Origin of the sequence: Micromonospora sp. LOL_024 (genome assembly GCF_048060415.1) — a bacterium.
In the GTDB taxonomy this organism is placed as follows: Bacteria; Actinomycetota; Actinomycetes; order Mycobacteriales; family Micromonosporaceae; genus Micromonospora.
The window spans coordinates 57,672-114,677 of the sequence record NZ_JBHMIS010000010.1 but is presented as its reverse complement, the minus strand read 5'-3'; the positions used below and the strand labels follow the sequence as shown (position 1 = coordinate 114,677).

Annotated in this window: 59 protein-coding genes (2 of these 59 running past the window's edge); 38 read left to right on the top strand and 21 right to left on the bottom strand. The window is 71.7% G+C overall.

All coding sequences use genetic code 11. The features are described from left to right. From ACFHWY_RS13895 to ACFHWY_RS13860, 8 genes are all read right to left on the bottom strand, one after another. On the bottom strand, positions 1-837 hold the 5' end (the start) of the coding sequence (locus ACFHWY_RS13895) for an NACHT domain-containing protein (protein WP_416580597.1). The gene continues 4,359 nt to the left of window position 1, outside the view; only the first 837 of its 5,196 coding nucleotides appear in the window; it begins with the start codon at positions 835-837; the stop codon falls past the left edge of the window. A 364-nt stretch (positions 838-1,201) separates the two neighbouring features. Then, entirely contained in the window at positions 1,202-1,645 is a 444-nt protein-coding gene (locus tag ACFHWY_RS13890) for an XF1762 family protein (protein ID WP_416580596.1), read from the bottom strand. 11 nt (positions 1,646-1,656) lie between these two features. Next, positions 1,657-2,838, bottom strand: a complete 1,182-nt coding sequence (locus ACFHWY_RS13885) for a DNA-methyltransferase (RefSeq protein WP_416580595.1) — start codon at positions 2,836-2,838, stop codon at positions 1,657-1,659. Next, entirely contained in the window at positions 2,835-3,812 is a 978-nt protein-coding gene (locus tag ACFHWY_RS13880; protein ID WP_416580594.1) for a hypothetical protein, read from the bottom strand. Before ACFHWY_RS13880 ends, ACFHWY_RS13885 begins: the two co-directional genes overlap by 4 nt. Then, positions 3,781-4,326 carry a DNA cytosine methyltransferase gene (locus ACFHWY_RS13875; protein WP_416580593.1) on the bottom strand — a complete coding sequence of 182 codons (546 nt, stop codon included), beginning with the start codon at positions 4,324-4,326 and terminating at the stop codon, positions 3,781-3,783. The genes ACFHWY_RS13880 and ACFHWY_RS13875 overlap by 32 nt, the downstream gene beginning before the upstream one ends. Continuing rightward, on the bottom strand, positions 4,323-5,195 hold the full coding sequence (locus ACFHWY_RS13870; RefSeq protein WP_416580592.1) for a hypothetical protein: 873 nt from the start codon (positions 5,193-5,195) through the stop codon (positions 4,323-4,325). Before ACFHWY_RS13870 ends, ACFHWY_RS13875 begins: the two co-directional genes overlap by 4 nt. Continuing rightward, a complete protein-coding gene (locus ACFHWY_RS13865) occupies positions 5,192-6,163 on the bottom strand; it encodes a TRM11 family SAM-dependent methyltransferase (protein ID WP_416580591.1) in 972 nt (323 codons plus the stop codon). The genes ACFHWY_RS13870 and ACFHWY_RS13865 overlap by 4 nt, the downstream gene beginning before the upstream one ends. Next, the gene (locus tag ACFHWY_RS13860; protein WP_416580590.1) at positions 6,156-7,016 is read right to left on the bottom strand and encodes a hypothetical protein; all 861 of its coding nucleotides are present in this window, start codon (positions 7,014-7,016) and stop codon (positions 6,156-6,158) included. The genes ACFHWY_RS13865 and ACFHWY_RS13860 overlap by 8 nt, the downstream gene beginning before the upstream one ends. A gap of 1,191 nt (positions 7,017-8,207) precedes the next feature. Between ACFHWY_RS13860 and ACFHWY_RS13855 the strand changes: the two genes are divergently transcribed. The 36 genes from ACFHWY_RS13855 to ACFHWY_RS13680 all read left to right on the top strand — a co-directional run bounded on the left by ACFHWY_RS13855 (position 8,208) and on the right by ACFHWY_RS13680 (position 42,137). Then, positions 8,208-9,074: a hypothetical protein gene (locus tag ACFHWY_RS13855; protein ID WP_416580589.1), complete on the top strand. Its 867-nt coding sequence runs from the start codon at positions 8,208-8,210 to the stop codon at positions 9,072-9,074. Positions 9,075-9,687: 613 nt separating this feature from the next. Further along, positions 9,688-10,071, top strand: coding sequence for a pilin (locus tag ACFHWY_RS13850; RefSeq protein ID WP_416580588.1), 384 nt, complete (start codon positions 9,688-9,690; stop codon positions 10,069-10,071). 3 nt (positions 10,072-10,074) lie between these two features. Further along, a complete protein-coding gene (locus ACFHWY_RS13845) occupies positions 10,075-10,995 on the top strand; it encodes a hypothetical protein (protein WP_416580587.1) in 921 nt (306 codons plus the stop codon). After that, a complete protein-coding gene (locus tag ACFHWY_RS13840) occupies positions 10,992-11,954 on the top strand; it encodes a PrgI family protein (RefSeq protein WP_416580586.1) in 963 nt (320 codons plus the stop codon). Before ACFHWY_RS13845 ends, ACFHWY_RS13840 begins: the two co-directional genes overlap by 4 nt. After that, entirely contained in the window at positions 11,951-13,738 is a 1,788-nt protein-coding gene (locus ACFHWY_RS13835; protein ID WP_416580585.1) for a VirB4 family type IV secretion system protein, read from the top strand. The genes ACFHWY_RS13840 and ACFHWY_RS13835 overlap by 4 nt, the downstream gene beginning before the upstream one ends. Beyond that, positions 13,735-16,275, top strand: a complete 2,541-nt coding sequence (locus tag ACFHWY_RS13830) for a type IV secretory system conjugative DNA transfer family protein (RefSeq protein ID WP_416580584.1) — start codon at positions 13,735-13,737, stop codon at positions 16,273-16,275. Before ACFHWY_RS13835 ends, ACFHWY_RS13830 begins: the two co-directional genes overlap by 4 nt. A gap of 672 nt (positions 16,276-16,947) precedes the next feature. After that, a complete protein-coding gene (locus ACFHWY_RS13825; protein ID WP_416580583.1) occupies positions 16,948-17,856 on the top strand; it encodes a replication-relaxation family protein in 909 nt (302 codons plus the stop codon). Between the two features lie 554 nt (positions 17,857-18,410). Then, positions 18,411-19,208, top strand: a complete 798-nt coding sequence (locus ACFHWY_RS13820) for a hypothetical protein (protein ID WP_416580582.1) — start codon at positions 18,411-18,413, stop codon at positions 19,206-19,208. 166 nt (positions 19,209-19,374) lie between these two features. Beyond that, entirely contained in the window at positions 19,375-19,788 is a 414-nt protein-coding gene (locus ACFHWY_RS13815) for a hypothetical protein (protein ID WP_416580581.1), read from the top strand. Between the two features lie 132 nt (positions 19,789-19,920). Continuing rightward, entirely contained in the window at positions 19,921-20,493 is a 573-nt protein-coding gene (locus ACFHWY_RS13810; RefSeq protein WP_416580580.1) for a hypothetical protein, read from the top strand. Between the two features lie 278 nt (positions 20,494-20,771). Further along, positions 20,772-20,897, top strand: a complete 126-nt coding sequence (locus ACFHWY_RS13805; RefSeq protein WP_416580579.1) for a hypothetical protein — start codon at positions 20,772-20,774, stop codon at positions 20,895-20,897. Positions 20,898-21,116: 219 nt separating this feature from the next. Beyond that, entirely contained in the window at positions 21,117-21,470 is a 354-nt protein-coding gene (locus ACFHWY_RS13800) for a hypothetical protein (RefSeq protein ID WP_416580578.1), read from the top strand. 28 nt (positions 21,471-21,498) lie between these two features. Continuing rightward, entirely contained in the window at positions 21,499-22,299 is an 801-nt protein-coding gene (locus ACFHWY_RS13795; protein ID WP_416580577.1) for a MarR family transcriptional regulator, read from the top strand. A gap of 97 nt (positions 22,300-22,396) precedes the next feature. Then, positions 22,397-23,032: a diguanylate cyclase domain-containing protein gene (locus ACFHWY_RS13790; RefSeq protein WP_416580576.1), complete on the top strand. Its 636-nt coding sequence runs from the start codon at positions 22,397-22,399 to the stop codon at positions 23,030-23,032. A gap of 93 nt (positions 23,033-23,125) precedes the next feature. Next, positions 23,126-23,710 carry a hypothetical protein gene (locus ACFHWY_RS13785; protein ID WP_416580575.1) on the top strand — a complete coding sequence of 195 codons (585 nt, stop codon included), beginning with the start codon at positions 23,126-23,128 and terminating at the stop codon, positions 23,708-23,710. After that, entirely contained in the window at positions 23,707-23,955 is a 249-nt protein-coding gene (locus ACFHWY_RS13780) for a hypothetical protein (RefSeq protein ID WP_416580574.1), read from the top strand. The genes ACFHWY_RS13785 and ACFHWY_RS13780 overlap by 4 nt, the downstream gene beginning before the upstream one ends. 52 nt (positions 23,956-24,007) lie before the next feature. Then, positions 24,008-24,508: a hypothetical protein gene (locus ACFHWY_RS13775; protein ID WP_416580573.1), complete on the top strand. Its 501-nt coding sequence runs from the start codon at positions 24,008-24,010 to the stop codon at positions 24,506-24,508. After that, a complete protein-coding gene (locus ACFHWY_RS13770; protein ID WP_416580572.1) occupies positions 24,505-25,617 on the top strand; it encodes a C40 family peptidase in 1,113 nt (370 codons plus the stop codon). The genes ACFHWY_RS13775 and ACFHWY_RS13770 overlap by 4 nt, the downstream gene beginning before the upstream one ends. 408 nt (positions 25,618-26,025) lie before the next feature. Then, entirely contained in the window at positions 26,026-26,697 is a 672-nt protein-coding gene (locus tag ACFHWY_RS13765; protein WP_416580571.1) for a hypothetical protein, read from the top strand. A gap of 57 nt (positions 26,698-26,754) precedes the next feature. Then, positions 26,755-27,258, top strand: coding sequence for a hypothetical protein (locus ACFHWY_RS13760; RefSeq protein ID WP_416580570.1), 504 nt, complete (start codon positions 26,755-26,757; stop codon positions 27,256-27,258). A gap of 104 nt (positions 27,259-27,362) precedes the next feature. Beyond that, positions 27,363-28,031, top strand: coding sequence for a hypothetical protein (locus ACFHWY_RS13755; RefSeq protein WP_416580569.1), 669 nt, complete (start codon positions 27,363-27,365; stop codon positions 28,029-28,031). A 161-nt stretch (positions 28,032-28,192) separates the two neighbouring features. Continuing rightward, complete coding sequence (locus ACFHWY_RS13750) at positions 28,193-29,335, top strand: DUF4314 domain-containing protein (RefSeq protein ID WP_416580568.1); 1,143 nt, start codon at positions 28,193-28,195, stop codon at positions 29,333-29,335. Further along, positions 29,328-29,588 carry a hypothetical protein gene (locus ACFHWY_RS13745; protein ID WP_416580567.1) on the top strand — a complete coding sequence of 87 codons (261 nt, stop codon included), beginning with the start codon at positions 29,328-29,330 and terminating at the stop codon, positions 29,586-29,588. Before ACFHWY_RS13750 ends, ACFHWY_RS13745 begins: the two co-directional genes overlap by 8 nt. Before the next feature lie 283 nt (positions 29,589-29,871). After that, positions 29,872-30,129, top strand: a complete 258-nt coding sequence (locus ACFHWY_RS13740; RefSeq protein ID WP_416580566.1) for an Lsr2 dimerization domain-containing protein — start codon at positions 29,872-29,874, stop codon at positions 30,127-30,129. Beyond that, on the top strand, positions 30,129-30,788 hold the full coding sequence (locus ACFHWY_RS13735; protein WP_416580565.1) for a hypothetical protein: 660 nt from the start codon (positions 30,129-30,131) through the stop codon (positions 30,786-30,788). The genes ACFHWY_RS13740 and ACFHWY_RS13735 overlap by 1 nt, the downstream gene beginning before the upstream one ends. After that, positions 30,775-31,167, top strand: coding sequence for a hypothetical protein (locus tag ACFHWY_RS13730; RefSeq protein WP_416580564.1), 393 nt, complete (start codon positions 30,775-30,777; stop codon positions 31,165-31,167). Before ACFHWY_RS13735 ends, ACFHWY_RS13730 begins: the two co-directional genes overlap by 14 nt. A gap of 172 nt (positions 31,168-31,339) precedes the next feature. Next, complete coding sequence (locus ACFHWY_RS13725; protein ID WP_416580563.1) at positions 31,340-31,924, top strand: hypothetical protein; 585 nt, start codon at positions 31,340-31,342, stop codon at positions 31,922-31,924. A 194-nt stretch (positions 31,925-32,118) separates the two neighbouring features. Further along, positions 32,119-33,216 carry an AAA family ATPase gene (locus tag ACFHWY_RS13720; protein WP_416580562.1) on the top strand — a complete coding sequence of 366 codons (1,098 nt, stop codon included), beginning with the start codon at positions 32,119-32,121 and terminating at the stop codon, positions 33,214-33,216. A gap of 19 nt (positions 33,217-33,235) precedes the next feature. Next, a complete protein-coding gene (locus ACFHWY_RS13715) occupies positions 33,236-34,834 on the top strand; it encodes a VWA domain-containing protein (RefSeq protein ID WP_416580561.1) in 1,599 nt (532 codons plus the stop codon). Between the two features lie 170 nt (positions 34,835-35,004). Then, complete coding sequence (locus tag ACFHWY_RS13710) at positions 35,005-35,520, top strand: hypothetical protein (protein ID WP_416580560.1); 516 nt, start codon at positions 35,005-35,007, stop codon at positions 35,518-35,520. 254 nt (positions 35,521-35,774) lie between these two features. Next, entirely contained in the window at positions 35,775-36,950 is a 1,176-nt protein-coding gene (locus tag ACFHWY_RS13705) for an FAD-dependent monooxygenase (protein ID WP_416580559.1), read from the top strand. 25 nt (positions 36,951-36,975) lie between these two features. Next, positions 36,976-37,407 carry a DUF3085 domain-containing protein gene (locus ACFHWY_RS13700; protein WP_416580558.1) on the top strand — a complete coding sequence of 144 codons (432 nt, stop codon included), beginning with the start codon at positions 36,976-36,978 and terminating at the stop codon, positions 37,405-37,407. Between the two features lie 147 nt (positions 37,408-37,554). Beyond that, positions 37,555-39,657: a hypothetical protein gene (locus ACFHWY_RS13695; protein ID WP_416580557.1), complete on the top strand. Its 2,103-nt coding sequence runs from the start codon at positions 37,555-37,557 to the stop codon at positions 39,655-39,657. Between the two features lie 698 nt (positions 39,658-40,355). Beyond that, entirely contained in the window at positions 40,356-40,952 is a 597-nt protein-coding gene (locus tag ACFHWY_RS13690; RefSeq protein WP_416580556.1) for a hypothetical protein, read from the top strand. A 343-nt stretch (positions 40,953-41,295) separates the two neighbouring features. Beyond that, positions 41,296-41,682 (top strand): hypothetical protein, encoded by a 387-nt coding sequence (locus ACFHWY_RS13685; protein ID WP_416580555.1) that lies wholly within the window; start codon positions 41,296-41,298, stop codon positions 41,680-41,682. Next, complete coding sequence (locus tag ACFHWY_RS13680; RefSeq protein ID WP_416580554.1) at positions 41,679-42,137, top strand: DUF4262 domain-containing protein; 459 nt, start codon at positions 41,679-41,681, stop codon at positions 42,135-42,137. The genes ACFHWY_RS13685 and ACFHWY_RS13680 overlap by 4 nt, the downstream gene beginning before the upstream one ends. A gap of 402 nt (positions 42,138-42,539) precedes the next feature. On the opposite strand, the gene ACFHWY_RS13675 is transcribed toward ACFHWY_RS13680, so the two are convergent. From ACFHWY_RS13675 to ACFHWY_RS13615, 13 genes are all read right to left on the bottom strand, one after another. After that, the gene (locus ACFHWY_RS13675; RefSeq protein WP_416580553.1) at positions 42,540-43,682 is read right to left on the bottom strand and encodes a DUF2637 domain-containing protein; all 1,143 of its coding nucleotides are present in this window, start codon (positions 43,680-43,682) and stop codon (positions 42,540-42,542) included. Next, positions 43,679-46,777 (bottom strand): BTAD domain-containing putative transcriptional regulator, encoded by a 3,099-nt coding sequence (locus tag ACFHWY_RS13670; RefSeq protein WP_416580552.1) that lies wholly within the window; start codon positions 46,775-46,777, stop codon positions 43,679-43,681. The genes ACFHWY_RS13675 and ACFHWY_RS13670 overlap by 4 nt, the downstream gene beginning before the upstream one ends. A gap of 35 nt (positions 46,778-46,812) precedes the next feature. Beyond that, the gene (locus ACFHWY_RS13665; protein ID WP_416580551.1) at positions 46,813-47,256 is read right to left on the bottom strand and encodes a pilus assembly protein TadG-related protein; all 444 of its coding nucleotides are present in this window, start codon (positions 47,254-47,256) and stop codon (positions 46,813-46,815) included. After that, on the bottom strand, positions 47,253-47,630 hold the full coding sequence (locus ACFHWY_RS13660) for a TadE family protein (protein ID WP_416580633.1): 378 nt from the start codon (positions 47,628-47,630) through the stop codon (positions 47,253-47,255). Before ACFHWY_RS13660 ends, ACFHWY_RS13665 begins: the two co-directional genes overlap by 4 nt. 125 nt (positions 47,631-47,755) lie before the next feature. Beyond that, positions 47,756-48,112, bottom strand: coding sequence for a TadE/TadG family type IV pilus assembly protein (locus tag ACFHWY_RS13655; protein ID WP_416580550.1), 357 nt, complete (start codon positions 48,110-48,112; stop codon positions 47,756-47,758). Positions 48,113-48,168: 56 nt separating this feature from the next. Then, a complete protein-coding gene (locus ACFHWY_RS13650; RefSeq protein ID WP_416580549.1) occupies positions 48,169-48,375 on the bottom strand; it encodes a hypothetical protein in 207 nt (68 codons plus the stop codon). A gap of 17 nt (positions 48,376-48,392) precedes the next feature. Then, entirely contained in the window at positions 48,393-49,262 is an 870-nt protein-coding gene (locus tag ACFHWY_RS13645; protein ID WP_416580548.1) for a type II secretion system F family protein, read from the bottom strand. Continuing rightward, positions 49,259-50,104, bottom strand: coding sequence for a type II secretion system F family protein (locus ACFHWY_RS13640; RefSeq protein ID WP_416580547.1), 846 nt, complete (start codon positions 50,102-50,104; stop codon positions 49,259-49,261). Before ACFHWY_RS13640 ends, ACFHWY_RS13645 begins: the two co-directional genes overlap by 4 nt. Then, positions 50,104-51,408 carry a CpaF family protein gene (locus tag ACFHWY_RS13635; RefSeq protein WP_416580546.1) on the bottom strand — a complete coding sequence of 435 codons (1,305 nt, stop codon included), beginning with the start codon at positions 51,406-51,408 and terminating at the stop codon, positions 50,104-50,106. The genes ACFHWY_RS13640 and ACFHWY_RS13635 overlap by 1 nt, the downstream gene beginning before the upstream one ends. Then, positions 51,405-52,139, bottom strand: a complete 735-nt coding sequence (locus ACFHWY_RS13630; RefSeq protein ID WP_416580545.1) for a hypothetical protein — start codon at positions 52,137-52,139, stop codon at positions 51,405-51,407. Before ACFHWY_RS13630 ends, ACFHWY_RS13635 begins: the two co-directional genes overlap by 4 nt. 25 nt (positions 52,140-52,164) lie before the next feature. Beyond that, positions 52,165-52,749: an SAF domain-containing protein gene (locus ACFHWY_RS13625; protein WP_416580632.1), complete on the bottom strand. Its 585-nt coding sequence runs from the start codon at positions 52,747-52,749 to the stop codon at positions 52,165-52,167. Positions 52,750-52,835: 86 nt separating this feature from the next. Continuing rightward, entirely contained in the window at positions 52,836-53,702 is an 867-nt protein-coding gene (locus ACFHWY_RS13620) for a hypothetical protein (protein ID WP_416580544.1), read from the bottom strand. Further along, entirely contained in the window at positions 53,696-54,295 is a 600-nt protein-coding gene (locus ACFHWY_RS13615; RefSeq protein ID WP_416580543.1) for a hypothetical protein, read from the bottom strand. The genes ACFHWY_RS13620 and ACFHWY_RS13615 overlap by 7 nt, the downstream gene beginning before the upstream one ends. A gap of 455 nt (positions 54,296-54,750) precedes the next feature. Between ACFHWY_RS13615 and ACFHWY_RS13610 the strand changes: the two genes are divergently transcribed. Next, positions 54,751-55,452, top strand: coding sequence for a prepilin peptidase (locus ACFHWY_RS13610; protein ID WP_416580542.1), 702 nt, complete (start codon positions 54,751-54,753; stop codon positions 55,450-55,452). A 134-nt stretch (positions 55,453-55,586) separates the two neighbouring features. Continuing rightward, positions 55,587-57,006, top strand: partial view of an ATP-dependent RecD-like DNA helicase gene (locus ACFHWY_RS13605; RefSeq protein ID WP_416580541.1) — the 5' portion only. 803 nt of this gene lie beyond the right edge of the window; 1,420 of the gene's 2,223 nt are visible here — the first part of the coding sequence; its start codon is at positions 55,587-55,589; its stop codon lies beyond the right edge, outside the window.

Sequence of the window (57,006 nt, the reverse complement as noted above, 5' to 3'; positions counted from 1 at the left end):
ACCGTCCTCCGGATGCTCCGATCTGATCGAGCTTTCGGTGCTCGGCTGCTCAACGTCCACGACGCCTTGCTGTTGGGGCCGAGGGTCAACATTCACAATTACGAACTGCTGCTCGAAGGCAGGCTCCTCCGTCTGCTGTACGCCGCCTTGGGCGGAGAACACCGCCTGATAGAGCTGCCGCAACCGCATGCGCAGCTCCCTGCTCTCCAGAGCGGGCAGGTTATTCGCCAACGTCTGGGCTGCTTCAGGGCCGCAGAAGGCCTCGACCCAGCTCCGGCCGAAGAAGTCGTCAACGATCCGCGGATGGTCCTTCAGCAACGTGGATACCTCTTGTACGCCCCAAGGGATAAAAGTCATCCCGAGCGCGGCCAGACGATCGCCTTGCGTCCGGAGCTCCTCGTCGAGCTTGGTGTCTTGCAAGTCGTAGGACGTCGCGTAGTAAAAGGTGCGGGTCTTGTCCGACCAGTCGCCCTTCAGGAAGTCGTCCACCGCCTTCTTGATCTTGGCAGCGGTCAACGCCTGCACCCGACGCGACTGAAGCGTGATGTAGTCCCGGCCGGCGGCGTCGGCAGCTGTCAGATCCAGGGGCAGACGGGCGTACGCGTCGATGCCCTCCTGCCCCTGGCCGGGCGTGCCGAACAACTTCGCGTAAGTGACCGGCCGAACAGTCTGCAGAAGACGCAGGAAGAGCTTCTCGGCGTCAGGCCAGGTCAACTGGCTGAGAGGCAGCACCTGGAGGTTGGTCCCGACCGGCGGCTTGGGCAGCGGTCCGGCTGGCGCAGCCCAGAGGACCGCTTCGGTCTGATCATGAACCTCGGACTCGCTTGTGATCCCCACCGTCGTACCTCCCCGACCGCCCGAAACACTCACTTTATGCACCCCAGCGACGCTGGGTAGGCACGACACCACTGGGGTGGTGGCGACAGCCAAGCTCGGTGGGGCGATACTGCCTCCTCATGGCGGACCAAGGGGCTGGTGCGTCGGGTGGCCCTCGTGATCGATTACCTGGTGCCGGCGATCTGCTCGGCTGGTGGTGCCTGCTCGACCAAGGGTGTGCCGAAGTCGGAGTAGGTCAGGTCCAGCGGATAGGTGCCGCCCTGCGCGGTCAGCGGACGAAGATCGACTCGACCTCATGGCGGCCAAGCCGCCAGCCAAGCGCCCCGAACGCGAGGATCCACCCACCTTCAGGGAAACACGAAGCTCAGCCACCGGCCACGGCGGCGACCGCCTTCAGCACCGGCACGCTGGGGCATGTCACGAGTTCGCAAACTGGAGGCCCGATGTAGGCTCGGCGACTGCCGACACCGCTCCAGTTCACGGCTCTAGGCACTTCAGAAATCGCGAACCCGAGAACTTTCTGGGTGTAGGTCACCAGTCGGCGGTAGCCGAGGGCCTTCGCGGCCTGCCACGCCGCCGCGTACAGCAGGGAGCAGGCATTGCGATGCCCGTTGGTGGCTACCCGGGTGACCTCCAGGGTCAGGCCGTCGTCAAGCAGCCGCGCGACGGGACGGCCGACGACGGCGACGCCGACTAGGACGTTGTCCTGGTCAGCGGCTCCGATGCTGAATTTGTGGCCGCGCGGCGGTCGGTGATGCCGGTGCCAGTCGTGCACGAACGCGCACGACTGCGCGAAGGTGACGGGCACGGTCCGTAGGCTCATCCGCTCTCCTCGCCCGACGTGTCAGGCAGGTGGGCATGGAGCCGTTTCAGCGCTTGGTCGTGGAACGAGGCGTTGATGTCGACACCCATGTAGCGGCGGCCGAGCTGGAGCGCGGCGACTCCGGTGGTGCCGGCGCCGGAGAACGGGTCCAGGACCAGTCCCTGTGGCGGGCAGCCGGCCGCGATGGCCCGTAGCGGCAGGTCGACGGGAAACGGCGCTACGTGTGATCCGCGGTAGGGGCGTGTCGCCATCCGCCACACGTCTCCGGGATTGCGCCCGCTCGGGTGGGTCGCGGTGTGGGCGTGACCGAGCGGGACGAGGTTGCCTCGTCCGGCTCGTGGCTCGACGCCGACGTCGCCGGCGCGGTACTTGCCGGCGCCGTAGGTGGTGTTGCCCCGGCGGCGGGCGGTGGCGTTGACTCCGCCGCTGTGGCCTTTACGCGCGCCGCCGAAGACGCGGGTGCCGTCGGCGGCTTCCGGTCGGGAAAGCGGTACCCGGATCGGGTCCAGGTCGAAGTAGTAGGAGTGGGATTTGGTGAGGAGAAACAGCAGTTCGTAGGTGGTGGATAGGCGGTCGCGTACGGACTCTGGCATCGGGTTGGGTTTGGACCAGATGACCGCGTTGCGTAGCCACCATTGGCGTGATTGCAGGGTGAACGCGACCCGCCAGGGCACCCCGACGAGGTTCTTCGGTGGGAGGGCGTCTTGCGCCCGCGGGCGTGGTGGTCGGAGCCCTCCCGGCTGTGGGCGGCCGGCCATGGGCGCCCCACCGGAGGCGCTGCTGTAGCAGTCGCCGAGGTTCACCCAGCAGGTGCCCGCTGGTGTGAGGATCCGTCTGGCCTGGTCGAAGACCGCGACGAGGTGGTCGAGGTAGTCGTCCAGGGTCGCTTCCAGCCCGTACTGCGGGTCGATCCATCGGGCCCGGCAGGCGGGGCAGGTGATGCCGTTGACGCGGCGAACGCGCCCGGTCCGGTGCGGACAGGCGGGATCACCGCCAGCCCAGGCGCCGGTGCCGTAGTCGCGCAGACCCCAGAACGGTGGGCTGGTGACAATGCAGTCGACACTGACGTCCGGCATTGCTGACATGACCCGTGCGGCGTCGCCGAGATACAGGGTGACGGGGCCGGCCCGGTGGTACTCGTAGCCGGACAGTCGGCCGGCGGGCATCGTGTCGCTCATGCGCGCACCTGCCACCGGTGCGGGCACAGCAGCAGCCGCAGCGCGGCAGCGGCTTGTTGTGGGAGGACGCCGTTGCCGAGTACCCGCAGCGCGGCGGTGCGCGGTAACCCGAGCGTGGGCTCGGTGACGTGACCGGTGTTCAGGCCCATGAGCCACTCGACGAACGGTGGCGCGAGGACCGGCTTGCCGTGCGTGCCGACCTGTGTGGGCGTCGGTGCGGGCCGGCCGATGAGCAGTTCCCAGCGGGCGACGGCGGCGGCGTAGACGCCCCACCGCCGCTCGTCGAGGCGCCCCAGGTCACCGGTGAGGTCGGCGACGGTGGTGCGCAGGTCGGCGCCACCGTCGCCGTGCCGTCCGGGACCACGCGCGTCGGACGCGCGTGGGGTCGGCAGGGTACGCCCGGGTACCCGCACCGCCGCCGATGGCAGGGTCAGATCCCCGTGTGAGCCGCGCTGTCCTGGGCAACCTTTCGTGCCGTCGGTGGCTTTCGGGGTGGGCAGCAGCACCTGCGACAGCGGCGGGCGGAACCCGGCGCCGGCCCGCCGCCCCGCGGTGCCGGTGTCGCTGGCGCGCGGGGTCGGCAGCAGGGGGCCGGGCACGCCCGTAGCCGAGTGACCGCTGGCCGCTGCCGGCGGCGGTGGGGCCTGGGGTTTCGGGGGTTTCCCGCCGTGGTGGGGCCGGTAGCCGTGGACGGCGGATTCGAGGGTTGGTCTCCAGGTGTCGCGGTGGGTGCCGCTCATGTAGCCGGTGCCGCCGCCGGCGGTCGGGGTGGGCAGGAGTTGCCCGGCGACGCCGGCCAGGCTCGGCCGGCGCGCCGCGCCCGCCGACGGGGACCGGTTCGACCCGTAGGGCTGTGCGGTGGGTGTGGGGAGCAGGTGGTGGCGGGTACCGCCCGGTTCGACGACGTCGGGTAAGCCGTGCTGGTGGCCGGGGCCTTTGCCGTCACGGGCGCAGGGAGTCGGCAACGTCCGCACCCCCTCGTTCGGTGGGGGTGGCCAGCAGGAACAGCCGGTCGCGTCGGTGGGCGGCGCCGATGTCGGATGCGCGAAGGCATAGCCAGCTCGTGTCGTACCCGATCTCGGCCAGGTCACGGTGGACGACGTCGAAGCCGCGCCGCAGGAGTGCGGCGACGTTCTCCACGAACAGCAGGCGCGGTCGAAGAACGCGAACGGCTGCGGCGACGTGTGTCCAGAGGCTGGAGTGTTCGCCGGTGATGCCGGCCCTCTTGCCGGCGTTGCTGATGTCCTGACAGGGGAAGCCGGCGGTGACGATGTCGACCGGTGCGACTCTGGTCCAGTCGACGGTGCGGATGTCGCCGAGGTTCGCCACGTCGGGCCAGTGGTGGCGCAGGACGGTGGCGGCGTGCCGGTCGGTCTCGGCGTACCAGGCGAGATGGCCGCCGAGCACCAGCTCCACGGCCAGGTCGAGGCCTCCGTAGCCCGAGCAGACCGATCCGACCCGCGGTCCGGTGGTAGGCGCACCGCTCACGCCACCTCCCGCTGTCCCGCCTCGGCCGGAGCCGAATTCGGGACGTCGTGCGGGCACGTCCACGGCCCGCACCCCGGCGTGTCCGCCGCCTGAGGACGTGGGCGCAGCACCACCTCGTCGAGCGGCACCCGCTGCCGGTGCAGGAAGAACTGCCCGCGCAGCGGACGCCCGGCCGCGTTGGCCCGCGCGGAGCCGTTACGGATCGCATGGTCGAACGCGACGGCGTCCGCCCACTCGGTCGGACTGTTCTCGCGAAGCGCGAGCCAGAAACCGTCGTCGTGGAACGGGCACCCCACACAGGACGAGCGCGGGGTGTCGGCCAGACCGTGCTGGGCCAGGAAGCGCAGGCAGTCGGTCCGCCGCCAGCCCAGGTCGAGCAGCGGGAAGACGTTGCGCATGTAGCCCACGTCGGCGTCGCGGGCCCGGCCGATCTCGTCGAGGCTGATCCCGATCGCCATCTGCGCCACCAGGCCGGCGGGAACCCGAGCGGGGTGCGGGTAGCCGAGGCGGCGCCGCACCTCAGCCTTGATGGGTTTGATCTTGTACTCGCCCGTGCATTGGCGCCGGGCCATTCCTCTCTTGCCATGGGGGCCGAGGGTGAACAGGGGCATTGAGGCAAACCGGTGGGTGGGGTCGAGGGCGTCGCGGCGGATGTCGCCCGCCGCGACCCGCACCACGGGGATCCCCGCCTCGGCGGCGAGCTGCTCTAGCCGGCGCAGGTGGGCATAGACGGGAGCGGGTTCCCAGCCGGTGTCGGCGAAGATCGCCGCGTCGAAGGTGGGGATCTGTCCGCGGGCAGCGAGCAGCAGCAGGGTGGAGCTCTGCACTCCGGCGCCGAGGCTCAGGTAGCGGTGGGTGGGTGCGCTCACGCGATCACCCCGCCGTCGCCGGAACTCAGGATTTCTGAACCCAAGTGGTCCACCGCCGGCGGCTGACGGAAGATCAGCACGTCCTCGTGCGTGATCAGGTGCAGCGGGGTGCCGCCGGCGCGGGCCTTACGCACGGCCTGGAGTTGGAAGAACGACGGGCGGGCGACGAGTTGCCCGTCGCGGACCGCCGCGAGTAGCGCGACGCACCGTTCGGTGGGCATCAGGCCGGCGCGGACCCCGGCGGCGATCACGGCGCTGGGCAGGTCGACCAGTTGCCCGTGCTTGCGCCACGGCCGGGCGGTGACCACGACCGTGCCGCCGGGTCGCAGCAGACCCGCGCAGCCGCGCAGGATCTGCTCGAACCCGTCGGCGAGGCCGGTCAGGTCGCGGTAGGCGAGGTTGCCGCGGTCGGCGCCGTCGTTGTAGGCGTTGTCGAACTTTGCCACCCCGTGCTCGCCGGGGCGGACCAGGCCGTGCACGGTCGGCCCGTACGGCGGCGAGGTGACCACCAAAGCGACCTGCCCGGTGAGTGCGGTAGGCAGGAGCGCGGACAGGCGGGTGGCGTCGCCGCGGACCACCGACGCGCGGCCGGCGGCGCCGTGATGGTGGGCGTGGGTGATGTTGGCGTCGGCGATGTTGGACCAGCGCGCCTCGTACTCCACGCCGATGGCGTCGCGGCCGGCGTGAATCGCCTCGACGAGGGTGGTGCCGATCCCGCACATCGGATCGAGGACGAGGTCCCCCGGGCCGGTGTAGGCGTGCACGGCGTGGGCGGCGATCGCCGGGAGCATCCGCGCGGGGTGCTTGACCGATTCGGGCACGTACCGGCCTCGTCGCTGCACGGGCCCGGTGCGCTGCGCGGTCGCCCACACCGACAGCCCTTCCGGCGGTGCCAGGTGACCCTGCCGGTCTCGAGGTGCGGCGTCGCGGTCCGGCTGTTCCGGGTGGGGGGTGGGGTGGTCAGTCACGGTGCTCACCCCCGTGGTGGCGCCGCGCGCCGGGTACGGGGGAGAACACGAGCAGGTCCGCATGGACCCGCAGGTGCGCCACCCACCGCGGGTGGGTGAGGGTGAGCAGTTCCTCGTCGGTGGCGTAGTAGGCGAACTGCTCGCCGTCGGTGTCGGCGGTGACGGCGACGATGTGCTGCAGGTAGCCCAGCCCGGCCTGCGCGGCGGCGGTGGCGACGGGGCTGAAGTCCTCCGGGCCGGGCGCCGTGGTGGGGCCGGTGACGACGAGGACGAGGCAGCCGCCGGGGCGCAGCAGCCGCGCACAGACGGTCAGTAGCCATGCCAGGCGGACCCGGTTGACCGCGTCGTCGCGGTCCAGCGGCCAGCTCGCCACGACCAGGCTCGTCGCCCCCGCCACGGACGTCCGCCCCGGCTCGACGGGGTCGGCGGTCGGGGCGTCGGTGAGGTCGTCACCGAACCATGCGGCAATGTCGGGCACCGCATCGCCGTCGTCGGTGACAGCGGCCGGTTCGCGGCGGGTGGGCGGGGTGACCGGTCCGATGATCAGGCTGGACACCTCGGTGAACCAGCCCGGGTGGTGGCGTCGCTGCCCGGCCGCGCAGACGTCGGTGAGCGTGTGGTCGGTGGTGAGGTCGACAACGGCCTCACCGGGGCGGGTGTAGGCGGCCACGAGCCGGTAGGCCAGCCGCGCGCCTACGCTGCGGCCGGCGTCGCCCGGGTCGTGGGCGGTGCGCCACACGGTGACCGGCACGGGCGGTTCACCGGCGACCACGTCGATCAGGGTCGGGTCGGCCGAGGGCGGGCCGAGCGGGTGGACAGGGACGTTGTGGTGCTGCGGCGTGTGCTCGCTCATTAGGTGTCGGCTCCACGCCGCGCATGTAGTGCGCTGACACTGGTAAACCCGCGCCTGTGTGCTCTGACGAACGCCTGCCGAACTCACGGCCGCTCACAACGCGGCAGCGACCGTGCTGCGCGCTGCTGCTGCCGGGCCATGCCGCCGTGCACGGCGAAGAAGGCCGTAGACCGTTGACTCGGCAGCGGCGGTACATGACAGCGCAGCCACCTGCGCGCCGCATCTGACCATCGACTACCGGCGATGACATGGGGTCGATGACAGGATGTCCGCGGCGCGGTGGCGTGGCCCAGGTGGATGGCCCGAGGGGCTGTCCGTGTCTTGTCCGTCAGAATGGCCGCGAACTACGCGCCGCAGTGTCACTGGCGCGGCCGTCGCAGGCCGTCGGCGGCGTGGCGGCGCCCGCGTTCACCACTTCGGTGTCACAGGCCGTGCCCGCTCGTGGTTGATGTCAACGTCCAGCTCACGATCCTTTGCGGACAAAGTGTCAGCGACAGTGCTGGATGTCAGGGTGGCAGCGTGTCGTGGGGGCGCTGTCATCGTCGGCGGTCACGGCACCGCCGCTGCGACCGACTGGCCGCCGCGGTGGACAGAGCGTTTCCAGTCCGTCCACGACCATCGACCATGGTCGTTGGCATTGTCACTGTGGCGGGGCGGTGCCGGTCACGTCAGCGGTGTCCGGAGAGACGACCTCGGTGGCGCGTCCAGAGCGCGGTCGTCATGTCACTTCGGCCACGGACCCGTCCCCGTCGGACAGGATCGCGGGTCCCTCCACGACGTCGGCTGGCTGGGGCTCGGACGCGGCCCGACGACGTGGGCAACGACGCGCGTCGAGGACTGCGACGCTGTAGGCGACTCCGGGGCCGCTGTGAGCCGCTGTGAGCCGCCGTGGGCGGCTGTGAGCGGCATGACGCGTCGCCGTGAGAAGCACCAACCCGGCGTGGTGGGGGCTAGGCGGTGTGGGCTGGATGGTCGCTCACAGCCCTGGTCCGCGGCTCGCGTGACAACGAGTGTCACCGTCCGAGGCGGCGATGCAGGCGCCACCACCCGTGTCGAGTTGGCGGCGCCTCCGATGGCGGTGAAACGGCGGTGACCTGCACTGTAAGCGGTTGTGAGCCACGCCTGGCGTAATCGGTGCCCAAGCGTCGCCCGATGCACGGCGACGATCCCTACGCCAAGGAGCGGACAATCATGAGCACGACTTCCACACAGTGGCCGCGTTCCCCGCTGGACGCCGCCGAGGTGGCGTTCACGGCGTTGACCTGCGACCCCGAGCCGTTGTCGCTCGACCTCGACCAGCTCGGCCCGGACGTCGGACTGCCGGCGGGGGTGATGACGGTGCTGGCGCTGCGCGACTGGCTGCTGGCGCATCGACGGTCCTTCGAGGCACGGGACGCGGTGTGGGTGGAGGTGATCCGCCGTGCACGGCTGAACGGGCCGCAGTGGGTCATCGGCGCGGTCGGCATGGCCCTGCCGGCGCTGCGGCGCTACACCCGTCAGCTGTGCCACGGCTACCAAGGCGATCCCGACGACATCGAGGCGGAGGTTCTCTCCGGGTTCCTGGCGGCGCTGCGCGATCACGTCGACCTCGCCCGGCCCGCCCCGTACGCCGGGCTGTGCCGCGCCGGCTGGCGCGCCGGCTTCAAGCTGCGCCAGCAGGCGGCGGAGGCCACGCCGGTCGAGGACATCGAGCACGTCATCGGGCCTCGCACCCCGCAGATTCCCTACGGACATCCGGACGTGTTGATCAACCGTGCCGTACGGCTCGGCATCCTCGACGCCGACGACGAGCAGTCCTACATCGACGTGCGGCTTGGTCGGCGGGCGATCGAACCGATCGCCGCCCTGCGGGGCCTGAGCACCGATGCCCTGCGGATGCGCCTGGGGCGCATCGACACCCGCATCGCCGAAGCCCTCGCCTCGGGCCTGCTCACCGGGACGGCATCTCCCCAAGCCGCCGAGGCCCTCGCAGCCCAGGCTGAACGACGCAGCAGCCTGCGCGTCGCCCACCGCCGCCCTGCCCCGCAAGACACGGGCCAGGTGGCTGCCGCCGCCTGAGCCCCGCCCAGCACCCGCTTCTCGCGGCGCCCGCACCGGATCCCCGGTGTGGGCGCCGCGGCTGTCCGCGCTGCGCAGACGGCACCCCGGCAGGGCTCACCAACCCGGCCCGCCAGCGCCGCCGGTGAACAAGCCTCCAAGCCGAAGCGCCGGCGACCGGACCATCAAGACCGGGGAAAGCCCTGCCGCCGGAGAAGAAACCCTGAGAAAGCGCAGGTCGGACGAGATGGGCATGTTGTGTGTGAGCGGCTGTGAGTGGCCGTGAGTCTTTGTGGGAACGGCAGGCGTTCGCCAGAGCACACAGGCGGCGGTTTACCAGTGTGAGACCGCTTCGCCCGCCACGCGGCGGGCATCACGGTCCCGCCCGCCGCCAGAGGGCCGGCCCACGTCGGGCCGCCCCGACGCACCGGACGTCTCCGGGTGCCGCGCAGTTTGGTGCGCTGACACCTCATCGAACACACCGCTACCCGACAAGGGAGGACGTGCTCCTCCCGGGGACGGTCGTGCTTCGCCGGCGCCGCCGCGCGTCCGCGCCCCTCTGGCGGCGGTCCACCCATCCCGACCGCCGACAACCGCCCCGCCCTCACCAGGCTGGGCAGGAGGTGAACGACTAATGTCCCGCATCTCGGCACGTCTTCGTGCCCTCGTCCACTCCCGCACCGCCCGTCAGGTCGGCCGTGTCGCCGCCGTCACCGGCGAGGCGCTGCTGTTCCTGTCGGTGCCCGCCGCCGCGTACGCCGACCCCGGTGTGCCCGTGCTGGCGGCGAACTCCCTGCCGGTGGTCATCAACAACCTGCAGACCTGGCTGATCGGCATCCTCGCCGCCGTGGCCACCCTGTTCCTCGTCCTGGCCGGCGTGTACTGGGCCACCGCCGGCGGCGACCCGGCGCAGGTCGACAAGGCCAAAGGGGCGCTGCGCAACGCCCTGATCGGCTACGGCCTGGCCATCCTCGCGCCGGTCCTGCTGCAGGTCGTTCAGGGAATCGTGGGGGGCTGATCAATGGGATGGCTGCTCGACCAGATCCTGGACTGGCTGGTGGCGGCGATCCTGGCGACTCTGGACGCGCTGATCGGGGTGATCAGCAGCGCGCTGCTGATCACCCCGAACGTCACCGGCCTGCCGCAGGTGCAGGCTCTGACCGGCCGTTCGGTGTTCGTCGTGGACACCGTCTTCGTCCTCGCCTTCGTCGCCGCCGGCGTGCTCACCATGACCGCCGGCGGCGACGAACGCTCCCGCTACACGGTCAAGGACCTTCTCCCGCGCTTGATCGTGGGGTTCGTCGCCGCGCACTTCTCCCAGCTGTGGTGCGGGATGCTCATCGACCTCGCCAACGGCCTCACCGCCGCGCTGACCACCGGCGACGGTGACAGCGACGGCGCGCTGCGGGCGATCGAAACGCACGTCACTGCGGGGCAGGACAAGACCGCGGTGCTGCTGTTTGTGATCTGCGTGGCGATCATCGCGGTCCTGCTCGCCGGGACCGCGTTCAGCGTGATCGTCCGCTTCGCCGTCGTGCTCGTCCTGACCGCCGCCGCGCCGCTTGCCCTGGCGTGCCACGCGCTGCCGCAGACCGACGCGGTAGCCCGCCTGTGGTGGCGCTCGTACGCCGGTGTCCTGGCGGTGCCGGTGGTGCAGGGCTTCACCCTCTACGCCGGGCAGTGGATGCTCACCGACCCCGACAACCTGCTGCCGGTGCTCGGCCTGCCGGTCGACCCGGGCGGGGTGATCAACCTGTTCGTGGTGATGGTCATGCTGTGGACCACCCTGCGGGTGCCGAGCCTCATGCGCCGCTATGTCAGCGCGGGCAGCGGCGGCGGTGGGGTCAACATGATCGGCGCCGCCGTGCGGGTCATCCTGGTGCAGCAGGTCACCCGCTCGCTTCCCGGCCTCGGCCGCGGGCTGCGGGCGGTAGGCCGATGAGCGCGCACACCGACCGCGGCGAGGCAGGTCGGACACGGATGCCCGCCGACGTCGACGCCCCGGACAAGGTCGCCTACGGGCTGACGTTCCGGCAACTCGCGATCCTCGCCGTCGCCGCTCTCGCCTGCTACGGCGCGTGGCGGGGCCTGCACACCGTCGTGCCGGCGCCGGTGTTGCTCGGCGGCGCTGTGGTCATCGGTGGCCTCGTGTTCGGCGTCGCCGTGGGCCGCCGCGACGGTCTGCCGCTGGACGTGTGGTTGCTCGCCGCCGTCCGGCACGCCCGCGCGCCCCGCGCGTTGTCGACCACGGACACGACGTCGGCGACGCCGGAGTGGGTGCAGGTGCCCAAGAGCAGGGTGGCGGTGCCCGCGCCGTTGGCGCTTCCGGCCGACGCGATTGACGACGGCGGGGAGATCCGGCTGGGTGGCGCGCGGGCGGCGATGGTCGCGGCGACCAGCGTCAACCTGGCGCTGCGCACCGCTGACGAGCAGACGGCCCTGGTCGACACGTTCGGCCGGTGGCTCAACAGCCTGTCGTCGCCGACGCAGATCGTCGTGTCGGCGCAGCCGGTCGACCTGCGCTCCGCTGCCCGCAGCCTGTCGCAGGCCGTGGACGGGCTTGCGCACCCGGCGCTGGCTGACGCCGCAGCCGATCACGCCCGGTTCCTTAACGACCTCGCCACCCGGCGGGATCCGCTGCGCCGGCAGGTCCTCATCGTCACCCGCACCAGCGCGGGCGAACGCGGGGAGCACGCGGCGCGGCGGCGCGCCGACGACACCGCCCGGACCCTGTCCGGCCTCGGCGTCACCACCCGCGCCCTGGACGGCGCGGCGGTCACCGCGGCGATCGCCGCCGCCGCCGACCCCTACCGCCCGGCCCGCCCCGGCGGGCTGGCCGCCCCCGACGCCGTCATCACCGGCCCGGACATCCACGTTCGCAAGAAGAAGGGACTGCGATGAGAAGCCGCACCCGATCCCGTGCCGCCGACAGCGCCGGCCAGCCCTCGTCGCTGGCGGGCGCCGTCGCTCCCGCCTCCGTGGAGGTGACCCCGCGGATGCTGCGCGTCGGCGACGGCTACGCCGCGACTCTCGTGGTCACCGGCTACCCCGCCGAGGTCGGCCACGCCTGGCTGGAGCCGCTGCTGTCCTGGCCGGGCCGCCTCGATCTGGCCCTGCACATCGACCCGCTGCCCGCGCCGATCGCGGCGGCGCGGCTGCGTAACCAGCGGGCCCGTTTCGAGTCCAGCCGCCGCGCGGGCGCTGAGTCCGGCAAGCTGCCCGACCCGTACGTGGAGGCGGCAGCCGACGACGCCGCCGACCTCGCCGGTCGCCTCGCCCGCGGGCAGGCGAAACTGTTCCGCGTCGGGCTGTACCTGACCGTGCACGCCCGCACCGAAGACGAGCTCCTGCAGGCCTGCGCACAGGTGAAGGCCGCCGCCGCGTCCACACTCATCGAGGTGCAACCCGCCACCTGGCGCCACCTCGCCGGCTGGACCACCACCCTGCCCCTGGCCACCGACAGCGTGCAGATGCGCCGCACGATGGACACCCAGGCACTGGCCGCCGCGTTCCCCCTCGCCTCAGCCGACCTGCCCGCACCACTGCCCGGCGACCCACCCGCCCAAGGCGGCGTGCTCTACGGCGTCAACCCCGACTCGCAGGGCATCGTGTGGTGGGACCGCTGGGCGCAGGAGAACCACAACTCCGTCGTGCTCGCCCGCTCCGGCGCCGGCAAGAGCTACTTCGTCAAGCTGGAGATCCTGCGCAACCTCTACCAACAGGTGCAGGTCGCCGTCATCGACCCCGAAGACGAATACCTGCGCCTCGCCGACGCCGTCGGCGGCACCGTGGTGCGCCTCGGCGCCCCCGGCGTGAAGATCAACCCCCTCGACCTGCCCGCCGGAGACCGCCGACCCGACGTGCTGACCCGCCGCGGACTGTTCCTGCACACCCTCATCGCCGTGCTACTCGGCCAGCAACCACCGCCGGCCGAACGCGCCGCGCTGGACCGGGCGATCCTCGCCGTCTACCGGCAGGCCGGCATCACCGCCGACCCGGCCACCCACCACCGGCCCGCCCCGCTGCTGAGCGACCTCACCGGCTGCCTGGACGCCGACAGCGACCCGGCGGCCGGGCAACTCGCCGCCCGCCTCGCACCCTGGGTACACGGCTCGTTCTCGCAGCTGTTCGACGGCCCCTCCACCACCCGCCTCGACGGGCACCTGGTCGTCTGGTCGCTGCGGCAACTCCCCGACGAGCTACGCACCGTCGGCACCCTCCTGGCGCTGGACGCGATCTGGCGCCAGGTCGACGCCCCCGGCCGGTCATCGACCCGGCGGCTGGTCGTGGTCGACGAGGCGTGGCTGCTCATGCGCGACGGCGAAGGCGCCAAGTTCCTGTTCCGCATGTCGAAGGCCGCGCGTAAGCGTCACGCCGGGCTCGCGGTGATCACCCAGGACGTCGCCGACGTCCTGGGCACCGACCTCGGTCAAGCCGTCGTCGCCAACGCCGCCACCCAGGTGCTCCTCAAGCAGGCCCCGCAAGCCATCGACGCCGTCGGCGACGCGTTCGGCCTCACCGCCGGCGAACGGCGGCTGCTACTCGCCGCCCGCGTCGGCACCGGCCTGCTCATCGCCGGCGCGAACCGGACGAGCTTCGAGGCGATCGCCTCCGACACCGAACACCAGTTGGCGACCACCCGGCCGCAGGACCTGGCCGCGCTCGACGGCGAGGAGGACCTGTGAACCCGTCCATCACGCACCTGCCCACCACACTCGCGAACACGCCCACCCCCGGCCCGGCGCCGAGCGTACCCGGCATCCCGCCGCCCGCCGGGCTCACCCGATGGGTGCTCGACGCCGCCGAATGGGCGGCGGCGCGGCCATGGCTGCTCGCCGTCGCCGCCACCACGCTGATCGGCTACATCGCCGCCCAAAACCTCCTCGCGACGTGGCGGCACCGCCGTCACGCCGACGGCGCCCGCCTGGTCACCGTCGCCCCGCCACCGGAGGTCGACTCGCGCAGCAGCGCCGCGCTGTGGGCCAACCTCGCCGGCACCCTCACCCCCTCACGTCGTCGCCGGCTGCTCTACGGCAGCCCCCACGTGGTGTGGCAGTACACATGGACCGGACGGCAGGTGATGATCAGCGTGTGGGTGCCCGGCACCGTCCCACCCGGCGCCGTCGAAGCCGCCGTACGGGCCGCCTGGCCGGGCGCCGCCTGCACCACCGACGACAACCCCGGCCCGCCTATCCCGGCCGGCACGACGGCGGTGGGCGGGCACCTGCTGCCCATCGCCGCCGAGTGGCTGCCCTTCGCCACCGACCACGACAATGACCCGCTGCGCGCGCTGATGTCCGCAGGCTCCAGCCTGCGCGCCGACGAGCACGCCTGCGTGCAGATCCTCGCCCGCCCCGCCTCGGCGCGTCGCGCGGTGCGCGCCCGACGCGCCGCCGGGCGCCTGCGTGACGGCAAGACGGCTCTACCGGCCCTCAACCCGGCCGCGCCGCTGCTGTGGCTCATCGAGGCGTTCCTGCCCGGCCGCACCTCCGGCACCGGCCAGACCGGACGTGACGGCCGCCGTGACCCCGGGGTGGAACGCGACGTCCGCGCGATCCTCGACAAAACCTCACACCCGCTGTGGGAGACCGCCGTGCGCTACGCCGTGGCCAAGGACACCGGCCGCGCCCACACCGACCAGCGCCCGCGGCTGCGCGGGGTGGCGGACACGATCGCCGCGACGTTCGCGGTGTACTCCGGCCGCAACCGGCTCACCCACCGCGCCCGCATGTCATCACCGGCCGCCGTTGTCGCGCAACGGCGTCTCGGCGCCGGATTCCTCACCTGCACCCCGGAGTTGGCTGCGCTGGCCGCCCTGCCCCGCGACGTGGCGGTTCCCGGCCTGGACCGGGCTCGCGCCAAGCCCATGCCCGCGCCGATCGCGGTGTCGGCCGGCGGCCGAGGTGAGAAGGTCCTCGGCGACGCGGAGATCGACGGCCACACCGTGGCGCTGTCCGTGCCGGACGCCCGCTACCACACACACGTCATCGGATCGACCGGCAGCGGCAAGACGACACTGCTGGTCAACATGGCCGTCGACGACATCACCGCCGGCCGCGGCACCGTCGTCATCGACCCGCACGGCGACCTCGTCCTGGACATCCTCGACCGGCTGCCCGCCGACGTCGCCGACCGGGTGGTGCTGTTCGACCCCGACCAGCCCAACCCACCCACCATCAACCCCCTCGAGGGCGACGACCCCGACCTCGTTGTCGACAACCTCGTGTCGATCTTCGGCAACATCTTCGCCAAAGCATGGGGGCCCCGCATGGACGACGTCATGCGCGTGGCGTGCCTGACCCTGCTCCGGCACGCCAACGTCACCCTGCAACACATCCCACCGCTGCTCAACTCGGCGCAGTTCCGCTCCGCGATGACCGTCAAGCTCGACGACCCGGCAGGACTGCGCGGCTTCTGGCAGTGGTACGACGAACTCAACCCCGCCCTGCGCTCCCAGGTCATCGGCCCCGTCCTGGCCCGGCTGCGGTCCTTCCTGCTGCGCGACTTCGTCAAACGCACCATGCAATACCCCAAGTCGAGCTTCGACCTCGGCAAGATCCTCGACGGTGGAGCGCTGCTGGTGCGGATCCCCAAGGGGCAACTCGGGGAGGACACCAGCAAGCTGCTCGGGTCGCTGATCCTGGCGCAGGTGTGGCAGGCCACCACCGCCCGCGCCCGCCTCGCCCCCGACCAGCGCCGCGACGCCACCCTGATCATCGACGAGGCGCAGAATTTCCTCACCCTGGCCAACAGCCTGGACACGATGCTCGCCGAAGCCCGCAAGTACCGGCTGTCCCTCGTCCTGTCCCACCAGGACCTCGCCCAGTTCCCGAGAGACCTCCTCGCCGCCGCGTCGGCCAACGCCCGCAACAAGATTTACTTCTCGTGCGCGCCGGAGGACGCCTCCGTGCTGGCCCGGCACACCATGCCGGAACTCGACGAGCACGACCTCACCCACCTCGACGCCTACACCGCCGCAGCCCGCCTGCTCGCCGACGGGCGGCAAACCCCGGCGTTCACCCTCAAGACCCGGCCACCGAAACCCGTCGTCGGCGCGGCCACCGCCATCCGCCAGACGGCCGCGAAGAAGGTCGAGCCGCAGGACACCAGCGCCATCGACGACCTCGTCGAGCAGCTGTCCCAGCCCAAGAACGACAACCGGCGACGCGGCGGCGACACCCGCGACACCACATCAGCGCCGCGCACCCCTCGCCGATCCTGACACCCCCGCCCGCCCACACGGCTAGCTGGCACGAGTCCCGCGCCGTCGTCGCCGGCTCCCCGCGACACCGGCCGCGCCACAACCGAGGACGGCGCCCCTCGCACGGCACCGAATCCGACCCACCGCAACAAGGCCCCTGCGACCAGGTCCTCATCCAGCCACATCCCAAGGAGCAACTGATGTCAGCGCCATCGACCACTCCCCAACGCCGCCCATCCGAGCCATGCTTGCCGACACCGCCCCGCCCGCAGCGGGCCGAACGGACGGTCAGCCCGAAACCGCTGTCCCACCGCATCCACCGACCCGCTGACCGGCTCACGCAGCGCCGCCTGCGCCCAGCCGTCGCGTCGACCACCGTCCGGAACACGGCGACCAGCTCGCCGACGCGACACTCCACCGCACCGAGTCACCTCCCGTCCGCCGGCCGTCCGAACGCCCGGCCTCGCAACGGCGTGACCACGCCCCGGTCGCTCACCTGCCCGCGGTGGCACCGATCCCGCTGTTGGCGTCCGTGCCGCGACCTGGCTTGGGGACAGTGTCGGGGTCGGTGTAGAGGCGGATACCGGAACCGACCGCCCGAACGGGCCGCTCTCACAGCACAACGCCGATGCGGCGACCACATCGCAGTGCTGCCAAAGACCCTCAGGGGTCTCCTCTGCGGGGGTGGTGTCCATGCGTAACCGCGCAGACCGGGTCCTGCGCCTGCAGGCCCAACTCACCGCCCGCGACCGGCTGCTGCTGGACTGGCTCGCCGATCACAAGGTGCTCACCACGTTCCAGATCAGCCGTGCCCTGTTCACGTCGCTGGACTTCGCTCAGCGGCGGCTGCTCAAGCTGCATCAGCTCGGCCTCGTGGACCGCTTCCGGCCGCTGCGAGTCGGCGGCGGATCGTATCCGTGGCACTACGTCCTCGATCAGACCGGCGCCGAGTGCGTGGCCGCCTCCCGAGAGCAAACACCGCCCCGACCAGGACAGACGACGCTGCGCAAGCACCGCCTCGCCACCAGCCGCACACTGGAGCACCTGCTGGGCGTGAACCAGTTCTTCACCGACCTGGCCGCACGCGCACGCACTCATCCGCCAGCGCAGCTGCAGCGGTGGTGGTCGGAGCAGCGCTGCGCAGAACCCGGCGCGTTCAACACCACACTGCTGTCTCCGATCCGCCCGGACGGACACGGCATATTCCGCGAAGGCGACCGCCGCGTCGCGTTCTTCGCCGAGTTCGACACCGGCACCGAACGGCCCCGCGTCCTGCTGGAGAAGGTCAACAACTACACGATCCACACCGCCATGGGCGGTCCCGCCTGGCCAGTGCTGTTCTGGCTGCCCCACGCCGACCAGGAGCGAGCCCTGCACAAGCTGCTGACCGGACTGCCCACCCCCGTGCCCGTGGCCACCGCCTGCCGCGACAGCCTGCCAGTCGGCGCCTGCGCCGCCGACGCCGTCTGGCTGGTGGCCGGATCAACCGACGGCCCGCGCCGGCTGGTCGATCTCGCCGACCTTGGCGACCCCGCACCCGACGTCGACCCCATCACCGACGTCGCCTGGCCGCCACACGTCACACCTCGACTCACCCACTGACCGTTCACCGACCCACCAACCGACAGTCCCGCCGGCTCGCTCACACCCGCTCACACCGCAGGTCAACCCCACCCCACCGCCACCGGCAGCGGGGCTGGACCGACTGCGGGCCAGGCGGGTGTGGGCGGGCCCGCCACTCACAGCGACTCACACCCACTCACACCCCGGATCGCCCGCAGCGGCGATGATCTCTCACACCGCAGGTCAACCCGCCTACCCGGCCTGATCGACGCCTGCTGGCGTTGTGAGTGCGAAGGGCTACCGTTTCGGCACCAACACAACCCCATATAACGCTCCACCCGGTTCGGTCCCACCTCAAGGACCCCCGCCGCACCCACCCGGTGCGCCCCGCCCACCCGCTCACGCCGGTCGGCAGCACACCGCGCGGCGACCCCCGAGGTCGCACCAACCACCCGCGCCACCCCGACCCACTCCACGCACCCAGTGGACACGGTCAACCCGCACATTCCCTGTTCCGTCGATCACCCGACCCACGTACCCGGTGGGCCGGGCCGCCGTCGTGCCCCCACGACGCCAACCCCCGAGGAGGCTCCATGTCCCAGAACAACGGCACCGCGCTGACCCGCCACGGCAGCCGTGTGCAGCGTCGCACCGCCCTAGCCAACCCGCCCCAGCAGAGCACCCCGCGTCCCCAGGTTGTGCCGCAGGCCGTCATCCGCCAGATGATCGTCTGCGTCAGCGACGACCTCGCCGCGACCCTGCACACCGGCGTGCGCAACCTGGAGCGCCACTTCGGCGTCTCCGGCAGCAGCTGCCGCCGGCTCTGGGCGTCCCCGGCCATCTGGGCGTGGCAGCGCCGCCAGCTCATCGACTGGCAGAAGGCCAAGACCGGCCCGCAGTGCTGCGCCGGCGGCCCCATCCGCCTGCTCGACTTCACCGGCATGCGCGAAGGCGCGCACGTCAGCGCCGTGCTGCGCCACCAACAGTGGTCCCACGTCGTCGCCGGCACCCGCCCGGCCACGCCGTGGCCGGTATTCCTGCAACGGCACCTGAGCGACCCGTCGGGCTACCCGCTCGACATCGCCAGCGCCGAGTTCCACCGGCAGCCACGCGTGCAGGCGATGCGCCTGCACAACGCCGCGGCCAACACCGCCGGCTCCCTCGACACCGGCGACCTGGAGATGTTCCAGGCCGGCGCCGCCGCCTACGCCACCTACCGCGCCCTGTGGGCGCTGTGCACCGACGCCCTCCTCACCGAGGACGGCACTCAGATGTCCCCGGCCAGCGCGTTCCTCGCCGACCGGATCACCTACCTGCACCAGGCGTACCGGCACCTGCAATCCCTGCACCACAACCAGCAGATCTTCGCCATCGACCTGCAAACGCCGTAACCACGACCGGGCACGGCCAGCCCCCGCAACCCAGGGGCCACACCGCCTGCCCCGAACGTCCCGCGGCACACCACCGGACGGGTCAGCACACCTCGCCTCGCTACCTGAGGCACGTGTGCTGCCCGCCCGGGCTCACACCCCACCCGCACGCACTGGAAGGAGCAGCATGTCCCGCTTCCTGTACTTCGACCTGCCCGCCGTCGCCGCCCACGCCCAGCACGCCGTCCTCTGCGACCGGAACCTGCACACCCGTCACGGCGCCAGCGGTATCCGCAGCGCCGAGCCGGCGCTGCGACTGTTCCGATTCCGGGGAATGGTGTGGCTGGCCAGCAACGGAGGCGACGTTCTCCACGATCCGATGCCCTCCATGGCCAAGGCCCGTAGGTCGCTGGCCGCACCCGGCGTCCGACTGCCGGACAGGATGGACGCCTGGGGCCTGCCACTGCTGCGCGACAGCGGACCGCAGCTGGTCGACCTCATCACGGCCGGACTCACCGACGGCGCCGACCTGTTCATGGTCGACCCGAACACGCTCACCATCGGCGTCGGCCGCCAGCGCCCCGTCCGCGCCAGCAACTGACACCACCATTCAACCGACCGCACGGCACGCCCGCCTCCTCGAACCCGAGGGACAGCAGGCGTGCCGCTGCGGTGCCGCCCGCCCTCGGAGCACGCCACCGCTCGTCCCTCATCTGACCGTGGAGGAAGTCCCATGCAGCCTGAACGCCGCTCCACCCTCATCCTCAGGGCACTGAACGCCGTCGAAGCTCTCGCCGAAACGAGAGGCTGGGGTGCCTACCCCGCCGTGCTCGCCTTGGTCGACAGCACCGCCCACACCATTGTCGGCAGCATCGACGCGGAGGAAATTCCGATCAACCAGGACGTGTGGCGGCAGCACACGGTCCCCGGCACCCGCTTCACTCTGCCGTACTGGATCGGCCTGCAAGCCATCACCGACACCCTTACCACCGTCAAAGTCCCACGACTGCGGGCTTGGACGCGTGAGCAGATCGGCCCCGTGATCGCGATGGCGTTTCTCGCCGAAGGGCTCGACACCAGTGACGCCGGACGCCGAGCCGCCGCCGCTCACGGCCTGCCCGTCGACCCCGACGGCGTCCCGGTCCGGGCGGTCAGCGCCTGCGACATCGACGGCCGCTTCTACCAACTGCTGCGCATACGCGGAGCGGACACCGTCTCCACGACGGTCGATCACCCGGACGCCCGGACTTCGGCCGGGTCCGTCGCGGTGAGCCTGCGACGCCTGCTCAACGCGACCCACGCCTAAGCGCAGGACCTCCAGGCTCCACGGAGAACGCACGGGTCGAGGCATCGAAGGGAACCTCTCGAACCAGCAGCGACCCCGTCCCGTACGACTCGCGGCGAGTCTCACCGCTTCAGCGGGACCAGACGGCCAACCAGCCAGCCGGCTCGGTTGGGACAACACGTCCTCGGGTTCCGACGACCTTGACCTCGACGTCCCCGTCGAGCGAGTCGCCTACGGCGCGGCCCACTGCAACGTTCCGCCGTTGCCGTCGCCGGCCGCGGGCACCTACTACCTACTTGGTGTCTCTGGTCGTCGGCCTGGCTGCATCCGACCGCGAGGACCTGCTGGTCTGCCACGACACCGTCCGCGACCTGGACGGCTCGATCATCGGCGTCCGTACGCTCGCTCGTCCGCACCGCGGCTGAGCACTAAGCCCGTCCGGACTGACCCTCGCCGACCTCCCTCTCGCGGCGATCCGCTCACCGTTGCCCGCCACACCCCTCGATCAGGGCGTGCGCGCCTCGCATCGTCGGGCAGACCCCACGCCGGGCGCCCCGGGCATGGGGCACCGCACTCCGCCGGGCCGCAGACACGCCCCCTGTTCCTCTTCCACCCCCTCGCACCATTACCTGAAAGGACACTCCATGTACCGCTACATGCTGACCTTCACCCACACCACCAACGTGGCCCAGGTCGCCGCGTTGGTGGCCTACCGGCACCTGTCCGGACTGCTCGACCACGACAACGAGGAACCTCTCATCGTCTGCCCCGGTCCCCTCGCCACCCTCGCTGAGGCCCCGTCACCTACCGCGCTGACCGGTCGTCTTCGCGATGCCACCACCCGGCGCCGAGGGCTCAGCAGCCGCTCACCGCCGCCGCGTAGCCGTTCTCGCCGGCATGTCGCGGCGGCCTCAACCGTGCCGGATTTCGGGGACCAGTCCCGAGGTTCGGTCATCGCACTTGATCAGCGCCGTGAACGAAGCGTGGATCAGTGCTGACCTCACACACCCACCAGGAAGGATGCTCATGACCGACGATCCGGAACTCGTACCGGCCCACGCGATGTTCAAGGTCCTCGCCGCGCTCGCCGAACTCGGCGAGGACACCGCCGCCGCCGTGGCGGACAAGGCCGGGCTCGGCTACTCCACCGCCACCGCCAAGCTGCGCGCCTGGGAAAAGACTGGCCAGGCCGAACGTGTCCACACCGACAGCAAGCGCGCCGTGTGGCGGCTCACCGACGTCGGCCGCGCCACCGTCGGCACGCACCAGGCGCCGCCGGCAGCGCCCGACAGCGCACCCGACGAACCGGCAGCCCCGGCCTGCCACGACAATCCCGACGAGGTCGCCGATACCGCAGCCTCACCCGAGGCGACGCCCACACCGCAGCCCGGCCCACCCGCCGATGGCGAACAGGTAGCCGCAACCGGCGGCACCGCCGCCGCACCCCAACCCGCCGCCAGCAACAACAGCGTGATCGCAGAGACCGCCGCCGAGTCCGACGCGGCGGGTGAGCAGCACGCCGCAGCGTCGGAGGACGCGGACCCGGTCACCCCGGCCACCCGAACGGATGGCCCAGCGGCGAGCAGTCGCCGAGTGAAGGGCTCGCTGCGGGGGGCGGTGCTGGACATCCTCGAGGCGCACCCCGAGCGGGCCTACAAGATCAGCGAGCTGTGCAAGCTCATCGACGCCGCGATCGTCGGCACCGACGCCAGGAAGGCCAGCGCCGGCGCGGTCGTCAACGCCGCGTACAAGCTGGTCAACGACGGCATGGCCGTACGGACCGTCGAGAAGCCGGCCACCTTTCAACTCGCCCCCGCCGCGCAGTAGCCGGCACCCAAACCTGTAGGACAGCCCGGGGGCGGGCGTGAAGTTGGAAGCTGCTCGCCCGCCCCCGGTGCTCCTTCCAAAGCAAGGAGCCGTATCAGTGTCGCAAATCGTGCAACAGATGCTCACCTGCGTCGGCGGGATTCTCGCCGGCCTGACCCTCGCCGCAGCGGTGCTGTGGCGGCAACAGCGCGCGTTGCGGGAAGCCCGCTACGCCGCCACCCACGACGACGTCACCGGCCTGCCCAACCGGCGACTGTTCCTCGCCCGCCTGCGCGCCGCTGTCGAGGACACCACCCCGGTCGGGGTGGTGCTGCTAGACCTCAACGGGTTCAAGACCGTCAACGACACCCTCGGCCACGAGGTCGGCAACGACCTGCTCCAGCAGGTCGGCCGCCGTCTGGCCAGCCTTCCTCCGCCGGTGCGGGTCGCCGCGAGGCTCTCCGGCGACGAGTTCGCCCTGCTCGTGCGCGGCAACCGGGACGACACCGACGCTGCGGCCCGCGCCGCGTGGCGGGTCATCGCCGCCGATTCGATCCGTGTCGTCAACGGCGATCTGCACGTGACGGCTTCGGTCGGCTACACCCACACCCGCCAGCCCAACACCACCGTCCGGCACCTGCTCAGCCAGGCCGACAGCGCCATGTACGAGGCCAAAGCCACCGACGGTGGGGTACGCGAGTACCTGCCCCACCGCACCGCGACGGTGCGCAGCCGCGACCGCCACCACCGCTGAGTCTCACCCCGCTCGAGCCCGCACACGCCGAACACCTCGCAGCCGTTCCGGCTGCGGGGCGTTCGGCGTCTCCACCTGAAATGGGAGACCTCCGTGTTGTCCTTCAACGCTGTTCATACCCTCACCGATTGCCTCGTCGCGGCCGACGCCGACGCAGAGCACCTCGGCTGGGGTCAACCCCCGACGCTGCTGCTCGTCCACGACTGGCTCCTCACGTCCGCCAGCCCACGCAGGCGGCGCGCGATGCGCAGCCTGGAGTTCCCGCTACACCCCGAGGACCTGCTCCGCGATCCGGCCGGCCTGCCCGCCCTGCTGCATCGCCTTGCCGGCAGCCTGCACCACCGGGCGGCACCCACGCCCTATCAGAAAAACCTGGACGCGATGATCGCCCGGGTACGCGCCACCGCCCCGGACGCGCGGCTGCTGGCGTGGGCTGCCTGCTACGACGACATCCACACCAGCGACGGGGAACCCCGGCAGGTTCACCGTGTCGACGCCGTCGACGTCGACGGACGCCTCTACCAGCTCACCCGCCTACGCGGCGAGGACCACCCCGTCGTCCGCATCGACGACATCCCCGAACCGGCCGACATCCCCGCCACCCATCCCGGCCTGGTCGCGCTGCTCGCCGCCACCGTCGCCTACACCCCGACCAGTCATCCAGACGGCGCGTCATGACCGGCACCGACCCGGACGAGCCGGTGTTCGAAACATACGGGCCGGACGGGACGTCGCTGCGCTGCCTGATCTGCGGCGCGGTCGACGAGGTCACCGTCAACGAAGTGCCGTCCATGGCCGGATATGGCCAGGACACCTCCGCCCGCTGCAACCGCTGCGGCTCCGCCGAGACCACTGACCCGATCTTCGGCTGGCACGCCACGCCCGCCACCTGGCCGCGCCCCGGCGAGCACCACCAGCCATGACAGCGGCCCCCCTGATCTCTGACCGCCTCATCGTCTGAAGGAGTTCTGTCCCGTGAGCACCCCCTGCTACATCGGCGCCACCAGCCCCGACACGCCCCATCTCGTGCACGCCCGGTACGTCCTCTTCGACGGCCATCCCGCCGTCGTGCTGCCGGCTCTGGCCGCGATCTGGGCCCGCCACGCACACCACGACACCGCCGCGCTGATCGGCGCGGTCCTCGCCCACGACTGGGAGCACCTCGACCCCGACACCACCGCCGCCACCGCATCCGCCTTCGCCGGTCAGCAACCGGTGCCGGGCATTGGCATGACCCTGGTCAGCAGCACCGACGGCGTGGCCGATACGCCGGAACCGATCACCGTGTTCCCGCTGTGCCACGCCGGATACCTCGACGTCGAATGGGTCTACCTCATCGAGGAGGACACCGCGACGATCGGCGTCTACACCAGCGACGGCACCCGCACCGCCACCTACCACCTCGCCACCTGCCTGGACCAGGCCAGCAGCGGTCAGGGATCGTCCGGGCCGCGTGCGGCGGGAGCACTGCGGTGAGCGCCCGCGCCCTCGCCTGCCTCGCCGCCGGGGTGATCGCCCTGGTGGTGCTCTGCGCCGGCGGGATCGGCGCCCTGTTCACCGGCGGCGGCAACGCCTCGGCCGCCTGCTACAGCGCGGTCGGCTCGGACGGGCAGCCGCTGCTGCCCACCCTGGACATGTCCCCGCCGGCTGCCGGCGCGGGCGGGTGGGACCGCGAGCAAACCGGCAACGCCGCCGCGATCGTCGCCGTCGGAGAGCGGCTGATGGTGCCCCCGCGCGGCTGGGTCATCGCCCTGGCCACCGCGATGCAGGAATCCACCCTGCGCAACCTGCCCGGCGGTGACCGCGACTCCGTCGGCCTGTTCCAGCAGCGCCCCTCGCAAGGCTGGGGAACTCCCGCACAACTACAGGACCCCGGCTACGCGGCCGGGAAGTTCTACCAGGCACTGCTGGCCATCGACGGGTGGCAGGCCATGGCGCTGACCGACGCCGCGCAGGCGGTGCAGCGCTCCGCCTACCCCGGCGCCTACGCCAAGTGGGAAGACGACGCGATCGCCCTGGTCCGTGTCCTGGCCGGCGGCACCCCTGTCGGCCCCGTCGCCGCAGACCTGGAACAGGCGATGGCCAACCCGCTGTGCCTGTTCGACGGCGGCGACGGCCAACCCGGCGCCGACCAGGTTCCCCTGCCCGCAGGGTTCACCCTGCCCCCAGCCACCCCACCACAGGTGGTCACCGCCATCGGGTGGGCCCTGCAGCAACTCGGCTCGCCCTACACCTTCGGCGGGGACTGCACCGCCCCGCACTCCGGCATCGCCCGGCACCAGTGCGACTGCTCCTCGCTGATGCAACAGGCCTACCGCGCCGCGCGCATCGGCATCCCCCGCACCACCAGCGAACAAATCCACGCCGGCACAGCGGTCACCGACCCCCGCGACCTGCGCCCGGGCGACCTGCTGTTCATTCCCGGCAGCCGCGGCAGCGCCGCCCGCCCCGGACATGTCGGCATGTACCTCGGCCAAGAACTCCTCATCCAAGCTCCACACACCGGCGACGTCGTCAAAATCAGCCGACTCTCCGCCTGGCGGCACAACCTGGCTGCCGTCCGCCGGATCGTTCCTCAGCCCTGACCTGATGCCGATGCGCCACCCCGGCACCACCGCAAAGCAGCCGAACCAGCAGCGGTGGAGTCATCACCTGGGCACCGAGCTGCGTCGACTAAAGATCTACACACCTCTTGCATCGCGGCGAGCCGACGCGCAGCAACGAATTACGCCGGCCTGACACCGTGATCGCCGTTGCGCCTACGGCCAGGACAACCCGCCCGAGAAAGGCGTACACGTCGCCGTCGTCATCGGCGACGACCTGCCGGTGACCGCGGCGTCTCGCGATCCTGCGAGGCCGGGACCACCGCGACGCAGGCCACCTAGCGCCGTCGGTCGCTGCCCTTCACCCCCTATTCACCGTCTGCGGTGGTCGTCCGCGCACGCGACGGGCCGCCGCAGACGGCCGCCCTCATGCAAGGAGGACCACGACCCGTGAGCGCACCCGCGCTGATCGGTGTGGCCGCGTTCCGCGGCGCCTACACCGCCCGCCACGTCCAGCTCGGGGAAGCACCGGAGGTTCTGGTGCCGCAGCTACGCCGAATCTGGACCGACACCTTCGACCGCGACACCGACGCGATGGCCGCCGCGCTACTGGCCCGCCCCTGGCTCCAACTCGCCGTCAACCCCAAACCCCGCCGATGGGACCAGCACCCGCCCGTGCCAGGGGTGGGCTACCCGACCCTCACCGGCCACGACACCCTGTGGCGGGGCTCGCTGCGCGAGAACGTCGATGGGCCAGTGGAGTGGCTGTACCTGCTGCACCTGAACCACCGGCGGCTGGTCGTGTACGAGGCGACGGTCCACGGCCACTGGCTACGGCACAGCGCCCACCACCTCGACCCGGCCGAGGATCTGTTCGTCACCGCACCCGCCCTCGACGACGGCGGGTCCGAGATGACGGTGTGCACCGTGTGCGGCGCGGTCGACCAGATCGATCACGTCGAGGTGCCGTCCTTGGCCGGCTACGGCAACGACACCATCACCTCCTGCAACCGCTGCGGCTCCCTGATCGCCACCAGCCCGATCGTCGGTGACCACCTCGTCCGCAAGCCCTGGCCGCCACCGGAACCCACCACCGACGGTGCGTCGGACAGCGCCGGCTGAACACGCCTGACCGCCACACCGACGACCTCGAACGACCACAACCCAAGGAGATAACTCATGATCAGACGGACCCAGGAGGAGATCCTGCATCGCGTCGAGCAACACGCCACCGCCGGGGAGGACGCGTTCGGCTTCCGCCGCGATCTGCTGATCAACGCCCTCGACATCCACCACGCACGCCCGTTCCTACAGCCCGACATCACCGGGCAGCAGTGGAACAACCTCCGCTGGGACAGCCACACCGGACCCGAGGCCTACGGCCGCGAGTACCTAAGGTTCACCGTGCACCAGATCCTGCACCACCGCAGCGGATCCGCGTCACGCGCGGTGGACAAGCTCACCGAACTGGCCTGGCTGCTCGGCCGCGACGACGTCCTCACCGCCATAAACACCGCCCCCTACCCGATGTACGGGGCGCCGAAGATCACCGCGTTCGCCGAGGGGCTCGGCTGGCCCCTGCACAGCCCCGCGCAGGATCCCGACTGGCGCGACGCCTTCACCCGCATGGCCGCCGGCCAGCCCTGCAACCCCGACGGCTGTGTCTGGGGCTGCCAGGACTAGCCCCGGCACGCCCCGCTCACCACCTGGCTTAGCACCGGCCGCGACCCGAACCTGGGTCGCGGCCGGTTCCCGTCTTGCCCTCTTCACCGGAAGGACCACCTCACGTGACGTCTGAGCCGCCCTCACCCGAACCCGCCGGCTACATCCTGCGCCTTCCACCGCTGCCGCCGGCTACGCCCGTCGACCTCGACGCCTACGTCCACGACCCGGGTAGCCCGGTCCTCGACCGCGCCGCCACCGGAACCTTCCTGACCGGCCGCGGCTATCCCGGCAGCGCCATCGCCGTCGGGGACATCGTCCAACCAGCCGGCGAAGCCGCCCGACAGCGGGTCACCGCCGTCGATCACCACACCGGCCTGATCACCATCACCGGCGAGGGCAACACACCCCGCACTGTGGCCGGCGTGGAGGTCGAGGTCGTCAGCCTCGCCGAGCATCCGCCGGTGCCCGACGACCTCCTCGAAGGCCTGACTTTGCAGCAGGCGCGGGAGCGCATCGCCGAGATCGCCTCCGACTACGGCAGATATCCCCAGTACACGACGGCCTACTTCGCCGACTGGGTGCTCGGCCGCGTCGTGGCCGACATCCACTGGCGCGACAACCCGGCCGCGCCGGTGGACTTCCCCGCCGGGCAACGCGTGCTCGTGCGCCCCGACATCCGGCCCGTCTACGGGGCGACCAAACCGCCCACCGTGACCGCCTACTGCACACGGGAACCTCGACCCGGAATCCCCGCCGCGGTGCGGGCGCATCAGATCCGCCTCGAAGGCTGACCGCCCCTCACGTCGCCTACCTCCCCGCCGCGACGACACCACCGGCGCGTAGGCGAGGACCGTCACACCCCCTGACACACGTACCGCCGTTGACGGCACCAACGCCATCAACACCCGCTCGGGACAGGCACGACGACAACACAGCGAGAAGGACAACCACAATGACAAGCCCTACCAGCAACAATTACCCTGAAAGCCAGCCCGCAGCGGACGACTACCGGCGCGGCGACCGGGTCGCACTGCAGCACACCAATGACCCACACACCCGGCTGCGTCCCGGGGACGAGGGCACCGTCCGCGGCTACGACCCCGACCAGCGGGTCCTCGACGTCGCCTGGGACAGCGGCTCCCGACTGTCGATGATCCTCGACGCCGGCGACCGTGTCCGCCCGCTGCCGAACCCTGCCTGGCAGCGGGCCCTGACCGCGCTGCGTGAGGCGGGCCTCGCGGCCGGCCGGGACGCCGCTCAGTGGTGGGCGCAGGAAACCATCGGCGGCCGGGCCCACGGCGACGTGGCGCGCACCGCCCGCGATGTCCTGACCGGCATCGAGGCCGCCGACGGTCGGGATATCGACGGGCTGCCGTTCGCCGACCGCGACGACGCCGCCGGTCGCGCCCGCTACGCCGAGCACGTCCCACCCGACGCCCCGGCCTACACGGACCTGACCGGCCGGCAGGCCGACCAGGCGCGGCAGGCGTGGTGTGACGGCTTTGACCAAGCGGTCGAGGTGGAGGCCGCCCGGCAGTGCCGGATGGTTCTGCACCCCGACGGCGACGACCGGGACCTGCGCCACGTCTACCCCGACGCGGTGCGCGTGGGCGGCCCGGGCGTGTTCGCCGGAGATTGGGCGGCCACGCCCGACCCGGCCGAGCAGACGCGGATCCCGGTCGGCTTCGCCGGCACCCTCATCGACTGGTGGAACGGCTGGGCGGTGTTCCGCTGCACCCGCCGGGTCGCCGAGGCGATCGTCGCCGACCAGCAGACCCACCGTGACCAGTTCCGCCGGCACCTGCGCGACGGCGGCGCCACGGACAGCGACGCGGACCGGCAGGTTGACGAGTCGCTGGGCCGGATGTGGTTCGACGGCGACGTCATCGTCGCCGACGACAGCCGCGTCCAGGGCGACCCCGACGCGATCGACCGGATCAGTCCCGACGCCGACGGCCAGTACGTCGTGATGGGCTGGAACTGGACCTGGCAGGTGGTGCACCCCTACGACTGTGACCGCATCGCCGGCACCATCCCCGACCCGCCGCCCACCGCCAGCGGCGCCAGCCTGCCCGAAGGATCAACCAATGCCTGAGGTCAACCGCGACGAGAGGGCGCTGGAGGCGGGAGAGATCGTCACCATCGCGCCCGCGCTCGTCGCCGAGACGAGCGAGCACCTGTACGTGGTCATCGACGGCTTCGACGCCCCCCGGTACACCCTCGCCCTGCTCGGCGGTGACGGCTACCAATGGCCCAACGTCGCCCGCGAGGACATCATCCCGGCCACACCGCATCGCATCGTCCGCGTCACCATCGGTGACGGCACGGCTGCCTACGCACCCGCTTAGCCACTCGGCAGTGGTAAGCCGCCGGCCACCGCGCACGTCGGCAGCGCCGCGCCCACACCGTGGCGACTCCCGTTCGCCGATCACCCTGCTCAACCTGAGCGCCGCCCGCCGCCATCCCCCATCCCCGCACGCGGTCGTCGTCACCGCCTCAATGACGCAGTCCCCTGAGGCCGGATCCGCTGCGGATCCGGCCGCTGCTCTCCGCCCTGCAGGTGTCGTCCCCGCTCGCCGGTCACGGCTGAGCCGGGGCGGCACCGCAGTGCCCTGATTGGAAGGAAGCTCCATGGCAACCAGAACCATCGTCGTGGTCACCGATGACCTCGACCACAGCACCGACAACGTCACCACTCACCACCTCGCCCTCGACGGGATGGTTTACGAGATCGACCTCGGCCCGGACAACCTGCGACGCCTGCGGGAGGCACTCGCCCCATACATCAACGCCGGCCGCCGGACCGGGAAGCGGGCCTCGGGACGTGGCAACGCGACACCCGGCACGCGCCGCTCCGCCACCGTGGTGCGCGGGCAGGCAGCGCGCTGATGGCACATCACCTGATCGCGGTCCTGGTCCGCGCCACCGCCACCGTGCACACCATCGACACGCACCTGGCCCAGCCGATGCGGCTGCTGGCCCGCGCACAGCGCATCGACGGATACCGGCTCGGCGGGCAGGTCACCGGCGCATGGGACCCCACGTACCAGCCGGAGGCCGACCCGAGGAACTGGCGCGTCTGCGACAGGTGCGGCGGCACCACCCGCGTCGGTGACGTCACCTGTCCCGACTGCGCCGACGCCGTCGCGGCCGGCCGGCGGCCCGGCACCGTGGTGCCCTGGGACTACACCGACTGGGCGCCGCACCCGGGAGACATCGTGGCGCTACCGCGGCTGCTGCATCCCGGGTGGCGGTTCCCACCGGGCCGCACCCCCGTGGCCTGGGTCGACGCCGCCGGGGTGGTGTGGCTCGACACGGCCCATGCCGTCCTCGCCGGCACCGACACCGGCGCGGTGCCACCACGGTTGCTGCAGGTCTTCCGGGATCTGCTGCACCAGCGCCGTAACCCGGACCCGACCGCCATGCCGGCCCGACGTACGCCCAGCTCGGTCGACTCGACGGTCCACCAGCGGCGGCATCCGGGGCGACCGCGCCACCGGTTCAACCCGAACAACTGGTCGGTGGCGGTGGTCGATGCCCACTCCTGACTACCTGCCACCACGCGGCAGCACGGCCGTGTTCTCCGGACCGTGGCTGCGCTACCAGCCCACCGCAGGCACCGAGCGTTACCTGCAAGGCTACGTCGCGGTGGTGCTGGGCTGGTGGAACGGCGCTGTGGAACTCAGCGTCGATGCCGCCGCCCTACGCGCCGTTGCCACCGCGTTCGAGGAGATGGCCGAATACGTGGGCGGGGACTGGCGCACCGTCGACATCGACGACGGAGTGCTGACCGTCGCCCGGCCGCTGTCCCTCGGCGGCGGCGTCCACCGGGTTGAGGCCAACGACGGCCGCTACCGCATCGGGTGGGGCCTGCCGTGGCGGGCAGTGGATCCACGCCGCTGCGACGTCATCGCCGGCGGCACCTGAAACGGAAATGCGCGTCGCGCGGGTCTCCGGGCCCGCGAGCCGCACCGCCGGCCATGACCACAGCCGCCGACCACCGTCTGGTGGCGGCCGATGCCACGTGTCCACAGAGCCCACCACATCTTCCGGTGCCCGACCTGTCCACGCATCTCATACATCTCGAAGGAGAAGAAACATGGTGCTCGACCCTCGTACCCGAGGTGCGGTGACCCGCGCCCTCATCGATGTCGAGGCGGCGCACGAACGTCGCGGGTGGGACCTCCGGCCGACGTTGGTAGGCGTGTTCGACCTGCCGCTGTCAGCGCAGCGTCAGGAAGTGCATGTCGACGCGAGTCTGTTCGACCCGAACGTCTGGTACAACCCCGTCCTCGCCCACGGCGACCCGACCCTACCTCCGGGCGTGATCCTGCACAGCCTGGCCGATCTCCTCGCCAACCCGTCCGCGCGACGGCAGCTGCGTGAATGGCTGAACCTCGGCGGTCGGCGCTGCGTCGCCTTCGCTCTGGTCTTCGAAGCGTGGGCCGCTGCGATGCCGCCGGGATACCGCCACGGCGACCTCGCCAAGGCACCACCGGCGGCGCGCATCGAGACCCGCCTCGTCGCCGCCGTCGACATCGACGGGCAACTGCATCAAATCAAGCGGGTTCGCGGCGAGCGGCAGGCCACCGTCGGCGAGCCGTCGCAGCCGCCACCGGGCAGGCCCAGCAGCCGGATCGCGGCCGGCCTCGAACGGCTGATGGATCTCGCCCGCACCCTCTGACGAACCGCTCCACCTGCTGATCCGGCATGGATGAGCAGGCAGCAGTTTCCCCGCCGGATCCGCTGCGGCTTCCGCTCGCCGGTCCTGGCCGCACGTAACCACCCTTCTCCGCAGCGCGCGGACACCGATAGCCCGCGCGCTCCGGCGGAAGGAGTGCGCGGGCTCCTAACCCTCAACGAAGGGGAAGAACCGGCATGCATCCCACGACCGCAGCCGCCGGCAACCGGCGGCCGGGCTACCTGTACCAGAAGGTCGCCACGCACCTCGTCGCGCACCCGGATCAGATCTTCACCGTCGGTGAGCTGAAGAAGGCCCTCGACGTGCCCTCGACCGGGGCGGTGTTCGAGGTGCTGAAAAAGATGGCCGCCGCCGGCTACGCCACCCACCAGACCCGGCCGCACCGCTTCCAGATCACCCAGGCCGGTATCGACGCCGCCGGACAGATGCCGCCGCCCGCCCCGCGCACACCCCGCCAGGGACAACGCGGGGCAGGTCGGCGGCAGCCGGTCACCCGCCCGAACGGGGACCTGTATTTCCCGCGCAAGCTGGCCGGCGCCACCGATGTGGACGTTCTGCAACGGCTGCGCGACAAGCGCATCCCGGTACTGCTCTACGGCCCGCCGGGCACCGGCAAGACCGCCCTGGTCGAGGCCGCCTTCCCAGACTTGCTCACCGTCGCCGGCACCGGCGACACCGTCGTGGAGGACTTCCTCGGCAACTTCATCCCGCTGCCCGACGGCGGCTTCGATTTCGTCTACGGACCTCTCGTCACCGCGATGCGGGAGGGTCGAGCCCTGCTCGTGGACGACGCCACGCTCATCCCGCCGAAGGTCCTTGCCGTGCTCTACCCGGCGATGGACGGCCGCCGCGTAATCACCATCCCCGGCTACCGCAACGAACGCGTCGAAGCCTCCGACGGGTTCTACGTCATCGCCGGACACAACCCCGGCGTGCACGGCGCCATCCTCACCGAGGCATTGGCTTCGCGGTTCGACGTGCACATCGAGGTCACCACCGACTGGGACCTCGCCCGCCACCTCGGCGTCCCCCGCCCCGCCATCGAGGCCGCGATCACACTCAACGCCGACCTCGCCGCCGGACGCGTCAGCTGGGCGCCGCAACTACGCGAGCTGCTCGGCTTCACCCGCGTCCGCAAGACCCTCGGAGCCGCCGCGGCGGTGGCGAACCTCGTCGGCCGGGCCCCGCAGGAGGACCGCGACCACGTACTCGCGGCCCTCAAGCAGCAGTTCGGCCCAGACATCAGCGCCCTGACCCTCGGCAAACAGCGCTAACCCGAAAGGAGATCAGCTCATGCCTCATCCCTCCACCCACCGGCGCGGCGGCTCGGGCACTCCAGCGACCAGCACCCCGGACTGGCGCCCGTGGAGCGACGCCTGGACCCGACACATCCCCGTTCTGACCGACCGCACCGACCTGACCGTCACCGTCGCCCCCGGCGCCGGCGGCGGCGCCCCCGCCTGCTTCTACCCTGCCGTCCACCGCGTCGAGGTCGACGCCACCCACATCGGCGCCCCCGACATCGCCGACCCGTACAAGGCCGGCCACAAACGACTCGTGCCAACCGCCTACGGGCTGCTCGTCCACGAAGCCGCCCACGCCGCCCATAGCCTGTGGACAGCCCCTGCCGGCACGCCCGCGGTCGTCGCCGCCGTCGCCGACCTGCTCGAGGAATCCCGCGCCGAAAAACGGCAACGCGGCAGGCGGCGCGGTGACCGCCGGTGGCTGCGCCACGCCGTCACCACTCTGCTCGACCCCGGCGACACGCCGGTCGACGACGCCTGGCACGCCGCCCACCTCGCCGGCCTGCTCCTCGCGCGCGTCGACGCTCGCATCATCACCGCCAAGGACATCAAGGGCGTCCGCGCCGCCGTCACCGCCGTGCTCGGCCGCACAAAGCTGCGGCAGCTGCGCGACGTGTGGCGCGACGCCCACACCGTTGACGACACCGACGCCACCACGATGATCGACCTGGCGTGGCGGTGGTGCCGCATCCTCGGCATCGATCCCCACCAGCGGTCGGAACCGCCGCGGCCCGACCCCGGCACGTTCGCCGGGCAACTCGCCCAGGCACTGTCCGACTACCTTGCGCACGCCGCCGGCATGACCCCGGCGCAGTACGCCGCTCAGCAAATCCAATCCCGGCACGCCGCCCCCGCGTGGTGGACGCGCCGCGAGGCGACCGACGCCGAGCGCAGCGCCGCCCGCCACCTCGCCGCCAGACTCCGCCGGGCCCGCACCCACACACCCGAACCTGGCACCCGGCCCAGCGCGATACCGCCCGGGCGGCTGCGCACCCGCCACACCATCACCGCCCGAGCGCAGGTCGCCGCCGGCAGCATGCCCACCGCCACCCCCTGGCAGCGCCGCGCCCAACTTCCACCGCCGAAGCCCACCCTGCACCTTGCCGTGCTCGTCGACACCTCCGGCTCGATGCGCTCCTACGCGGCGCCGATGTCCTCGGCAGGGTGGATCCTCGCCCACGCCGCCCACACCAACCAGGCCGCCACCACCATGATCGGTTTTGGCAGCAGCGCCACCCTGCTCGTGCCGCCCCGCCAGCAACCCACATCCGTTCTGGAGATGACCGCCGTCGGGGGCACCACCGCGTTCCTCGGCGCGGTCAAACTCGCCGACCAACTGCTGCGCTTGCGCCAACCCGGCACGTTGCGGATGCTCGCCGTCGTCTCCGACGGCGACCTGCGCGACATCGACGCGGCGCAGCGGCTGATCACGACCCTGGACCAGTCCGGCTGCGCGGTGCTGTGGCTGCGACCCGCCGACCTGACCGGGCACACCTTCGCACACACCAGCACCCTGCTGGTCGCCGATCCGGTCAAGGCGGTCGACGCCATCGCCGACGCCGCCATCACCGCACTCGAACAGGCATAAGCCCGCGCCCGACCACCTTCCGCGGACATCGATGACAACGACATCAGACCGCGCCACGGTAGAGCGCCAGCCGCGAGCGGCCGTACGGAGCCGCGGCCCACCTCACCAGCGCCTACGCCCCCCAACTGACCCACAAGGCCAGCGATCTCGTCACCACGATTGGAGAAGAAGTGCTTACCCCACGACAACAAGCCATCTCGTACTGCCTGCATGGCATGGACCAGCACGCCCACCGCGCCTACCCGTGGCCCGGTCCGACCCTGCTGGCGGTGCTACGGGAAGCCCCGGTTCCCGGGCATCCCGACCCGACCGCCCGTCACGTCAGCGTGGCCACCGCGCCTACGACGGCATCGGACGAGGCGAACACCGACGCCGTCTCGGTACTGCGTCACGCCGCGGCCGAACTACACAGCCCGGTTGTGCAGGCCAACCTCGTCACGGCCACCGGCCCAATCCGCATTCTGGCCTGGGTGTTCATGCACGCCGTCGTCACCGACGCTGTGGACCCGCATCAGACGGTCCGCCACATCGAGGCGGTCGACGCCGACGGCACCGCCTACGTCCTGACTCGTCTCCGTGACCAACCAGAAGGACTCATCGCCGTCGACGAGGCCCCGGAGGCCGGCGCCAGCGAGGTGCTCGACCTGCTGCGCTCGCTGGCACGGATGCTGCATCCCGGTCCCTGAGCGGTCTGGCATCCGCCACACCCCGCCGCGAACCCGCATCAGCACCTGAACGGCCCATCGCGGCGAACCTGTCCCACACATCCGCCCCGTCCCGCCCCTTGAGACGCCTGACCAGGTCGTCCCGTGGGCGCTGACCTGATCTGAACCGCACCACACACGGCCGATGCCCGGCCACCTCGCGCACGACGCGCACCCGCCCGGGCACGGCCGTACGGCCGTGCCCGGGCCTCCCTCCCCATCGGAAGGAAACCCGGATGACACAGCTGTACGCCCCTCCCGCCAGCCCGCCCAGGGTCCTGTCCGCCCGCGCTGCCGGGACGCCACCGCGACCGCGCGTCGCGGTAGTCGGCGGCTCCCTGACCGGTGCCACCACCGCCCTGCTCCTGCTGCACGCCGGCTTCCCAGTCACCCTGTACGAGGCCGCCCCCGCCGCGGCGCCGCGCGGCGGCGGGCTGATCGGCCTGGAACACCCCGCCTTGGACGTCCTCGACCGCCTCGGCATCAGCCAGGACGAGATCGTCGCCCACCCCTCCGAAACGGTCCTGGAGGTCACCCTCCGCTACCGGCAGCCCATCCACATCGCCCGGCACCTGTATCCGGGGCGCAACACCACCTGGTCGCTGCTGCACCGCGCCCTGACCCGCCGCCTACCCGCAGGTGTCCTGCAGACCGGACGGCGCGTCACCGGCCTGACCGAGCACGGCGGGCGCCCTCACCTGGTGTTCGCCGACGACAGCCACGCGGTTGCGGATCTGGTCGTGTTCGCAGACGGCCGGACCTCCACTGGTCGGAGGCTGCTCGACCCCGGGCGGCGGCTGCGCTACGCCGGCTACGTCGCTCACCGCGGACACGCCGCCAGCGCGTTCCCGCAGGTGCGGGGCTTCCTGCGTCTGGAACCCGGACCAGGATGCCAGTACAACGTTGCCCCGGTCCCCGGCGGCCTGGACTGGACGCTGTACCTCACCTGCAGCGCCGATGATTACACCCGCTGTTTCGGGGCCCCACCGCAGCGGCGCACGTTCGCCCTGCCCCACCACGTCTCCGACACCGCCCGCGCGCTGGTCGACACCCGTGCCGCACTCGTTCTGCCCGCACCGCACGCCGAGACCGTGCACACCACCACCACGCGAATGGCCGCGCCGGTGATGGACATCGACCCACCCACCCACATGGCATGGCCCGTCGGCCGCGGCTGGGCGGTCTTGATCGGCGACGCCCTCGCTCCCGTCCGCCCACACACCGGCAGAGGCGCCAACAACGGCATCGAGCAGGCCGCCGACTTCACCACCGCCCTCACCCAGCACCACCGGTGGGGCGCGGACCTGCCCACCGCCCTTGACGGCTGGCAACGCCGCCAACTTCCCGCCGCCGTCACCGCCGTGCGACAAGGACCGCGCCTCGGCGTCCACCTCAGCAACCACCAACCCTGACCAACGCACCCACAGGAGCCCACCGATGGCACTGCACCTGTACTTCCCCCTGCCCGAGACGCTGCGCCTGGCCGAACACGCCGTCGCCGCCAGCGAGCACGTCCCCAGCCTCACCGAGACTGAGTACGGCGCTCCCTGCCCCGGGGCGTTGGAGTGGGTCCACGACGACGGCGTGTACCTCATGTCCAACGGCCTGCCCCGGCTGACCGACCCAGACCGGCCCGGCGCGAACCTCACCGTCTACGCCCACGGCTGGAACCCGCGCCTCGACGGGCACCGCAGCGACCCCGACCTCGGCGGCGACGACTTCCTCGAGCACCTGCACCTCACCGAGAAACCCAGCGCGCTGATCGAGGAACTGCGCGGCGCCCACGCCTTCGGCTACCAGTGGCTGGACCTGGTGGTCGAAACCGGCACCTTTACCCACCGGTTTACCCGCACGCCCCGCCTCGCCTGACCGACCCTGCTGACGGCTCCGCCGTGAGCAGCGGCGGGCCCGTCGACACCTTCACCGACAGCACCACATCGAGCACAACCGTTCTCACATCGCTGATCCGCGACCTACTCCGGTCGCGGATCACTCCATTTCTGCGGAGGAACTTTCGTGTCCGACACCACCCACGCCACCGGCGCCCCCGGTACGACAACGGCCTTACCGAAGGGGACTGCGGCGGACGCCGACAGCCTGGCCTACCCCATCTCACCGGAGTACGTGAAGTCGTGGACGCCCGTGCGGGCGATCTCCGAACTGATCGCCAACGCCCTCGACGAGGACCGCAACGCGGCGGTCAGCTGGGCCGACGGCATCCTGACCATCGCCGACGCCGGCCCCGGCATCCCCGAAGAGGGACTCATCCTCGGCATGTCCCGCAAGACCGACGAGCAGATCGGCCAGTTCGGTGAGGGCAAGAAACTCGCCTGCCTCGTGCTGGCCCGCAGCCCCGAAATCGGCACCGTGCGGTGCGAGACCGTGTCCTACGGATTCGTGCCCACCGTCGAGCGCCGCAAGCTGCTCGGCGGGCTCATCCCCTCACGCACGCAGCAGGGCAGTGAAGTCCTCGTCTACCACTTCCACCCCAACAACCGTACCGGCGGCACCGTGTTCACCATCGAATGCCCCCGCGAACTGGCGCAGGAGGCCATCGGACGGTTCCGCGCCCTGGCCGAGCCCGGCTACCAGCCACCCGCCTCGCCCGGAGTGTGCGTGCGCGACGGCGAACCGGGACGGGTGTGGATCGGCGGTGTGCTGGTCACCCGCATGCCGGGCTTCCTCGCCTCCTACGACCTGTCGCTGGACCACAAGGCGCTGCAGAACCGGGACCGCACCGTCGTGGAAGCCGCCGCGCTGCGCACCGCAGTCCGCGACATCCTCGCCAGCAGCGACGACCCCGCACTCATCGACCTGTTCGCCCAGCACGTCCTCAACGGCGGAAAACTCCGCGAACAGGAACAGTTCTTCACCGCAGTGAATCTGCCCCGTCCCCGCGCCGCATGGCGGGCATGGGGACGCGCCAACCTACCCGAGCAGACCTACTACACGGTGTCTGGCGGAGAGGAGGCGGCACTGGACCTGAAGGACAACGGCTACACCGAGTTGCTCACCACCGGCCTGGCCGGCCACCAGCAGGCCGCCGTGATGGGTCTGCTCGGCGTGGAGATGGCCAGGGCCCGCCAACAGCGCCACTACGCCCGTAACCGCAACCGCACCAGCTGGGTCACACTGAAAGCGTTGACCGACGCCGAACGCGAGGTGCTGCGCGAGAGCTGCGAACTGGTGCGCCGCGCGATCGGCCCGTTCGCCCTCGACCGGGTGAAGGTGTACGACCACAGCGACGAGTCACCGTGCGCCGAGGGCTTCTACCGGCCGCTGACCGGAGACGTGGCCATCCACCGCGACGCGCTCACCGACCGACACCGCACCCGGCTGGTGCTGCTCCACGAGGCCGCGCACCGCGTCGCGCACCGCGGCGGTGGCCACTGGACACCCGTGCAGGACTACTACGACCGTAGCCGCGGCTTCGAACAGATGCTCTCGGACTTCGCCGCCCGCCTGCTCGGCCAGCTCGCCGACGGCAACGGCCTACCACCCCTCGACACCGAACCCGCAAGCACTGATGGCCAGGACGCCGCCTCGACGGCGAATACGCCGCGCAAACGGGGCCGCCACTGGCGAGCCGACGACCCGAGCGTGCCCGCCGTCCGCCGCGAGCTGGCCCACCTGCTCCTCGACCAACTCCCGCACGCTATCGCCGCCGGTGGTTTCCGCGACGCGAAAGACCTAGTCGCCTCCACCGCCGTCTATCCCGGCTACTGGCGGCTGCTGACAAACCCCCGCCCCGTCGGCTACCGCCCGATCCGCGGTGACCAGGCCGGCGACTACGACAACGTCGCCCTGCTCGCCGAAGCCGCCGGACTACACGCCCCCGTGGTGTGGCTGGGCTACCACCTGTGCGAAGGCCCCATCCGCGGACGCCGCCGCGAAACCTGGGGTCGGCCTGGGCCTTGGACCGCCAAGACCCGCGCCGCCATCACACGAGCCTGCACCGACCTGATGGATATCGGCGGTGTCTACGCCGAGCAGATCCCCACGCTGCAGGCTCTCGCCGACGGAAAAACCCCCGCCCCGCTCGACGACCACACGTGGCACCAGCCCGCCCGCACGCTCCTGGCCGCCGAACGCCGCCGCCTCAACCTCACCACCTCCTGACCCAACCCGGCAGTCGAGCGTGCTGAAACCGGCCCACCCATCGAGAGCCGCAACTGGCCGGCAAGCCGCACTTCCGCCAACTAGCTCGCCCAGTTCCCCAACTACCGGCCCAGCCGCAGCGGCGGCGTCGCACAGGGCGGTACGCCCATCACCGGCGACGACTTGATCAATGCGCAGAGTCGAGCGTCACTGCACCTAGGCCGTCATCCCCCTGCGGCATACCCGACCGCGCCAGCCCATGCCGCTGGCCGCAGGGAGGTGGCGGCCCCATAACGACTGACCCTCAACCGAAGGGACATCAACCCATGGTTTCGCCACATCGGCGCGCCGTACCGCGCGCGGTCACCGACGTCCTGCTGTGGCTGCTCGCCAGCGATGTCGCCGCTGTCCACCACCCTCACCCGCACCAGCCTGACCGTTGCGCGAACCTGCGCTGCACGGGTCAGGAATACCCCTGCCCGCCAGCGCGCGACGCCCACCGCGCCCAGCAGGCCGCCACCCGCTCACAGCGTGCGCGGGGCCGCGCACACGTGACATCGCCCGTGCAACGGGCCAGTAGTTGGTTCCGTCCAACCCGACCCCAACCCCTCGCCGCCTGAGCCCGCCGACGCAACCTGACCGCCCTCACATCGCCACATCCACGGGCGGCGGCCACGCCGCGACGAGCAATGCCGCAGTAGACAAGGAAGAGCGACACCATGCTGGACACCGACTACCCCTTCGACCCGGGCAACCGCGCCTATCAGCGGTTCCTCGCCCTCGCCGGCGAACATTTTGAAGTCGTCGGCTGGGACAACGCCACCTCCGGTCGACCCGCCATGCTTACCCTCATCGACATCGGCAGCCGCGACGCCTTCAGCCTCGCCCTGCTCGACACCGCTGAAGACCGTCAACCCCACGCACTGCTCGCCGTCACCACTGACGCGACACTGTCCCTGCATGGCCCGCTCGCCGGTCGCGCCACCGCCTCCGACTACGCACCTCACCTCGCCATGCACAACGCCGACATCGCCGCCACCACACCGGCCGCACTGCACCACCCCGACACCACCACAATCGACGCCAGCGAGTGGCTGACCATCCCGCCCGACATTGCGGCAGCCGTCCATACCCGAATGCCCGACACGAGCGGCGTGGGCCTGGTGCCGCTTGACCGCGACGGCGCTCAGTTGGCTGTCGTCGGCCCTTTCCCCAGCCCCGACGACGCGCAGGCGTGGCAACCCGACACAGACGGATGGCCGCCCGTCGACCGCCTCACCGTCGCCCTACACCCACCTACTCCCAAGACGGACTGACCACACCGCCAGCCTCGAGATTGACCGTCTTCTTCCCATCGCGCCGGCCCGACCTGTCCGGGCCGGCGCTCTTCGTCGTCAGTCACCAGCCGCCACGACGAAACCCTTCCCGTTTGAATGCTGCCCTCAGCGCGCAGGGCACAACCGTGGCGGTGCCCTACCAGGCGGCGGGCCCACGCGGGGACCAGCGCGCCGCCAGCCAGCACCTCCACCAGTGCGATGCCCACATCCGCGCGGACCGGCTGGCTCATCTGCCCGCCGGACCCGCCCGCGCGATCGGCATCACCCCTGGGAGACCGCAGCCAACTGCGGTGTCACCTGCACATCAGTAGGAGAAGCAATCATGGAACCTGCGCCCAACGACCGCGCCCTTGGCAGTGGGGACGGCCACGCTGAACTGAGCGTCGGCGATCCGGTCCTCGGCAAGTCGAGGCTGCTGTCGCGACAGTGCGACACCTGCATCTTCGCCCCCGGCAACCGGATGCACCTCGAGCCAGGGCAACTGCGCGCCCTCGTCGCCGTCGCCCGCGAACAGGAGCGCTACATCATCTGCCATGACACTTTGCCGCATTACCTGTATCCGCAGGCGAAGCCCGCGATCTGCCGCGGTTTCGCCGACCGCTACCGCACCCAGGCGCTGGAGCTGATCGAGCGGCTCTGGGGCTTCGTCGAAGTCGATCCACCCTCCCTGACCGAGCGTCACGACAACGCGGAAGGACCTGGCCAGTGACCGGCATCGAGGAGTTTCTGCGCCGCCAGAGCGAGATCATTGACCGGGTCGGCTGGGCGGTGACGGCCGTGCACCCCTGCGCGGACGACACCGACCACCACGCCCCGTTCGCCCACACCGTCGGGCTCACCGCCCACGACCATCCCGAGCTGCTGATCGCTGGACTCGATCCCGCCATCTCACAGCACCTGCTCAACGACCTCGCCGCCCGCGTCTACGACCGAGCCGAGCGCTTCACCCATGGTCAACGCATCGGCGACCTGATCGCTGGCTACGACGCGGTCGTCATCGACGGCACTCCCACCGAACAGCTGCACCCCGGCGCAGCGATCGCCCGATACGGCCAGCAGGTTCGTGTGCAGCAGATCGTGTGGCCCGACCCGGAGGGCCGCTTCCCCTGGGACGCCGACTACGCCTACCCGCCGGCGGCGCAGCCGACACTGAGACGCCCCTAACGTTCCCGGCACCGGAAGGAGCCCGCAGACTCACGGATACTCGGTCAGGCAGCTGTTGCCTCGTGGCCGTACGGGGCGCAGCGCAGCACTGGTCACCCTGCGGGCGCCCATGTGAAGTGGGCGCCCGCAGGGCGGCCTCGGGATTTCGGTGAGCTGATGTCGGTGTACGGCTTTCAGTGCCGAGCCAGGTACGCCAGAACGGGCCGTACCTACCTCTGCATTCGGAGCTGTACGCCGACAGCTGGAGGGGATGGCCCTGCGCAGCTCACCGTCGTACCGGCCGCCTCCTTGCGCTCGCGGTGTGCCGGTTGAACCGGTCCGCCGCCCCGGAAAGCGGGAAATCGGTCCTTTTGTCGTGGGGGGTGTCCGCTCGTATCACTGGCTGACCGGGCCGGGTAAGGATCAGCGTCGCCGCTTGCCGGTGGGATGACCGTTGGTGCGTGCGGTGCGGGTCCCTGCTCGTGGCTGCCAGTGGCGGCGCACAGTCCGTTCTGATCTGCCGATCCGTGCGGCGACTTCGCCTGGCTGCAGCGTGGGGTCACGGCGCCGCCAGTACGCCACGGCTGCGGCGGTATCGGCCAACCAGGTGTCGCCGCCGCTCGGTGGACCTTCCTCATGCCGGTCACCGCTCTTGGCGCTCTCGGGCGACGGTGCGCCCAGGGCGGTGTCTGCGTCCGTTGGCTGCGGTGCGATCTCGGCGGACGGTGGCTGGCTGCCTGGTGTCGCGGCAGCGGGGCCTGCGTTCCTCGAAAGCGGTCCGGCCGGCTTTCCGGCGGCAGGGATGGTGACGGGGTCGGGCGGTGTCTGTGCGGCGTCGAGGTCCGGCTGCAATGTGTCGCCGTCGCCCTCGCCGTTGGCGCTCGGTGGCCTGGTTGCGGCGGTGGGTTGCGGCGTCACGGCCGGGGCCTGGGTGGGTGCCGCCGGCGCGGCGGTGCGCTCGGCGCTCGCGAGCGGATGTGGTTCGGCGTGGCTCGCGGCAGTCTCTGCCTTGTCTGACTGGCCGGCGTGTTCGGAGGCTGGTGGCGGAGTCACGGGGGCGGGAGCTGGGGTGTGGCGGTGTTCGGTGGTGGCGGTGGCTGCTGCTTTCGGTGACGTGGCGCGGATTCGGGCGCTGATTTCGACGAGGCTGACGCTGGCGACGATGACGAGGCCGTCGACGGAGATGGGCAGCAGGTAGGCGGCGCCGTAGCCGGTTTCGCCGTAGCGGACGGCGACGCCGACGAGGTGCCAGTAGGACACCCAGGCGGCGATGGCGGCGATGACGGCGGCGGCGGTGACGCGGATTGCGCCGAGGTGCCAGCGGTGGTGGGGGACGCGGGAGATCAGTTCGACGGTGAGCAGCAGCGCCAGGGGTGGCCAGGCGGCGATGATCTGGCTGATCGGGTTCGGTCGGGCGTGTAGGACGTTCGCGGCTACCGACGCGGCGACACCCAGCGCGAGGGTGGCCCGTACCGCCCACCGCAGCCTGCGCAGTTGCTTGTCACCGCCGCTGCCGGCGGCGATTGGTGTTTCCGGGCCGCTGGCCGGACGAGTCGCGTTGCTCATGTCGGGGGCTGGCTGTCGGAGGGGCGTGGGCCGGGCCGGGAAAGGATTTCGGCGATGAGCCGGTCGGCGAGGGTGAGCGTGTCGTCGGTGGGCTCGGTGTCGATTTCGCCGAGTCGTTGGGTCAGGGTGCGGCGTAGCGCGCGGATGGCGTCGAGGTCACCGAGTGCGGCGTGGGCGCGCATTGCCTGCTGGTACAGCTGTTCGTTGTAGGGGTGGTAGGGCAGTGCGGTGTCGCAGACGGCGGCCTGCTGGTCGGGCTGGTCGGCGAGTTCCTCGATGAGCGCGGTGACGGCGTCGAGGGCTTCGCGTTGCACGGCGTGCCGGTGGGGTTCGAGCCATTCGTAGTCGTAGCCTTCGGCGAGTGGCCGGTAGGTGTCGACGGCGCGGCGCAGGGCCTGCACCCGGTCGGTTCGGCTGCCGGTGGCGCGCAGCGCGGCGCGTAGGCGCCACAGGTCGATGTCGAAGCGTTCGGGGTTGAGCTGGTAGCGGTGCTGCGGGCGGGTGAGGTAGGTGCCGGGCCCGGCGTGGTGGCGCAGGACGGCGCGTAGGTCGGAGACGTAGGTGTGCAGCCGGTGTGTGGCTTTGCTTCTGGGGGCGTCGGGTAGCAGGTCTTCGAGGATCGCGTCGGCGGCGGCGTCGCCGTCGCACACGGCCAGGTAGACGAGGAGTTCCATTGACTTGGCGCGCAGCGCGCGCGGGTGACTGGCACCGAGGATGGCCGGCGGGCCGAGCACCGTCACCTCGACGCGCCCGCGGGGTGCCACGTTTGCCGGGTCGGTGTCAGTGGTGTCATCGTGACTCGGTCCGGGCGGGAGCACATTGTCGGAAACGGTGTGGGCGTCGCCGATGGCTCTCTGGTCAGGAGCCCTGGATTCCGGGCTGTCCTCGGCGACGGGCTGCTGAGCGGTTGGCGCTTTGGCCCCATCTGTGGGCGGTTGCGGGGCCGCGTTCTCGCCGGGGTCGGCGGGCGTTTGGTCGGTGCTGGTGCCCGCCGTGTCTGTCGCGTCTGCGGGTGCGGGCGGACTGGTGTCGGCTACGGGCGTCGCGGGCTCGGGTGCTGTTTCGACGGGTGGGGGCGCGGGGAGTTGGCCGGTGTGGGATTCCGCGAGGGTCGCGAGCAGGTCGGCGGTTTCGGTGGGGTCGAGGACGGTGAGGCGGCCGACGTCGGCGGGATGGGGTCCGTGGCGGGCGTCGCTGTCGGCGCGGGTGACGGTGCCGTCGGCGGCGACGACGGCGGTATCGCCGTCGGGCCAGGCGCCGAGCAGCACGCCGTGGATGTCTAGGCGTTGGCCTTGGGCGAGCAGGGCCGCGACGCGGGCGCGTTCGTGGCGTTCGGTGGCGTCGGCGAGCAGCATCACCGGGGGCAGGGGCTCCTCAAAAGGGTCGGCGGCGCGTAGTTCGGCGACGGTGTCGACCTCGTGCTGGTACACCAGCCGGGTGCGGTGCATGGTCTGTTCTTCGAGGACTTCCAGGGCGTCGTCGAGATCGGCAGTCACGGTTAGCCTCGGGGTGTGGGGCAGGTTGACGGCGGCGGCGCCCAGCAGGGTGGCCGCGGTGGTCGCCGGGATGACCACGCGGTTGCGGGCGTCGGGGTGATCGCCGCCGCCGGCGGCGAGGGCGGCGGTCAGGAAGCCGCGGGCGGCGGCCTCCGCGCCGGGCCCGGACAGGCCCAGGCCCGCCGGAGGCCACGCCGCCGACAGAGGATGGGCGAGGGCCGGCGCCACCGGCTCGCCGCTGCCGGGGGCGTCGTCACCAGCGGCGGCGGCCGGCGCGGAGTGAGCATCATCGTCGGCTTGGGGCTGGTGAGGGACGGCGTGGTCGCCAGGAGGCGACTGTCCGCCATCGTTGTCCCACCGGGGTTGTGGGCTGAGCGGCAGTGCGTCGGTGGTGGTAGCCGGGCCGCGCAGGCCGCGGCGGATCTGCCGGACCACGCGGGGCATGGGCGCCAGATCCGGGTCGGTCGCCTGCCGCTGGGCGGGCGGGTTGCGCGGGCGGTAGCGGCGCTGTCGGTGTGCCCATACGAGCGCCACCGCGACGGCGATCGCCAGCGCCAGTCCGGCATCGATCCAGCTGCCGGTCGGCAGCGGCACGCCGTGGCCGGAGCGGGAGGGACGGCTGTTGTCGGTCGGGTCGGGGTTGACGGCGGTGGCCTCGCCGCCAGGGGCCGGGGTAGTGCTCGTGGGTGTCGGCGTGGTGGTGGGCGCGCTTGGCGCGGGAGCCTGTGGTGCGGTGGTCGCCGCCGGATCGTCGGTCGGTGCAACGTCGAGCGTGGGCGCCGGTGTGGGAGTGTGCGACGGGGCAGCGGCAGGAGCGGGGGCTGGGGGTCGTTGGCGCTGTCCGGGGGGTGCGGTGGCGTCGGCGGGCAGGTCGAGTGTCCAGCCGGGGTAGATGACGTTCGGGTTGCGCAGGGTGCCGCCGACGTCGGCGAAGTGGGTGCCCCGGTTGAGGGCGAAGATCTCCGGCCAGCGGTTGGCGTCGCCGAGCCACTGCTCGGCGATCTTCGACAGGGTGTCGCCGCGCTTGACGGTGTGGGTGTACTCGCGGCCGTTCGCGACGAGGGTGACATCGCCGTGGTCCAGTGTCCGCTCCGGCGCCGCGGCTGCTGGCATGACCTGTGTGCTGGCGGTGACGGGGCCAGGCGCGCCGTGCGCGACAGTCGCCGTGGCCGCGGCGACGCCGAAGGCGTTCGGGTGGGCGTGCGCAGGGGCGGCCAGGGGTGGGGTGGCGGCTTGCGCGGCGGTGGCCAGGACCCCGCCGGTGACGGCGGCGACGAGCAGGGCGGCGAGGCCACGACCGGGGGTGAGGACCCGAGGTTGGGGCAGGCGCTGGCCGGTGAGAGCGGCGGCGAACTCGGCGAGCACTGACCAGGCGAAAGATGCCCAGGCGCACCACAGCAGCGCGGTGAGGATCGTGCCGATCATCTCGTCGCTCATCGGGCTGGTCAGCGCGGTGGTGAGGGTGTGCCAGGTGGGTGGTTGGTCAGGCAGCGGCGCGTCGAGGTAGCGCAGCAGCGCGTACGGCGGGCCGGCGAGCAGCAGCGCCAGGGCCGCGCCGCCGGCGGCGCGGCGGGCGGCCTTGGTCAGCGTCGCGATCACGGTGGCAACTCCCGGGCGTAGGCGAGGTCTTGGCGTCAGGTGGCGGTGGTCAGGCCGGTGGCGGGCGTGGCCGTGGCGGTGGCGGACACCAGGATCTCGGTGATGCCGACGAGGTGCAGCAGCCGCGTCTGGTGGCCGGTGATGACAGTGACGGTGACCTGCTCGGTGGTGGCCGACACGGTGCCGGGCTGACCGGCTTGGGCGAGGAAGGTCCGGGCGGCGGTGGTCGCGGCGGCAGGGTCGAGCTGCGTCGCGCCGGTGGTGCGGTGCAGGTCTAGGTCGATTTCGCGGGCTCCGGCGCGGGCGGCGGCCTGGGCGGTGTCGTACGCGGACACCTTGGTGGCCATGGCCATGCCCTGGTCGAACACGAGCCCGGCGAGAATGAGCACGATCAGCGTCCCCACCACTGTCCACGGGGTGATCTGCCCTCGATCATCGCGACGCGCCCGGGATGCCCAGGCGGTGAGGCGGGCGCTCACGGCTGGCTCCGGAACGCGTCCAGGGGCTGGCGGGAGGTGCTGGTAATGGTGACCGCGCCGGGCAGGCCCAGCCCGTAGAGGTCTTCGAGCCGGACGCTGCAGGTGACTGTGGCGCTGACCTGCCCGCCGGGAAGAAAGGTGCCGGGGTCGACGGTGACTGTGGACGGCTGGCAGGTGACACCGCGTCCGGTGAGCGTGAACGAGGCCGCGTCGCCGCCGGCGCTGTGCGCCTCGGCGGGTGTGCGGGCCACGGATGCCTGCCGGGCCGCGGCTGCGGCGGCTGAGCGCACGTCGATGGCGGCGGATGCCAGCCGTGCGCAGGCTACGACGGCGAGGATGGCCAGGACCATCAGCGGGACGTAGCCGAGGGCCATCTCGACGCTGACCGACCCTCGATCCGCTAGCGGGCCGGCGCGCCGTCGAGGGCCCGAGCCGGTATAACCGTTAAGGTTTCGCCTGGTCATCAGGCTGCTCCTTCCGATGGCGGACGTGGTGGGTGTTAGTCGGTGTCGGGTCGGAACCGCTCGACGGGCGCGTTGGCCTGGGTGCTGACGGGCAGGCGCAGCCACGGCAGGACGGCGGGGGCGCGGCCGGACACGGCTACGGTGGCGGTGTCGGCGGTGCGGCTCACGGACACCCGGGGGTCGGTGACGATACGGCCGGCGACCTGTTCGAGCACGGCGGTGGCGTCGGCGTGGCCGGCGGCGGCGGTTCCGCCGGAGACTCTGGTGGTCTGCAGGGCGTGGTTGGCGGCGTGCTGGACGCCGAGCTGCGCCAGCGCCCACAGCGCCAGTTGCACGCCGATGAGCACGAGCAGGAACAGCAGTGGGGCGTAGAGCACCACCTCGGTGCTCACCGACCCGCGGTCCCCGCGGCGCCGGTGCCGCCCGCGGCCCCTGGGTCGGGGGGCTGTCACAGACTGATCCCGTTGATCTTGTCGAGGATCTTGGAGCGGAAGATGCCGTAGACGGCCAGGACGAGGGTGACCAGCAAGGCGATCCACATGACCTTCTCGGTGGTCTCGCTGCCCCGGTCGCCGCTGTCACGCAGCCTGCGCATCCGGTCGGTCATGGTCAGGTGCAGCATGGTCAGCAGGGCGAGCAGTCTGCTCACACGCACGGTCGGCCTCCTTCGCTTTAGAACGTGTCGACGGCGGTGATCGCCGGGTAAAGGAGGAACAGCATGTAGGCGGCGGCCAGGAGCATGACCGGCATCGACATGCGTTCGGTGGCGGCGTTGGCGCGGGCTTCGAGGGCGGCGGCCTGGTGGGCGCGCAGGGTGGCGGCGCGGATGGTCAGGGAGTCGCGGATGCGGGCGCCTTCGGTGCCGGCGAGGCTCATCGTCGCAGCCAGCTCCTGCAGTTCGACGACGCCGGTGTCCTCGCCGAGCTGCCCTAATGCCTGCCAGGGTGGGACGCGCAGCAATCGGGCGGTGTCCACCGCGCGGCGCAGCCGCTGGGCGGCCCAGCCGTGGCTGTCGGCGCAGGCGTCATCGAGGGCCTGTTCGAGGCCGGCGCCGCCGGCGAGGGAGATGACCACGAGGTCGAGGACAGCGGACAGGGCGTAGCGCAGCTCGTCGCGGCGCCGCCCGGCTTCGGCGTGCACGGTGGACTCGGCCAGCCACCAGCCGCCGGCCGCGCCGGCCAGCGACGCCCACACCGGCATGCCGGCGGCGAAGGTAACTCCACCGGCGGTGAGCACGGCCATCGCCAGCGGCGGTAGGACCAGCCCGGCGAGGACGGCGAGGGTCTGGTCGGCCAGATGCAGCGCGACGGGGCGTTCGAGCACGGCCAGGTCGGCGCACATCCGCCGCCGGGGCAGACCAACAGCGCGCAGCGGCGCGGCCAGCAGCCGCACCCGGGCCGGCGTCGGCGCCTCGGGCGCCGCCGGTGCGCGGCGCAGCGCGTCAAGGGCCTGGCCGAGAGTGGGCCGGGCCGGCGCCAGGCCGGAGGCGGCCAGCAGCAGGCCGAGTCCGGCGACGAGCCCGCACGCGAGGACCACGCTCATGCCGCCCTCCCCAGATCGGCCAGCACCCTCGGGGGCTCGGGGACGCGGGAGGCGCGGGCCAGCCACCAGAACCCGCCGGCGAACACCGCACCGACGACGAGCAGCACGAGCTGTCCGACGACACTTTGGTAGGGGGTGAGGAACCCACGGTTGAGCACGATCAGCCCGGCGACCATCGCCACCGACGTGCCGGTGATCACCCTGGCGGCGGTGCGTGTCGCGGCCCGCTTCGTCGCCACCCGCATCCGGATCCCGGCCAGTTCCCGGGCGGTGGCGGCGAGGCTGGCCAGGCACTCGGACAGCTGCCCGCCGTGGTAGCCGGCGGCCTGGGTCAGCGCCCGCACCACGAGGTCGGCGGTCGGGTCGGCGAGGTCGGTGGCGAACGCCCGCAGCGCGTCGGGCAGCCGCGCCCCGCCCCGCACCGTGGCGGCCAACGCCTGAACCTGGGGGCGGATCGGCTGCGGGGTGACCGGGGCAGTGGCGGTGATCGCCTGCTCCAACCCGGCCGCCGACGACAGGGTGTCGCGCAGCAGCTCCGCCCAGGTCGCGACCGCCTCAATCCGGGCGATGGCGCGCTGGTGCTCGCGGTCGGGGCCCAGCACACGGGGCAGCGCCCACACCGCGGCGGCGGCCAGCAGCGCCGCGACCGGCCAGCGGGTCACCGCCGCCGCCCCGAGGCCAGCCGCGACCGCAGCCAGCAGGCGGTGGCGGTCGGCGCTCGTCCACGCGCGCCGTCGTCGGGCTGGCGCGGCGCCGGGTGGGCGTCGGCGCAGCCCGTCGACGACCAGGAGAAGGCCGGCGGCGCAGCCCAGGCCCAGCACGATCGGCAGCAGGCTCACCATCACCACTGGTCCCGGGCGAGCGCGCCAGGATCGAGACCGGCCGCAGTGAGCTCACTGAACGTGTCCGCGCGCATCGGTGCGGCCAGGACAGCGCGACGGTCGTGGCCGGGCCGGTAGATCTCGTTGGAGGGCACCTGCGTGCCGTCGGTCTCCAGGACCTGCCGCACCGACGACAGGACGCGGGTGCCGTCGGTGGCTACATCGAGGTGCAGGACGAAGTCGACGGCCTGGCCGATGAGCACGTTCGCCGCGTCGAAGGTCAGTTTCTCCGGCGCCTGCATCACGTACATCGCCAGCCGGGTCAGCGCCTGCTTGCTGGAGGAGGCGTGCAGCGTGCACATCGACCCGTCGTTGCCCTGCGACATGGCCAGGAGCATGGGAACGGCCTCAGCCCCGCGGGACTCACCGACGATGACCCGGTCGGGGCGCATCCGCAGCCCCCACTTGACCATGGTCGCCATGTCAATGCCCCCGACGCCTTCCAAGTTTGGTTCGCGCTGCTGCAGCGCAGTGGTGTTCGGGTGGGCGTCGGTGTCCTCGTCAAGGCCGAGTTCGAAGGCGTCCTCGACGGTGACGATCCGCTCGTGCGGGCCGATCGCACCTGCGGCGGCGCGCAACAGGGTGGTCTTGCCGGCGCCGGTGCCCCCGCAGATCACCAGGTTCTTCTTCGCGCGCACCATCGCTGTAATCAGCTCCCGCAACCCAGATGTGAGCTCGCCGCGGCGAACGAGGTCATCGAGGGTGACCCGGTGCAGCACGTTGCGGCGGATCGACACCGAGGGACGCTTGGCCACGGCCATCACCGCGAACAGCCGCTGCCCGCCCGGCAACCGCAACGACAGGCCGGGGGAACCGCGATCGAAGCGCCGCTCCTCCTGGCCGCTGCGCGCCGCGGCGACCCGCACCAGGTCGACCAGGTCCTCATCCGACGCGGCGACCGGCGGCATCCGCAGCGTCCGCCCACCGGTGGTGCGGACCCACACGTTGTCGCAGCCGTTGGCGAAGATGTCCTCCACCTGCGGATCGTCGATCAGCCGCTGCAAGCCACCCAGGCCGGTGAAGCTGTCGCGCAACGCCCGCGCCAGCGCGGCCTCGGCCTGCGGGCTCAACGGGTGACGGCCCGCGCTGATGGTGTCGCGGGCGTGCGCCAGCAGTTCCTCGGCGATGTAGTCGGCGATCACCGCCTGCCGCTGGGCGTCGGGCAGCTGCGCGCCGTGCCCGGCGAGCCGGTCGCTGACGCGGGCGCGTAGGCGCGCCACCAGTTCCGGGGCCACGACGGCGACCTCGCGCGCGGGGGCGGTCATCGGACGACCTCCAGCGCGGCCCGGGTCGGCTGCGGCTGGGCCGCGAGGGTGGCGGCCAAGGCGCGCAGCGCCTGCGCCAGCCGGGTGCGCGTCCACGCCGGACCGCTCAACCGCCCGGACAGCACGGCCGCGCCCCACCTGTCGGCGGGCAGGTGCGCCCACACCGGCACGCCGAGGCGCTTGCTGATTTCCTGCGGCTCGTAGGAGCACTTCCCGGCGACGGCCACACCGACCCGCGTCGTGCTCATGCTTCCCCGCAAACCCGTCAGCCGGGTGTCGACGTGATCGAGGTACTCGGTGTTCCCAGACGTCACGATCAGCAGCGCGTCCACCCGCCGCAACAGGCCGTGCGCCGGACTGCCGGGGTAGAGCCGACCGGCGTCGAGCAGCACGACCGGCGCCAACCCGGCGAGGGCCTCCGGCTGGCCGGCGAGCACCGACACCGCCCCCGCGGCGGTCTCGGCCGCGCCCGGCCCCACGACCGCATGAACCCCCAACGGCAGCGGCTGCACGAACCGCGCCGGCCCACCCGCCGGCAGGCCATGGCGGGCAGCCGCCGCCAACGCGGCCAAGCCCGGCTCCTGCCGCACCCCGAACCGCGCGGCGACGACCCCACCGCACGGGTCGGCCTCCACCAGCAAGCCGGGCTTGTTCGGCCACAGCGCGGCCACGCCCAGGGCAGCAGTCGACACGCCCGGAGCGCCGGACACCGACGTAACCATCACCAACATCACGCGAACCCTCCCCGTCCGTCTCTCACTGGCCTGACCCCAGTTGCACCAGCGCCACGTCCCCCGGCGCCGAGGCCACCGCCTCCGCCTCCTGGGCGGCCATCAGCAGCGTCACCACCGCAGCGCCGGCCTGATCCGCGCCAGCGATCGACACCACGCTTGCGACCGCCCGCCGCGTCCCCGCCGCCTGCCCAGCCGGCGGGCTTCCACCGGCCTGGTCGGCACCGGCTGCCGGAGCCACAAGCACCACGACCCGCGCGCCCGCGGACAAGCCGGCCGGAGCGCGGCCCGCCTTGACCGCCACGGCGATCACCGCCTGCCCGACCGGCGGCCACGCCAGCGGCCCCACCTGCGACGACACCACCAAGCTGTCGACAGCGAGCGGCACCGCCGCCGTGCGTCCCACCACCTCGTCGCGGCGATCCGCGCCGACCAGCGCCAGGCCCGACGGGTTCGCCACCCGCACCACCCGCACGTCCGCATCGCCGATCACCGCCCCCGCAGGCACCGGCCGCGTCACCGCGAGGAACCGCTGCTCGGCATGCCGGCGCAGGTCGATCTGCCAGAACGTCACCACCGTCGCGAGCACCAGCAGCACCCCGGCAGCCACCCGACGAGCACTGCGTCGCCACGCCCGCGGCGACGCCGTCGCCGCGGGCGCGGCGTTGGCCTCCTGCGGGATGTTCGTCGTGACGCTCACCGGGCGCTCCCGACAATCGCCTGCGACTGCGCGACCCGCACGGCTCTCGTCGAGGTCGTCGTTAACGGCGCGAGCGTGTCTCCGCCGCCTGGGCCGGACCAGGTCACCGACCAGGTCACCCTCGCCCGCAACCGGAACGCCTCACCGGGCGCGGCAGCCGACGACCGCGTGTAGGTGTGCCCGCACGGCGAGGCCGCCCGCGGATCCGTTCCGCGCTTCCAAGACCTACCCGGGCCCGCGCAGGTCAGATCCTTGGTGCCGTCGCCGAAGGACCACCGCACGCTCGTGGGTGTCGCCGTCGCGGTCACCGTCACCCCAGGCACCGACGCCGTCGCCGAGCGAGCCCCCCACGTCACCGGATCCACCCACAACCACACCGGCACCCGCACCAGCACGAACGGCGTCCCCTCGGGATTCGTGCGGATCGCCGGCGCCGGCAGGCGCAGCCGCGACCGGGCCGTCTGCGCCAGCGCCGCCACGTTTGTCCCTGGTGGCTGGTCGAGCCACATCGGAGTGCCCTGTGAGCCGATGCCGTCGGTGTTGCAGGTGCGCGCATACCAGCCTCCCTCCGGCCCCTTTCCGGCAGGCGGCGGGCGGTTGCCTGCAACCGGCGCCCAGTAACAGGGGTCGTTGACGCCTCCGGAGTTATTGCCGGAGCCGCCGCTGCCATCGCCGGAACCGCCGTCCGGCACGCCGGGATCACCGGGGTTGCCGGCGGTGACCTCGCATCCCGGCGCCGACCGGTTCTGCGTGCAGTCGATGTCGCCGAACCCTCCATCCGCCTCGACAACTCCCGCGGAGGCCATGACAACGGCAGCAGCGGCGACAACGCCCAGGGTCAGAGCACGGCTACGTCTCAGCATGTCCCGACCTCCCGCACACCGAAGGTGGCGACCTTCCACCCCTGCGCGCCGAGGTCGGTCACCGTCGCACGAGTCGCTCGGCGGCCACCAGGCACGTCGTTGATCGGCTCGCCGGACGCCGTATAGACGAGAAAGTGGGTGTCATCGAGGCAGTCCGTCACTGTCACGCTCGGCGGGGTCGACGTCAGCGACACCTGCGCCACCCGGGGGCTCAGGACGTAGTCGCCCTTGAGGATGTGGCCTTTGCTCCGGTAGGAGGACAAGCCCTTCTTGAGCGTTGTCAGCGCGTCACCGCTGGCGAACCTGGCGAGGTCCGACTCGTTCGGGTCCGCGGTGAGCCCGGCTTTGGCGTATGCCTGCCACATCCCCCGGTAGGCGGCCAGCGCCGCCTCCTCAGGGCTCCCGGTCGGGCCGGCGTCCAGTTCTCTCGGCGATGCGGACGCTGTCGGCACCGAATCCTCGCCGGCCCCGCCCCCGTCGCAGGCGCCGATCGCCGCCACGAGGCACAGACCGAGAGGAAACGCGGCGAGGCGTGCCCACCGGCCTCCCGGCCCGGCGGCGCGGCGGTGCTTGTTGATGATGCGTGTCGTCATGCGTGATCGTGTCTCCTCGTGACGGCGAGACGGCGGTCTCGCGGTCTTGGACGTCGCGGTACCTGACGAATGGCTCGCCTCAGGGTTGCTTGGCGGTCCGCGAGGGCCCCGTCTACGAACAGGGGCGGCGCGTTGTCCCGCCGCAGAGGCAGCGAGGCGCCCACCGAACCCCAACAGCCAACTACGGTTAAGCAACGCCGAACCACAGTTGAAAGGCGTTATGGCGAGCTAAGCACACACTCACACCGGGCGTCAACCGTAGTTTGAGCCGAGCCAACTATGGTTGCCCCCATGGCTGTGTTGAATCGAGTCGTGATGCCACACCCGTCGCAGTCCCCGGACACCGCGGACCTCCATCGCGCTGCCGCTGCCGGCCGCAGCTTGGACTGGGCCACTCTGGGGCCGTCGGGAGCGGCTCCCCACCCCGGCTCGCCCGGGATGCGTGCCGTTCTACAATGAACGAGTTGATCTGGTGTGGCGCGCTGTGCGGAGTCCTGGCCGGCGCGGCCTTGCCACACGCCTGCGCTCGAACCACGGCCAGGCTGCGACCACACCCACACACCGGCCGGACCTCACGTACGCTGACCGGCCGTGCCGCCGGCCACCAGTGGTGGCGGCCGCTGCTGGCTGCGGGTGGGGGCGCCCTCGCGTCAGCTGGCGCATCGGCTGGCATCGCGTGGCTGGTGGGCGACCGGCCCGGCGGGCCACTGCTGGTCGCTGTGTGGCTGGTCGTGCTGTACGCCGGCCTGCTGCTCGCCGTTGTCGACATCACGACGCGCAGGCTCCCAACACCCGTCATCGGTGTCGCGGCGCTCGCCCTGGGGATCACTCTTGCCGGCCACGCGCTGGCCACCGGCCAGACGCGTGTCCTGGTCACCGCACTGTTGGCGGCCGGCGTGCTGGGAGGCGGCTACCTACTCCTGGCCATCGTCGGCGGCAGCGCGGTCGGCTTGGGCGATGTCCGGCTGGCGGCGTTGCTCGGCGCGGCGCTGGGTGCTCTCGGATGGCCCGCAGTGCTGTGCGGTGGCCTGCTGCCCCATCTGCTGGCCGCTCCCGAGTCCCTTGCCCGGCTCGTGCTGCGACGACCGCACAACCTCGCCTTCGGCCCGTACCTGTTGGCCGGGGCCCTCTTGGCGATCGCCCTCGTTGACCGCTGACCGCGACGGAGCGGCTCGGGACGGCAACGCCACCAAGTCCGACGACGCCAGGGACGACGCCAGGCCAGGCGCAGACATTCGCCGGCGCGCACCACCGGGTCGCACACGTCTTCCCGTCACTGCCATACGGCAGGATGTCCGACGTGACCGCCGCGCCCCGTCCCACCTCGGTGACGCTCGAGGCGGTGCTGGAGCGGCTCACCTACGTCAACGAGGAAACCGGCTACACCGTCGCCCGCGTCGCCACCGACCGCGGCAGTGACCTGTTGACGGTCGTCGGCGCCCTCCTCGGGGCGCAGCCGGGTGAGAGCCTGCGCCTGCACGGGCGCTGGTCGTCGCATCCAAAGTACGGCCGCCAGTTCGAGGTCGACTCCTACACCACCGTGTTGCCGGCAACGATCCAGGGCATCCAGCGCTACCTCGGCTCCGGCCTGGTCAAGGGCATCGGCTCGGTCTTCGCCGAACGGATCGTCGCGCACTTCGGGCTGGACATCCTGCGGATCATCGAAGAAGAGCCCGCCCGCCTCGTGGAGGTGCCCGGGCTCGGCCCGAAACGCACCGCGAAGATCACCGCGGCGTGGGAGGAGCAAAAGGCAATCAAGGAGGTGGTGGTCTTCCTCCAAGGTGTCGGCGTGTCGACCTCCCTGGCGGTGCGGATCTACAAGCAGTACGGCGACGCCTCCACCGACGTGGTCACCAAGGAGCCGTACCGGCTGGCCGCCGACGTGTGGGGCATCGGCTTCAAGACCGCCGACACCATCGCCCAAGCCGTCGGCATCCCCCACGACAGCCCCCAACGCGTGATGGCCGGCCTGCAGTACACACTCTCGGAGGCCACCGACAACGGCCACTGCTACCTGCCCGAACCCGAACTGGTCGCCGACGCCACGAAGATCCTCGACGTGCCCGCCGACCTCGTCACCCGCTGCCTCGACGACCTAATCGCCGACGAAGGCGTCATCCGCGAAACGCTCCCCGCCGGCGACGGCCAGCCGGTGCAGGCCGTGTATCTGGTGCCGTTCCACCGCGCCGAGCAGTCCCTCGCCTCCTCGCTCCTGCGGCTGCTCCACGACTCAGTCGACCGGCTACCTCACTTCGCAGGCGTCGACTGGACCAAGGCCCTGGACTGGCTAAAGGCACGCACCGGCAACGACCTGGCCCCAGAGCAGGAGCAGGCCGTCCGGCTCGCGCTGACCTCGAAAGTCGCGGTGCTCACCGGTGGGCCGGGCTGCGGCAAGAGCTTTACCGTCCGCTCGATCGTTGAACTCGCTGCCGCCAAGAAAGCCAAGGTGACTCTGGTCGCGCCGACCGGCCGTGCCGCCAAGCGGCTGTCCGAGCTGACCGGCCACCCCGCCGCCACCGTGCACCGGCTGCTGCAACTACGCCCCGGCGGGGACGCCTCCCACGACCGGGACAACCCCCTCGACGTCGACCTGCTCGTCGTCGACGAGGCCTCCATGCTCGACCTCATCCTGGCCAACAAACTCGTCAAAGCCATCCCACCCGGCGCCCACCTGCTCCTCGTCGGCGACGCCGACCAACTCCCCTCCGTCG

What these genes read in the sequence shown, in the direction of transcription:
- ACFHWY_RS13885 (WP_416580595.1), bottom strand. Translation starts at nt 2,838, where the DNA reads ATGAGCGACACGATGCCCGCCGGCCGACTGTCCGGCTACGAGTACCAC.
- ACFHWY_RS13860 (WP_416580590.1), bottom strand. Translation starts at nt 7,016, where the DNA reads ATGAGCGAGCACACGCCGCAGCACCACAACGTCCCTGTCCACCCGCTC.
- ACFHWY_RS13855 (WP_416580589.1), top strand. Translation starts at nt 8,208, where the DNA reads ATGAGCACGACTTCCACACAGTGGCCGCGTTCCCCGCTGGACGCCGCC.
- ACFHWY_RS13850 (WP_416580588.1), top strand. Translation starts at nt 9,688, where the DNA reads ATGTCCCGCATCTCGGCACGTCTTCGTGCCCTCGTCCACTCCCGCACC.
- ACFHWY_RS13845 (WP_416580587.1), top strand. Translation starts at nt 10,075, where the DNA reads ATGGGATGGCTGCTCGACCAGATCCTGGACTGGCTGGTGGCGGCGATC.
- ACFHWY_RS13840 (WP_416580586.1), top strand. Translation starts at nt 10,992, where the DNA reads ATGAGCGCGCACACCGACCGCGGCGAGGCAGGTCGGACACGGATGCCC.
- ACFHWY_RS13835 (WP_416580585.1), top strand. Translation starts at nt 11,951, where the DNA reads ATGAGAAGCCGCACCCGATCCCGTGCCGCCGACAGCGCCGGCCAGCCC.
- ACFHWY_RS13825 (WP_416580583.1), top strand. Translation starts at nt 16,948, where the DNA reads ATGCGTAACCGCGCAGACCGGGTCCTGCGCCTGCAGGCCCAACTCACC.
- ACFHWY_RS13820 (WP_416580582.1), top strand. Translation starts at nt 18,411, where the DNA reads ATGTCCCAGAACAACGGCACCGCGCTGACCCGCCACGGCAGCCGTGTG.
- ACFHWY_RS13815 (WP_416580581.1), top strand. Translation starts at nt 19,375, where the DNA reads ATGTCCCGCTTCCTGTACTTCGACCTGCCCGCCGTCGCCGCCCACGCC.
- ACFHWY_RS13810 (WP_416580580.1), top strand. Translation starts at nt 19,921, where the DNA reads ATGCAGCCTGAACGCCGCTCCACCCTCATCCTCAGGGCACTGAACGCC.
- ACFHWY_RS13800 (WP_416580578.1), top strand. Translation starts at nt 21,117, where the DNA reads ATGTACCGCTACATGCTGACCTTCACCCACACCACCAACGTGGCCCAG.
- ACFHWY_RS13795 (WP_416580577.1), top strand. Translation starts at nt 21,499, where the DNA reads ATGACCGACGATCCGGAACTCGTACCGGCCCACGCGATGTTCAAGGTC.
- ACFHWY_RS13780 (WP_416580574.1), top strand. Translation starts at nt 23,707, where the DNA reads ATGACCGGCACCGACCCGGACGAGCCGGTGTTCGAAACATACGGGCCG.
- ACFHWY_RS13760 (WP_416580570.1), top strand. Translation starts at nt 26,755, where the DNA reads ATGATCAGACGGACCCAGGAGGAGATCCTGCATCGCGTCGAGCAACAC.
- ACFHWY_RS13750 (WP_416580568.1), top strand. Translation starts at nt 28,193, where the DNA reads ATGACAAGCCCTACCAGCAACAATTACCCTGAAAGCCAGCCCGCAGCG.
- ACFHWY_RS13745 (WP_416580567.1), top strand. Translation starts at nt 29,328, where the DNA reads ATGCCTGAGGTCAACCGCGACGAGAGGGCGCTGGAGGCGGGAGAGATC.
- ACFHWY_RS13740 (WP_416580566.1), top strand. Translation starts at nt 29,872, where the DNA reads ATGGCAACCAGAACCATCGTCGTGGTCACCGATGACCTCGACCACAGC.
- ACFHWY_RS13735 (WP_416580565.1), top strand. Translation starts at nt 30,129, where the DNA reads ATGGCACATCACCTGATCGCGGTCCTGGTCCGCGCCACCGCCACCGTG.
- ACFHWY_RS13730 (WP_416580564.1), top strand. Translation starts at nt 30,775, where the DNA reads ATGCCCACTCCTGACTACCTGCCACCACGCGGCAGCACGGCCGTGTTC.
- ACFHWY_RS13725 (WP_416580563.1), top strand. Translation starts at nt 31,340, where the DNA reads ATGGTGCTCGACCCTCGTACCCGAGGTGCGGTGACCCGCGCCCTCATC.
- ACFHWY_RS13720 (WP_416580562.1), top strand. Translation starts at nt 32,119, where the DNA reads ATGCATCCCACGACCGCAGCCGCCGGCAACCGGCGGCCGGGCTACCTG.
- ACFHWY_RS13715 (WP_416580561.1), top strand. Translation starts at nt 33,236, where the DNA reads ATGCCTCATCCCTCCACCCACCGGCGCGGCGGCTCGGGCACTCCAGCG.
- ACFHWY_RS13705 (WP_416580559.1), top strand. Translation starts at nt 35,775, where the DNA reads ATGACACAGCTGTACGCCCCTCCCGCCAGCCCGCCCAGGGTCCTGTCC.
- ACFHWY_RS13700 (WP_416580558.1), top strand. Translation starts at nt 36,976, where the DNA reads ATGGCACTGCACCTGTACTTCCCCCTGCCCGAGACGCTGCGCCTGGCC.
- ACFHWY_RS13690 (WP_416580556.1), top strand. Translation starts at nt 40,356, where the DNA reads ATGCTGGACACCGACTACCCCTTCGACCCGGGCAACCGCGCCTATCAG.
- ACFHWY_RS13685 (WP_416580555.1), top strand. Translation starts at nt 41,296, where the DNA reads ATGGAACCTGCGCCCAACGACCGCGCCCTTGGCAGTGGGGACGGCCAC.
- ACFHWY_RS13675 (WP_416580553.1), bottom strand. Translation starts at nt 43,682, where the DNA reads ATGAGCAACGCGACTCGTCCGGCCAGCGGCCCGGAAACACCAATCGCC.
- ACFHWY_RS13660 (WP_416580633.1), bottom strand. Translation starts at nt 47,630, where the DNA reads ATGGCCCTCGGCTACGTCCCGCTGATGGTCCTGGCCATCCTCGCCGTC.
- ACFHWY_RS13645 (WP_416580548.1), bottom strand. Translation starts at nt 49,262, where the DNA reads ATGAGCGTGGTCCTCGCGTGCGGGCTCGTCGCCGGACTCGGCCTGCTG.
- ACFHWY_RS13640 (WP_416580547.1), bottom strand. Translation starts at nt 50,104, where the DNA reads ATGGTGAGCCTGCTGCCGATCGTGCTGGGCCTGGGCTGCGCCGCCGGC.
- ACFHWY_RS13635 (WP_416580546.1), bottom strand. Translation starts at nt 51,408, where the DNA reads ATGACCGCCCCCGCGCGCGAGGTCGCCGTCGTGGCCCCGGAACTGGTG.
- ACFHWY_RS13630 (WP_416580545.1), bottom strand. Translation starts at nt 52,139, where the DNA reads ATGTTGGTGATGGTTACGTCGGTGTCCGGCGCTCCGGGCGTGTCGACT.
- ACFHWY_RS13620 (WP_416580544.1), bottom strand. Translation starts at nt 53,702, where the DNA reads ATGCTGAGACGTAGCCGTGCTCTGACCCTGGGCGTTGTCGCCGCTGCT.
- ACFHWY_RS13615 (WP_416580543.1), bottom strand. Translation starts at nt 54,295, where the DNA reads ATGACGACACGCATCATCAACAAGCACCGCCGCGCCGCCGGGCCGGGA.
- ACFHWY_RS13610 (WP_416580542.1), top strand. Translation starts at nt 54,751, where the DNA reads ATGAACGAGTTGATCTGGTGTGGCGCGCTGTGCGGAGTCCTGGCCGGC.